The organism is Myxococcota bacterium (assembly GCA_041389495.1).
In the GTDB taxonomy this organism is placed as follows: Bacteria; Myxococcota_A; UBA9160; order UBA9160; family UBA4427; genus JAWKRT01.
On record JAWKRT010000002.1, the window covers coordinates 1,077,325 to 1,134,995 of the forward strand.

The 57,671-nt window shown below is 74.1% G+C and carries 46 protein-coding genes (2 of these 46 only partly in view); 23 read left to right on the forward strand and 23 right to left on the reverse strand.

What is annotated here, in order from left to right:
- Both R3E88_15460 and R3E88_15465 read left to right on the forward strand, forming a co-directional pair.
- A protein-coding gene (locus R3E88_15460; GenBank protein MEZ4217882.1) for a PQQ-dependent sugar dehydrogenase crosses the window boundary here: on the forward strand, nucleotides 1-2,481 show its 3' portion. The gene continues 672 nt to the left of window position 1, outside the view; the window shows 2,481 of its 3,153 coding nt (coding positions 673-3,153); its start codon lies off the left edge, out of view; its stop codon occupies nucleotides 2,479-2,481.
- Nucleotides 2,482-2,558: 77 nt separating this feature from the next.
- Nucleotides 2,559-3,821 carry a sulfotransferase gene (locus R3E88_15465; protein MEZ4217883.1) on the forward strand — a complete coding sequence of 421 codons (1,263 nt, stop codon included), beginning with the start codon at nucleotides 2,559-2,561 and terminating at the stop codon, nucleotides 3,819-3,821.
- Between the two features lie 40 nt (nucleotides 3,822-3,861).
- Here R3E88_15465 and R3E88_15470 read toward each other — a convergent pair whose 3' ends face one another.
- Both R3E88_15470 and R3E88_15475 read right to left on the reverse strand, forming a co-directional pair.
- Complete coding sequence (locus tag R3E88_15470; protein ID MEZ4217884.1) at nucleotides 3,862-6,837, reverse strand: autotransporter domain-containing protein; 2,976 nt, start codon at nucleotides 6,835-6,837, stop codon at nucleotides 3,862-3,864.
- Entirely contained in the window at nucleotides 6,834-7,643 is an 810-nt protein-coding gene (locus R3E88_15475; protein ID MEZ4217885.1) for an enoyl-CoA hydratase-related protein, read from the reverse strand. Before R3E88_15475 ends, R3E88_15470 begins: the two co-directional genes overlap by 4 nt.
- A gap of 114 nt (nucleotides 7,644-7,757) precedes the next feature.
- Here R3E88_15475 and R3E88_15480 point away from each other — a divergent pair, with 114 nt between their 5' ends.
- The 3 genes from R3E88_15480 to R3E88_15490 all read left to right on the forward strand — a co-directional run bounded on the left by R3E88_15480 (nucleotide 7,758) and on the right by R3E88_15490 (nucleotide 10,297).
- A complete protein-coding gene (locus R3E88_15480) occupies nucleotides 7,758-9,077 on the forward strand; it encodes a serine hydrolase domain-containing protein (GenBank protein MEZ4217886.1) in 1,320 nt (439 codons plus the stop codon).
- A 62-nt stretch (nucleotides 9,078-9,139) separates the two neighbouring features.
- Entirely contained in the window at nucleotides 9,140-9,613 is a 474-nt protein-coding gene (locus R3E88_15485) for a nitroreductase/quinone reductase family protein (GenBank protein ID MEZ4217887.1), read from the forward strand.
- 36 nt (nucleotides 9,614-9,649) lie between these two features.
- Entirely contained in the window at nucleotides 9,650-10,297 is a 648-nt protein-coding gene (locus tag R3E88_15490) for an enoyl-CoA hydratase/isomerase family protein (GenBank protein ID MEZ4217888.1), read from the forward strand.
- Nucleotides 10,298-10,367: 70 nt separating this feature from the next.
- On the opposite strand, the gene R3E88_15495 is transcribed toward R3E88_15490, so the two are convergent.
- The 4 genes from R3E88_15495 to R3E88_15510 form a co-directional block, all read right to left on the reverse strand.
- Nucleotides 10,368-11,294: an enoyl-CoA hydratase-related protein gene (locus tag R3E88_15495; GenBank protein ID MEZ4217889.1), complete on the reverse strand. Its 927-nt coding sequence runs from the start codon at nucleotides 11,292-11,294 to the stop codon at nucleotides 10,368-10,370.
- A gap of 113 nt (nucleotides 11,295-11,407) precedes the next feature.
- Nucleotides 11,408-11,914, reverse strand: coding sequence for a hypothetical protein (locus R3E88_15500; protein ID MEZ4217890.1), 507 nt, complete (start codon nucleotides 11,912-11,914; stop codon nucleotides 11,408-11,410).
- Between the two features lie 109 nt (nucleotides 11,915-12,023).
- Nucleotides 12,024-12,392: a DUF3127 domain-containing protein gene (locus tag R3E88_15505; GenBank protein MEZ4217891.1), complete on the reverse strand. Its 369-nt coding sequence runs from the start codon at nucleotides 12,390-12,392 to the stop codon at nucleotides 12,024-12,026.
- A gap of 76 nt (nucleotides 12,393-12,468) precedes the next feature.
- Complete coding sequence (locus R3E88_15510; GenBank protein MEZ4217892.1) at nucleotides 12,469-13,734, reverse strand: DUF1214 domain-containing protein; 1,266 nt, start codon at nucleotides 13,732-13,734, stop codon at nucleotides 12,469-12,471.
- 276 nt (nucleotides 13,735-14,010) lie between these two features.
- Here R3E88_15510 and R3E88_15515 point away from each other — a divergent pair, with 276 nt between their 5' ends.
- Entirely contained in the window at nucleotides 14,011-16,251 is a 2,241-nt protein-coding gene (locus tag R3E88_15515; GenBank protein MEZ4217893.1) for a molybdopterin-dependent oxidoreductase, read from the forward strand.
- 17 nt (nucleotides 16,252-16,268) lie between these two features.
- Here the strand turns inward: R3E88_15515 and R3E88_15520 are convergent, their stop codons facing one another.
- Nucleotides 16,269-17,558 (reverse strand): cytochrome P450, encoded by a 1,290-nt coding sequence (locus R3E88_15520; GenBank protein ID MEZ4217894.1) that lies wholly within the window; start codon nucleotides 17,556-17,558, stop codon nucleotides 16,269-16,271.
- 78 nt (nucleotides 17,559-17,636) lie between these two features.
- On the opposite strand from R3E88_15520, the gene R3E88_15525 reads away from it, so the two are divergent.
- Both R3E88_15525 and R3E88_15530 read left to right on the forward strand, forming a co-directional pair.
- A complete protein-coding gene (locus tag R3E88_15525) occupies nucleotides 17,637-18,233 on the forward strand; it encodes a nuclear transport factor 2 family protein (GenBank protein MEZ4217895.1) in 597 nt (198 codons plus the stop codon).
- Nucleotides 18,234-18,239: 6 nt separating this feature from the next.
- Nucleotides 18,240-19,346 carry a diacylglycerol kinase gene (locus R3E88_15530; protein MEZ4217896.1) on the forward strand — a complete coding sequence of 369 codons (1,107 nt, stop codon included), beginning with the start codon at nucleotides 18,240-18,242 and terminating at the stop codon, nucleotides 19,344-19,346.
- Here R3E88_15530 and R3E88_15535 read toward each other — a convergent pair.
- The 3 genes from R3E88_15535 to R3E88_15545 form a co-directional block, all read right to left on the reverse strand.
- Entirely contained in the window at nucleotides 19,343-21,454 is a 2,112-nt protein-coding gene (locus R3E88_15535; GenBank protein ID MEZ4217897.1) for an acyl-CoA dehydrogenase family protein, read from the reverse strand. The genes R3E88_15530 and R3E88_15535 overlap by 4 nt on opposite strands.
- Nucleotides 21,455-21,617: 163 nt before the next feature.
- The gene (locus tag R3E88_15540; protein MEZ4217898.1) at nucleotides 21,618-22,136 is read right to left on the reverse strand and encodes a hypothetical protein; all 519 of its coding nucleotides are present in this window, start codon (nucleotides 22,134-22,136) and stop codon (nucleotides 21,618-21,620) included.
- Between the two features lie 287 nt (nucleotides 22,137-22,423).
- Nucleotides 22,424-23,020, reverse strand: coding sequence for a nuclear transport factor 2 family protein (locus tag R3E88_15545; protein MEZ4217899.1), 597 nt, complete (start codon nucleotides 23,018-23,020; stop codon nucleotides 22,424-22,426).
- 190 nt (nucleotides 23,021-23,210) lie between these two features.
- Between R3E88_15545 and R3E88_15550 the strand changes: the two genes are divergently transcribed.
- Nucleotides 23,211-24,647 (forward strand): M23 family metallopeptidase, encoded by a 1,437-nt coding sequence (locus tag R3E88_15550; GenBank protein ID MEZ4217900.1) that lies wholly within the window; start codon nucleotides 23,211-23,213, stop codon nucleotides 24,645-24,647.
- Complete coding sequence (locus R3E88_15555) at nucleotides 24,628-25,776, forward strand: hypothetical protein (GenBank protein MEZ4217901.1); 1,149 nt, start codon at nucleotides 24,628-24,630, stop codon at nucleotides 25,774-25,776. The genes R3E88_15550 and R3E88_15555 overlap by 20 nt, the downstream gene beginning before the upstream one ends.
- A gap of 52 nt (nucleotides 25,777-25,828) precedes the next feature.
- Here the strand turns inward: R3E88_15555 and R3E88_15560 are convergent, their stop codons facing one another.
- The 6 genes from R3E88_15560 to R3E88_15585 all read right to left on the reverse strand — a co-directional run bounded on the left by R3E88_15560 (nucleotide 25,829) and on the right by R3E88_15585 (nucleotide 31,874).
- Nucleotides 25,829-26,593, reverse strand: a complete 765-nt coding sequence (locus R3E88_15560) for an acetoacetate decarboxylase family protein (protein MEZ4217902.1) — start codon at nucleotides 26,591-26,593, stop codon at nucleotides 25,829-25,831.
- Nucleotides 26,594-26,662: 69 nt separating this feature from the next.
- Nucleotides 26,663-27,538 carry an SDR family NAD(P)-dependent oxidoreductase gene (locus tag R3E88_15565; protein MEZ4217903.1) on the reverse strand — a complete coding sequence of 292 codons (876 nt, stop codon included), beginning with the start codon at nucleotides 27,536-27,538 and terminating at the stop codon, nucleotides 26,663-26,665.
- Nucleotides 27,539-27,573: 35 nt separating this feature from the next.
- Nucleotides 27,574-28,524 (reverse strand): hypothetical protein, encoded by a 951-nt coding sequence (locus tag R3E88_15570; protein MEZ4217904.1) that lies wholly within the window; start codon nucleotides 28,522-28,524, stop codon nucleotides 27,574-27,576.
- Between the two features lie 127 nt (nucleotides 28,525-28,651).
- Entirely contained in the window at nucleotides 28,652-29,728 is a 1,077-nt protein-coding gene (wecB, locus tag R3E88_15575; GenBank protein ID MEZ4217905.1) for a UDP-N-acetylglucosamine 2-epimerase (non-hydrolyzing), read from the reverse strand.
- 5 nt (nucleotides 29,729-29,733) lie between these two features.
- Nucleotides 29,734-30,546 carry a glycosyltransferase family 2 protein gene (locus R3E88_15580; protein MEZ4217906.1) on the reverse strand — a complete coding sequence of 271 codons (813 nt, stop codon included), beginning with the start codon at nucleotides 30,544-30,546 and terminating at the stop codon, nucleotides 29,734-29,736.
- Nucleotides 30,543-31,874: an FAD-dependent oxidoreductase gene (locus tag R3E88_15585; protein ID MEZ4217907.1), complete on the reverse strand. Its 1,332-nt coding sequence runs from the start codon at nucleotides 31,872-31,874 to the stop codon at nucleotides 30,543-30,545. Before R3E88_15585 ends, R3E88_15580 begins: the two co-directional genes overlap by 4 nt.
- 261 nt (nucleotides 31,875-32,135) lie before the next feature.
- Here R3E88_15585 and R3E88_15590 point away from each other — a divergent pair, with 261 nt between their 5' ends.
- Together R3E88_15590 and R3E88_15595 are read left to right on the forward strand one after the other, a co-directional pair.
- Nucleotides 32,136-33,101, forward strand: coding sequence for a polysaccharide deacetylase family protein (locus R3E88_15590; GenBank protein MEZ4217908.1), 966 nt, complete (start codon nucleotides 32,136-32,138; stop codon nucleotides 33,099-33,101).
- 3 nt (nucleotides 33,102-33,104) lie between these two features.
- Nucleotides 33,105-34,445 carry a glycosyltransferase family 87 protein gene (locus tag R3E88_15595; GenBank protein ID MEZ4217909.1) on the forward strand — a complete coding sequence of 447 codons (1,341 nt, stop codon included), beginning with the start codon at nucleotides 33,105-33,107 and terminating at the stop codon, nucleotides 34,443-34,445.
- A 16-nt stretch (nucleotides 34,446-34,461) separates the two neighbouring features.
- Here R3E88_15595 and R3E88_15600 read toward each other — a convergent pair whose 3' ends face one another.
- Nucleotides 34,462-35,355 carry a hypothetical protein gene (locus tag R3E88_15600; GenBank protein ID MEZ4217910.1) on the reverse strand — a complete coding sequence of 298 codons (894 nt, stop codon included), beginning with the start codon at nucleotides 35,353-35,355 and terminating at the stop codon, nucleotides 34,462-34,464.
- 73 nt (nucleotides 35,356-35,428) lie between these two features.
- On the opposite strand from R3E88_15600, the gene R3E88_15605 reads away from it, so the two are divergent.
- The 4 genes from R3E88_15605 to R3E88_15620 all read left to right on the forward strand — a co-directional run bounded on the left by R3E88_15605 (nucleotide 35,429) and on the right by R3E88_15620 (nucleotide 40,360).
- Nucleotides 35,429-36,208 carry a hypothetical protein gene (locus R3E88_15605; protein MEZ4217911.1) on the forward strand — a complete coding sequence of 260 codons (780 nt, stop codon included), beginning with the start codon at nucleotides 35,429-35,431 and terminating at the stop codon, nucleotides 36,206-36,208.
- Nucleotides 36,205-37,014, forward strand: coding sequence for an SDR family oxidoreductase (locus tag R3E88_15610; protein ID MEZ4217912.1), 810 nt, complete (start codon nucleotides 36,205-36,207; stop codon nucleotides 37,012-37,014). The genes R3E88_15605 and R3E88_15610 overlap by 4 nt, the downstream gene beginning before the upstream one ends.
- Nucleotides 37,015-37,020: 6 nt before the next feature.
- Entirely contained in the window at nucleotides 37,021-39,228 is a 2,208-nt protein-coding gene (locus R3E88_15615; GenBank protein ID MEZ4217913.1) for a PQQ-binding-like beta-propeller repeat protein, read from the forward strand.
- A gap of 79 nt (nucleotides 39,229-39,307) precedes the next feature.
- A complete protein-coding gene (locus tag R3E88_15620) occupies nucleotides 39,308-40,360 on the forward strand; it encodes a phosphotransferase family protein (GenBank protein MEZ4217914.1) in 1,053 nt (350 codons plus the stop codon).
- 13 nt (nucleotides 40,361-40,373) lie between these two features.
- On the opposite strand, the gene R3E88_15625 is transcribed toward R3E88_15620, so the two are convergent.
- A complete protein-coding gene (locus tag R3E88_15625; protein MEZ4217915.1) occupies nucleotides 40,374-41,207 on the reverse strand; it encodes an HDOD domain-containing protein in 834 nt (277 codons plus the stop codon).
- 8 nt (nucleotides 41,208-41,215) lie between these two features.
- Nucleotides 41,216-43,078, reverse strand: coding sequence for an ATPase, T2SS/T4P/T4SS family (locus R3E88_15630; GenBank protein MEZ4217916.1), 1,863 nt, complete (start codon nucleotides 43,076-43,078; stop codon nucleotides 41,216-41,218).
- A 203-nt stretch (nucleotides 43,079-43,281) separates the two neighbouring features.
- Between R3E88_15630 and R3E88_15635 the strand changes: the two genes are divergently transcribed.
- The 4 genes from R3E88_15635 to R3E88_15650 all read left to right on the forward strand — a co-directional run bounded on the left by R3E88_15635 (nucleotide 43,282) and on the right by R3E88_15650 (nucleotide 49,275).
- On the forward strand, nucleotides 43,282-44,232 hold the full coding sequence (locus R3E88_15635; protein ID MEZ4217917.1) for a TIGR03619 family F420-dependent LLM class oxidoreductase: 951 nt from the start codon (nucleotides 43,282-43,284) through the stop codon (nucleotides 44,230-44,232).
- A gap of 64 nt (nucleotides 44,233-44,296) precedes the next feature.
- Complete coding sequence (locus R3E88_15640) at nucleotides 44,297-44,776, forward strand: nuclear transport factor 2 family protein (GenBank protein ID MEZ4217918.1); 480 nt, start codon at nucleotides 44,297-44,299, stop codon at nucleotides 44,774-44,776.
- Between the two features lie 73 nt (nucleotides 44,777-44,849).
- Complete coding sequence (locus R3E88_15645; protein ID MEZ4217919.1) at nucleotides 44,850-45,809, forward strand: TIGR03619 family F420-dependent LLM class oxidoreductase; 960 nt, start codon at nucleotides 44,850-44,852, stop codon at nucleotides 45,807-45,809.
- A 214-nt stretch (nucleotides 45,810-46,023) separates the two neighbouring features.
- Entirely contained in the window at nucleotides 46,024-49,275 is a 3,252-nt protein-coding gene (locus tag R3E88_15650; protein MEZ4217920.1) for a thrombospondin type 3 repeat-containing protein, read from the forward strand.
- Between the two features lie 63 nt (nucleotides 49,276-49,338).
- Here R3E88_15650 and R3E88_15655 read toward each other — a convergent pair whose 3' ends face one another.
- Entirely contained in the window at nucleotides 49,339-49,920 is a 582-nt protein-coding gene (locus tag R3E88_15655; GenBank protein MEZ4217921.1) for a hypothetical protein, read from the reverse strand.
- Nucleotides 49,921-49,968: 48 nt separating this feature from the next.
- A complete protein-coding gene (locus R3E88_15660; GenBank protein ID MEZ4217922.1) occupies nucleotides 49,969-50,925 on the reverse strand; it encodes a calcium/sodium antiporter in 957 nt (318 codons plus the stop codon).
- 260 nt (nucleotides 50,926-51,185) lie between these two features.
- Between R3E88_15660 and ald the strand changes: the two genes are divergently transcribed.
- Complete coding sequence (gene ald / locus R3E88_15665) at nucleotides 51,186-52,304, forward strand: alanine dehydrogenase (GenBank protein ID MEZ4217923.1); 1,119 nt, start codon at nucleotides 51,186-51,188, stop codon at nucleotides 52,302-52,304.
- A gap of 202 nt (nucleotides 52,305-52,506) precedes the next feature.
- Here ald and R3E88_15670 read toward each other — a convergent pair whose 3' ends face one another.
- Nucleotides 52,507-53,829, reverse strand: coding sequence for an amidohydrolase family protein (locus R3E88_15670; GenBank protein ID MEZ4217924.1), 1,323 nt, complete (start codon nucleotides 53,827-53,829; stop codon nucleotides 52,507-52,509).
- Nucleotides 53,830-54,198: 369 nt separating this feature from the next.
- Between R3E88_15670 and R3E88_15675 the strand changes: the two genes are divergently transcribed.
- Nucleotides 54,199-55,377, forward strand: coding sequence for a cytochrome P450 (locus R3E88_15675; protein MEZ4217925.1), 1,179 nt, complete (start codon nucleotides 54,199-54,201; stop codon nucleotides 55,375-55,377).
- 70 nt (nucleotides 55,378-55,447) lie between these two features.
- Nucleotides 55,448-56,476, forward strand: coding sequence for a hypothetical protein (locus tag R3E88_15680; protein MEZ4217926.1), 1,029 nt, complete (start codon nucleotides 55,448-55,450; stop codon nucleotides 56,474-56,476).
- 43 nt (nucleotides 56,477-56,519) lie between these two features.
- On the opposite strand, the gene R3E88_15685 is transcribed toward R3E88_15680, so the two are convergent.
- Nucleotides 56,520-57,671 carry the 3' portion of an FAD-dependent monooxygenase gene (locus tag R3E88_15685; protein ID MEZ4217927.1) on the reverse strand. Its footprint extends 573 nt past the window's final position, so the window shows 1,152 of its 1,725 coding nt (coding positions 574-1,725); the start codon falls outside the window, past its right edge — the gene reads right to left on this strand; its stop codon occupies nucleotides 56,520-56,522.

Here is a 57,671-nt window from a genome sequence, read left to right on the forward strand (position 1 = left end):
GGGCACGACGCGGCGTCGCTCGCGCTCGCGCCGGCGCGCGACGCGCTGCGCAACGGGATCGTCTGGGCGGCGGGCGACGGCGCGCCGCTCGACTTCGCGCGCGCGATGCCGCGCGCGGGCTCGCTCGCGAAGGAGGTGCTCGCCGGGAACGCGCGCGAGCCGATCGCGCTCGCGCTGCTGCCGGGCGGCGGCGCGATCGTCACGCAGCGCCGCGGCGATCTCGCGTCCTGGATGCCGGGCGAATCCGAGCTGCGCGCGGCCGGGCACGTCGATGTCGATGCGGCCTACGAGTACGGGCTGCTCGGCATCGCGCTCGATCGGTCGTTCCCGGAGACGGGCTGGCTGTACGTGCTCGCGACGAAGCCGCGCGACGGCGCGTCGCCGCGCCGCCACCGCGTCGCGCGCTTCGACTGGGACGCGCAGGCGCGCGCGATCGACCCCGCGAGCGAGCGCGTGCTGCTCGAGATCCCGCTCGACGAGGCGGGCGCCATCCACGCGGGCGGTGCGCTCGCGATGGACGGAGACGGCCTGCTGTGGATCGCGACCGGCGACGACACGCAGCCTTCGGGCTCGGACGGCTACGCGCCGCTCGACTTCTCGCCGGGCCGCGAGCGCTTCGACGCCGCGCGCACGGCGGGGAGCGCGGGCGACCTGCGCGGCAAGCTGCTGCGCATCCGCCCGGAGCGCGACGGCACGTACTCGATCCCCGACGGCAACCTGTTCGCAGCGGGCGCGCGCGCGAACGCCGGCGCGGCCGCGCGCGCGAACGGCGCGGACGCGGGCGGCGACGCGCCGGGCGGCCGGCCCGAGATCTTCGCGATGGGCCTGCGCAACCCGTTCACGCTCGCCCTCGACGCGGCCGGGCGCGCCGTGTTCGTCGGCGAGCCCGGCCCCGACGCGTCGCGCGACGACGCCGTGCGCGGGCCGCGCGGCTACGACGAGATCGAGCGCGTCGACGCGCCCGGGAACTTCGGCTGGCCCTTCTTCGGCGGCGACGGCAGCGCGTACGGTCCGGCGAAGCAGCCCGCCGAGGCGCCGCGCAACGCGTCGCCGCACGCCGCGGGGAGCCGCGCGCTGCCGCCCGCGCGCGCCGCGTGGCTCGCCTATCCCTACGCGTGGTCCGCGGACTACCCCGAGCTCGGGCGCGGCGGGCGCAGCGTCTTCGTCGGCGGCGTCGTCGACGACGCGGTGCGCGGCGGGCGGCGCCTGCTCGTCGGCGACTTCATGCGCGAGTCGCTGCACTGGGTCGCGATCGACGAAGGCGGCGCGGCGGCGCGCATCGAACCCGTCGCGCCCGGCGTCGCGTGGAGCTCGCCCGTCGGCGCGGCGATCGGCGCCGACGGCGCGATCTACGTGCTCGAGTACGGGACGGGGTGGTACAGCGAGAACACGGACGCGCAGCTCGCGCGGCTCGTCCCGCGCCCGGACGCGGGCGCGCCGGACGACGCCCGCGCGGCGCCCGATGCGCGCGCGTCGCGCGCCGGCGGCGGCGCCCTCGAGCGCTGGATCGCGCTCGCGGGGAGCGCGTCGTTCCACCGCGACGGCGCGCTCGCGTGGCGCTTCGCGGGCGAGGCGGGCGACGCCGCGCGCGCGCGCGTGCGCGTTCGCTATGTCGAGGAGCGCGGCGACGCGCGCGCCGCCGAGGCGCTCGAGGCGCACGGCTGCGCGAGCTGTCACGTCGCGCTCGCCGCGGGCGAGGCCGGCCCGGGCGCGCCGCCCGGCGTCGACGCCCTGCGCGCTCGCTATGCGGCCCCGACCGATGCCGTGCTCGAGGCGCTCGCCGACAAGGTCGAGCGCGGCGGTGCGGGGAGCTTCGGCGAGGTGCCGATGCCGCCGCAGACGGGCATCGACCGCGCGACGCTGCGGCGCATGCTGGCCCACTGGCTCGCGCCGCGCGCGGCGCCGGCGGTGCACGAGGCCGCGGCGAGCGGCTCGCTCGCGCTGCGCGAGCACGCCGCGCACGTCGTCGACACGCGCGTCGGCCCGCTCGTGCGCGGCGGCTACCGCGTGAGCGTCGAGGTCGACGGCACCGAGCGCGCGTCGCGCCTCGTGCGCGCGCTCCGCTTCCCCGCCGACGAGCACGATGCCGCCGCGGGCGTGCAGCTCGCGCCGGCGGGGGGCGGCGTCGACGCGGTGGTCGCGGTGGAGGAGGGCGCGTGGCTGCGCTTCGACGCCGTCGACCTGCGCGGCGTCGCGTCGATCGACGTGCTCGTCGCGGGCGTCGCGTCGGCCTCGGGCGCGCGGGTGGAGCTGCGCGTCGGCGCGCCCGACGGCGCGCCGCTCGGCGCGCCGCGCGACGTCGACCTGCGGCGCGCGCGGACGGCGCGCGTCGCGTTCCCGGTCGACGCGGCGGCGCTCCCGGGCTCGCCCTCGGCCGGGCGAGCACCCGGCGACCTCTACGTCGTCGTGCGGCGCGGGCGCGCGCGCGAGCTCGCCGGAATCCTCGGTATCGAGGTCGTGCCGCGCGCGCGCGCGCGTTGACGCGCGGCGACCCGCTGACCTAGCGTGCGCGCGCTCGCGCGCCGCCGCGCGCGACGAACGCCGGAGGCACGCATCCCGTGGCAGGCAGGCTCGCGACGATGGCCGAGCGCTATCCGCGCCCCGACTGGGTGCGGCGCGTCAACGCGATGGGCGACTCGCTCGGAGGGCCCGTCGAGGGCGCGCGCCGGCTCGTCCCGATCGACCCGGATGCGATGGTGGAGGAAGCGGTGCGCTCGCTCGGCCTCGCCGGCGACGCGCTCGCGGGCGACTTCGGCGACCCGGGCTGGCGCGCGCGCTTCGACGCGCTCGCGCGCGCCGTGCACGGGAGCCGCATGACGGTGGTCGGGCGCCTGATGACGCGCCAGGAGCTCTTCCGCGCACTGCGCACGCGGCTGCTGCAGAACCGCGCGTGGGCGCAGGATGCGGGCATCGCGAGCGAGCGCATCGAGGCGCCGCTCGTCGTCACGGGACCGGCGCGCTCGGGCACGACCATCCTGTTCGAGCTGCTCTGGCTCGACCCGGGCGTGCGCGCGCCTCTCGCGTGGGAGGCGCTGCATCCGCTGCCGATGCCCGAGGGCGACGCCGAGTCCGTGCGCGTGCGCGCGAGCGAGTGCGAGCAGGAGCTGTGGGCCGACGTGCAGCCCGAGTTCGCCGCCGTCCACGAGCTGCGGTCGGACCTTCCCGTCGAGTGCGTGACGCTCACCCAGCCGTGCTTCGCGGGCACGCACTGGCCGATGATCGGCCAGCTCGAGGGCTTCGCACTCGACCCGGTCGAGATGTACGCGTACGAGAAGCGCGCGCTCCAGCTGTTGCAGCGCGGGCGGCCGCCCGCGACGTGGCTGCTCAAGACGCCGGGCCACCTGATGACGATCGATCTCCTGCTCGGCACGTTCCCCGACGCGCGCGTGATCCAGACGCACCGCGACCCCGCGAAGACGATGCCGTCGACGGTCAGCACCACCGCGATGGTGATGTGGATGCGCTCGAACGACATCGATCTCGAGCTGCTCACGGGCGCGGTGCAGGCGGGCTTCTCGGCGGCGCTCAACGCCGTCGCGCAGCGGCGCGCGGAGGGGAGCCTCCCCGCCGCGCAGTTCGGCGACGTGCACTTCCAGGAGCTGCTGAAGGATCCGGTCGACGCGATCCGCCGCGCCTACGACCAGATCGGCCGGCCCTTCGCCGCCGAGCACGGCGAGCGCATCGTCGCCTATCTCGCGGAGAAGCCGAAGGGGAAGTTCGGCGTGCACCGCTACGCGCCCGAGGACTGGGGCTTCACGGCGAAGGGGCTGCGCGACGACCTCGCGCCCTACCTCTCGCACTTCGGCGTCGCGCTCGAGTAGCCGCGCGCCCGCTGCGCGACGGCGCGCGTCGCGCGCCCGCTCACCAGTACGTGCCGACGCGGATGCCGACCGCGTGCGTCGTGCGATCGGCGTCGAGGCCCACGTCGTAGGCCGCGCGCGCCTCGTAGCCGTTCGCCGTGCGCACCGTCCACGCGACGCCCGCGTTCGCGCCGTTGCGCTGCAGCTCGGCGCCGCGCACGAGCAGGCGCGCCGACGTCGTCTGGCCGACGAGGCGCGCGTCGATCGCGCGGTCGCGGTCGGCCACCTCCTGCTGCCACTCGCCGTAGACCTCGGGCAGGAGCCACACGTCGCGCTCGATCTCGAACGCGGCGCGCAGCCGCGTGCCGGCGCCGACGACGACGGAGTCGAGCCGCTCGCGCGCGACGTCGAGTGACGCCGCGCCCGCGCCGCTCTCCCGGAACGCGTCGCGCTCGACGTGCGCCCAGGCGACGGACGCGTAGGGCTCGACGAGCCACGCGTCGGTCGCGACGAGCTTCGCCGCGGCCTCGAGGCGCACGCCCGCGTCGAGCCCGTCGAACGCGGCGCTCGCGCGCCGCACGTCGGCGCCGACGGCGACGGTGCGATCGCTCTCCATCTTCGAGTACGCGACGCGTCCCGAGAGGCCGAGGCGCAGGCGCTCGCCGGCGACGCCCCCGTAGAGCGCGCCCGTGTACGTGTCCGCCGAGGTCGTGCCGGTGCGGTCGTCGAAGTCGACGTCCGCATTCGCGTAGCCGAACGCGGCGCCGAGGCGCGCGCTCGCGAGCGCGGCGCTCGCGCTCGCCGCGAACGGGCGCCACTCGGCGCCGAGCGCGCCGCCCGCGACCCGCGTGTCGAGCGCGCTCGCGCCGCGCCGGCCGTCGACGTCCGAGAACGAGGCGTACGGCTCGATCCACAGGTCGAAGGGCGCGTGTGCGACGGGCGCGTCGAGCAGCAGGCCCTCGCCGCGCGGGCGATCGGCGCCGAACGCGTCGCTCGCGTCGCGCAGCCGCCCGTGCAGCGTGCGCTCGAAGCGGCGCGCGTTCTCGAGCCGCACCGTCGCGAGCTGCGTCAGCGTCTCGCCCGCGAGCGACTCGAGCGCGCGCCGGAAGTTGCGCGTCGTGAGCGTCGAGAAGCCCTGGAAGAGCGAGAGCAGGTCGCCCGTCGCGGTCGGGAGCTCGGCGTCGATTGCCGCGGCGACGCTCGCCTGCGTCGGCGTCGCGGCGACGCTCGCATAGCTCGCGGCGTTGCTGTTCACGACGAGCTGCACGGAGCCTGGGAGCGTCGTCATCGAGACGTCGAGCAGCGGGAAGTCGTCGGTGAACGCGAGCGCGCCCGTGATCGAGCCGGCGGTGAGCACGGTCGCCGTCTGGCTCGTGTACGTGCCGGGCGCGACGACGAGCTCGAGCGTGCCGCCGGTGAGGCTCGCGGCGTTCGCGACGGCGAGGCGGTCGTTCGCGCCCGCGCCCGGCGCGACCTCGATCTCGAGCACCGAGCCGCTCGCGAATGCGACGGCGTCGACCGCGAGCGTGTCGATCGCCGCGCCCGAGGCGGCTCCCGGCGCGATGCGGCCGGCGTTCGCGACGGCGCCCGCGATCGCGCCGCCGCCGCCGAGCGTCGCCGGCGCGGCCACGCCCACGCCGCTCGTCGCGAGGCTCCCGCCGACGTCGAGCCTTCCGGCGAGCACGTTCGTCGCGCCCGTGTACGTGTGCGCGGCCGCGAGCGCGAGCGCGCCCGCGCCGCGCTTCTCGACGTCGCCCGCGCCCGAGACGGCGATCGACGCGATCGCGTCGGTCGGCTGGTCGAAGACGAGCCGCGCGCCCGACTGCACGAGCGTGTCGAGCGGGAGGCTCGCCGCGCGCACGACGAGGGCGCCGGCGTTCACGCGGGCCGTACCGCCCGCGAGCGCGCTCGCGTTGCCCGCGAGCGTGAGCGTCCCCGCGCCGTCCTTCTCGAAGTCGCCCGCGCCCGAGAGGGCGCGCGCGAACGTCGCGGTGGCGGGCTCGTCGATCACGAGCCTTCCGCCGGCGTCGATCTGCACGTCGCCCGCGATCGCGGCCGCCGCGCCGCGCAGCGTCGTCACGTTCCCGACCTGCGCGCGCGCGAACGAGTTCGCCGCGCCGTTCGGTGCGAGCCGCAGGTCGCCGCCGCCCGTCACGAGCAGAAGCCCGCTGCCGCCGATCGAGCCCGTGTAGGTCGGCGTGCCGATCGGGTTCATCTCGAGCGTGGCGCCCGAAGCGACGCTGATGGCGCCGCGGAACGCGCCGGGCAGGCCGGCGAGCGTGCCCGCGTTCACGGTCGTGCCGCCGCTGTACGTGTTGGCGCCGGCGAACACGAGCCGGTTGGTCGAGTTCTTCACGACGGCGCCCGTGCCGCTGATGATGCCGCCGTACGTGCCGTCGGCGGCGTCGGTGAAGAGGAGCTTCGTGTCGGTCGCGAGGTCGACGTTGCCGGGGAGGCTTCCGATCGCCACCTCGAGCTCGCCCGCCGTGACCTTCGTGCCGCCGGTGAACGCGTTGGCGCCGGTGAGCGTGAGGCGCGCGGTGCCGCGCTTGTCGAGCTTGCCCGCCGCGCCGGAGGCGGCGTCGCGGATCACCTGGTCGAACGTCTGCGCGCTGCGGACGTCGAGCACGAGCGTCGCGCCGCTCTCGAGCGCGATGTCGCCGTCCGCGACCTTCACGTCGATCAGCGTGAGCGTCTGGTTCGGGTCGACGCTCGCGACGAGCATGCCGTCGCCCATCAAGGTGAGCCCCGACGACGCGGTCGTGCCGTCGAGCGAGAGCGTCTGCGCGATGTCGGGGAGCGGCGTCAGGAGCTGGATGGCGCTCGTCGTGCCGAAGCCCTGGAAGACGATGCGGTCGCTGCCCGCGGCGGCGTTCGCGTCCGCGACGCCCTGGCGCAGGCTGCCCGCGCCGGCGTCGTCCATCGTCGTGACGGTGAAGTCGGCGGCGCCGGCGCCGGCGGCCGCGAGCGCGACGGCGGCCGCGAGCGCGCCTGCGATCGCGCGCGGGCGCGCCGCGCCGCGACGCGCGCTCCTCACTCGCTGCCCGGCCAGCGCGGCTTGCGCTTCTCGAAGAACGCGCGCGCGGCCTCCTCCGTCTCGCCCGAGCTCCCGGCCATGATCTGGTTGCGGTTCTCGAGCTGGATCGCCGCCTCGAGGTTCGGCACGTCGAGGTTGGCCCACATGACCTGCTTCGTCGCGAACAGGCCGAAGGGCGAGAAGTCGCAGAGCTCGTCGGCGAGCGCGAGCGCGTCGTCGACGACGCGGCCGTCGTCCGACAGACGCGTGACGACGCCCCAGCGCTCGGCCTCCTCGGCCGTGAACGGGCGCGCCGTCATGATCAGGTCGTGCGCGCGCGCGGCGCCCACGAGGCGCGGGAGCGTGTAGCTCACGCCGATGTCGCAGCCCGAGACGCCGACGCGGATGAACTGCACGCAGAGCTTCGCCGAGCGCGCGGCGATGCGGAGGTCGCAGCCGAGTGCGAGGCCGAGCCCGCCGCCGTAGGCCGCGCCGTTGATCGCCGCGATGACGGGCTGCTGGATGCGGCGCAGGTGCGGCACGAGGCTCGCCATGCGGTTCTGCGCGAGGAGGCCGGCGCGCGGGCCCGACACGCCCTCGACGATCGCGCCGGGGTTCGACTGGTCGACGAGGTCGAGGCCCGCGCAGAACGCGCGGCCCGCGCCCGTCAGCACGACGACGCGACAGCGGTTGTCGCGGTCGATCGCGTCGAGTGCGGCGTGCAGCTCCTCGACGAGCTCCCACGAGAGCGCGTTCAGGCGTTCGGGGCGCGCGAGGCGCAGCAGCGCGACCTGCGGCTTCGGGTACTCGAGCTCGAGCGTGTTCACACGGGGCCTCGTGGCGCGCGCGGCGGGCGGCGCGGCGGAGCGCGTGCGGGCTTCCGCTTCGCGCGGCGGACGGGCATCATGGCACAGCCCGCATCCGGGCAGGAGGGACCCCGCGTGCGCCGATCGCCGTCTCCGTTCGTCCGCGCCGTTCGCGCTCCCGGCGCCGCCCTCGCGGCGGCGGTCGCACTCGCGGCGGCCTGCGCGCTCGCGTCGCCCGCGCGCGCGGGCGAGCTGCCGACCGCGCGCCCGAAGTCGGTCGGGCTCTCGGCCGAGCGCCTCGCGCGCCTCGGCACGGCCATGCAGCGCTACATCGACGAAGGGAAGGTGGCGGGCATCGTCACCGCCGTCGCGCGCGACGGGAAGGTCGTGCACCTGCAGACGCAGGGCGCGATGGACTTCGAATCCGGCCGCCCGATGCAGGCCGACGCGATCTTCCGCATCTACTCGATGTCGAAGCCGATCGCCGCGACGGCGCTGATGATGCTGCACGAGCAGGGCGCGTTCGCGCTCTCCGACCCCGTCGCGAAGTTCCTGCCCGAGCTCGGCGCGATGAAGGTGATGACGGGCTTCGACAAGAAGGGGCAGCCCGTCCTCGTCGACGCGAAGAGCCCGATGACGATGCGGCAGATGCTGTCGCACACCGCGGGGCTCGGGTACGGGATCATTCCCGAGGGCCTCGACCGCGGCGAGGACCTCTACCGCGCGGCCGACCTGCGCGCGCGCGGCACGACGCTCGCGGAGTTCGTTCCCAAGCTCGCGAAGCTGCCGCTCCTCTACCCGCCCGGCACCGACTGGCGCTACAGCCTCGCGAACGACGTGCAGGGCCGGCTCGTCGAGGTGCTCTCGGGCGTGCCGTTCGACCGCTTCCTCGCCGAGCGCATCTTCGGCCCGCTCGACATGCGCGACACGGGCTTCTTCGTGCCGGCCGAGAAGCTCGATCGCTTCACGTCGAACTACGTGTTCGGCGAGGGCGGGCGGCAGCTCGTCGACGGGCCGGAGCACACGACCTACGGCGAGGGCGTGACGTTCTTCTCGGGAGGCGGCGGCCTCGTGTCGACGACGCGCGACTACCTGCGCTTCTGCGAGATGCTGCTGCGCGGCGGCGAGCTCGACGGCGCGCGCATCCTCGGGCCGAAGACGATCGAGCTGATGACGATGAACCACATGCCCGACGGCGTCGTGCAGCGCATCGCCGGCGCCTACGAGCTTCCCGGGCGCGGCTACGGGCTCGGCTTCGGCATGATCGTCGACCGCGCGAAGGCCGGGACGACGGCGTCGAACGGCACCTACTGGTGGGGCGGCGCGGCGAACACGGGCTTCTGGATCGACCCGAAGGAGCGCCTCACCGGCGTCGTGATGACGCAGCGCTTCCCGGGCGAGCTGCCGCTCGGCGAGCTGATGCAGACGCTGGTCTTCCAGGCGATCGAGTACTAGGCGCGCGCCGCGCCGCGCGCCCGATGGCGGGCGCGCGCCGCGCGCCGCGAACAGAGGGCCCGATGAGCGACCAGAAGAGCGAAGAGTTCGAGACTCCCGACCGCGCCGCGATCCCCGGCATCACGCGCGCGCACGTGGCCGAGATGGAGGCGTCGAACGACGACGCCGTCTGGGTGCGCGCCGGCATGGCGCACATGCTCGTGCGCACGCTCGGCCGCAAGTCGGGCCGCGAGCACAAGGTGGCGCTGCCCTACTGGCTCGACGCGCAGGGGCGGCCCGTCGTCGTCGGGTCCTACGCCGGCGCGCCGCAGCACCCCGCCTGGTACCTCAACCTCGCCGACCGCAGCGCGAACCCCGAGGTCTTCTGCCGCTTCCAGCACGAGGATTTCTGGGCGCGCGCCGACGTCCTCGACGGCGACGAGTACCGCGCCGTGTGGGACGCGCTCACGACGGACCGCGCCTACTATCGCGACTACCAGAAGCTCACCGAGCGGCGCCTGCCGCTCGTGCGCTTCGCGAAGCTGCGAAGCGCCTAGCGTCGGCCGAACGCGCTCGGCCTCGAGGTACGACGGATGATCGAGCACACCCGCGACGGCGACGTCCACGTCCTGCGCATGACGAACGGCGAGAACCGCATGGGCCCCGAGTTCGTGCGGCGCTTCGGCGCCGTCCTCGACGACGTCGAGGCCAAGAGCGAGGGCGCCTGCGCGCTCGTCGTCACCGGCGAAGGCAAGTTCTTCAGCAACGGCATCGACCTCGCCGCCGCCGCGACGCTCGACGCCGACGGGCTGCGCGCCTTCACGCACGACTTCGAGGCCCTCGGCGTCCGCCTCGCCCTCCTGCCCGTGCCCACCATCGCCGCGCTCAACGGCCACGCCTTCGCCGGCGGCGCCGTCTTCGCGCTCGCCTGCGACGAGCGCGTCATGCGCACCGACCGCGGCTGGCTCTGCCTCAACGAGGTCGACGTCCAGGTGCCGCTCCCCCGCCGCCTCATGAACGTCGTCCGCGCGAAGCTCACGCCCGCCGTCGCCCGCGACGCCCTGCTCGCCGCCCGCCGCTTCACCGGCCCCGAGGCCCTCGCCAACGCCGTCGTCGACGCCTGCGTTCCCGAACCCGACGTCCTCCCCCGCGCCCTCGAACGCGCACGCGCCCTCGCCACCAAGCCCCGCGCGACCTTCGCCGCGATCAAGCGGGAGTGGCTGCGGGGGGTGGGGGACTAGCGAGCGGCTCGGCGCGGGTGCCGTTCGAACGGGCCGGCGTCGGGACGACGGACCAGAGGAGCGCCGTCGCCTACTTCCCCGGCCGGCTCGGCTGCTCGGCGCCCGTTCGGTAGTCGCCGAACTTCTCGTCGCGCTTCTGGAGGGCGGAGGTCAGCTTGCCCTTGCCGGGGCCGACGTCCTTGATGAAGTCCTTGAAGCCCTGCTGGTGCGTCGCGAGGGTGCAGAGCTCGGTGCCCTGGCGGATGCCCTCGCGCAGGCCCATCACGGACATCTGGCGGTGCACGGCGCGCTTGTTGAGCTGCACGATGTCGGGCGGGATCTGCGCGATGCGCTGCGCGATCTCGAGCACGCGCTCTTCGAGCTCCTCGATCGGGTAGGCGCGCGTCGCCCAGCCGCGCTGCGCGGCCTCGATGCCGCTGATCGAATCGCCCGTCAGCATCATCTCCATGCCGCGGCGCATGCCGACGAGCCACGCGTGGAACTGCATGTCGGGGACGCCGAAGCGCACGGCCGGGTATCCCATCTGCGCGTCCTCGGCCATGTAGACGAGGTCGCAGCCGGTTGCGAGTTCGGAGCCGCCGGCCAGGCAGTAGCCGTGCACCTGTGCGATCACGGGCTTCGACATGTCCCAGATGCCCATCCAGCCGTCGGTCACGTGGCGCGGCCACTGGCCTTCGCCGGGCGCGGTGAAGAACGGGTACTCGAGGCCTTCGTTGCCGCCGCCGAGGTCGTAGCCGGCTGAGAAGCTGGGCCCGGCGCCGCGCACGATCATGACGCGCACGTCGGGGTCGAGGTCGCCCTGCTGCAGCGCGTGCAGGAGCTGCCCGCGCAGCGCGTGGTTGAGCGCGTTGCGCTTCTCGGGCCGGTTGAGCGTGACGCGCCGGACGTGGGGCGCCGGCTCGTCGACGAGGATCACGGTGTAGTCGTCGGCGGAGAGCGGGCGGCTCACGCGCAGGGTGCGGTCGTCGTAGGGGTTCGAGTCGGCGCCGCTGCTCATGTCGTCCTCCGATGGCGGGTACGGGCGGAAGGGGCGCATTGGAATGCGCCGCGGCGCGTCGTGTCAAGCGCGGCGCGCGAGCCCGGCGCGCGAGCCCGGCGCGCGGCCGCGCTCTAGCGGGGCGCGCGCGTCAGGTAGCCGTACACGTCGACGGTGACGACGGGCGAGCCGCCCTGCGCGCTGAACACGGAGTTCGTGAAGCCGCATCCCGGGCCGACGACCGCGCCGGAGGTGAGGCTCGCTCGTCCGCCGCCGTAGCCGGCAGTGCCCAGCTGCACGAGGACGTCGACGATGGTGAAGACGGCGGGGCTCCCGCTGGCGGGACAGCTGCGCTGCGGCCGCACGGCGACGAAGCCGGAGGCCGGCCCCGCGAACACGCCCGCCACCACGTCGGTGACGACGAGCGCCATCCGGGGAGGCACCACGAACGGCGTCGACCCGAGGAGCCCCGACGCCTCGACGCGCCGGAACTGGTTCGAGAAGAGCTGGAGGTGGACGAGATCGTCGGTCTTCACGCCGACGTGCGTCGGAGCGGCGAGCCCGGCCGACGCGGCCGCCGTCGACAGCAGGAGCACGAGCGCGACACCCGTTCGGCGAACACGCTTCCGCGCGGACTTCATCGAGACGTCCTCCGCTCCACCGGGGAGCGGTGCGGAGCCTAACCTCGCGCCGCGCGCCGGTGTCAAGCGCGCTCGCGCGGTGCGGGCGCCCGCCGCCCGCGCGCCGCGCTCAGAACGGGATGTCGTCGTCGGAGGGCGGCGGGACGTCGTCGGACGGGCCGGGGCCGAAGCCGCTGCCGAAGTCGGCGCCGGCGCCGGTGCGCTCGATGGTCCAGACGTCGAGGCTGTTGAAGTACTTGATGTCGCCCTTCGGGCTCTTCCACTCGCGGCCGCGCAGGCTGAACTCGACGCGCACCTCGTCGCCGACCGCGAAGCCGTCGAGGTTCTCGCAGCGGTTGCCCGTGAGCTGGAACTGCACGTACTGCGGGTACTGCGGGTTGTCGGCGAGCTCGAGCACGAACTCGCGCTTGCGGAAGCGCTCGGTCACCTGCTGTGCCTCGAAGAGCACGTGGATCTTGCCGGTCGTCTCGAGTCCCATCGTCTCCCTCTCGGTGTCCCCGCGGATCCGCGCTGGGCCCGCTCTCGTGTCTTCGCGTCGGTCGTCGCCGCGCGCTTCAGGCGCGCAGCGCGGCGAGCTTCACCACCTCGGTGCGGATCGGCTCGGGCTTCGTCTCGGGCAGCTGGAAGCGCCAGTCGACCTGCCCCTCGCCGCGGCCGCCCGTGTCGATCCAGTTCGGGTGCGCGGGGCCGGGATCGTCGTGCGCGACGACGATCTCGAAGCTCCCGTCCTCCTCCTTCACCGTCTGGCGCATGTTGAGCGACATGCGCCGCTGCGTGAAGTCGTAGGACTGTAGCCAGCGATTGACGAGGACGGCGCTCGCGAACGCGCACTTCGGGAAGCGCCCGCGCATCACGAGCGCCTCGTCCGGCGCGAGCCGGTAGCGCGCCGAGCTGTAGGAGTTGTCGACGGCGCCCCAGCCGCCGCCGTCGTCGGCGCCGCCCCAGAAGCTCGGCTCGCCGAAGCGGTTCCAGCCGCGGCCGAACCAGCTCGGGAGCTTCTCCTCGGGCCCGAAGAGCACGACGGTGTTGTCGCGCACGAACGACGCCATCGCGCGCAGCCTGCGCTCGATGCTCGCCTCGGTCGGCTCGGGACGCGGGCCGGGATCGACGACGGGCTCGATCGCGATCGGGATCTCCCAGCCCTTCGCCGCCGGCGCGTACTCCTGCTCGAGGAAGTAGTGGCGCGTGATGACGGCCTGCACGTCGGGGCGCGTCGGGATCCAGTTCGATTCGGGAACGCCGTCGGGGCGCGCGGGCGCGAGCACGAGCTCGTAGCTGCCGTCGGCGGCGCTCGCGTACTGGCGGTCGTTGCGGTGCGACACGACGTACGAGCCCCAGCCGCCTTCCTCCTTGCCGCCGTGCGTCGTCACCGAGCGGTAGACCTCGCCGCGGTGGCGGCCGCGGATGCGGTAGGCGCGGTCGCCGCGGATCGGCGCGTAGAAGTAGTAGGCGTCGGGGTTGCCGCCCATGAACTTGCGCCACGGCGTCTCGAGCCGGACGAGCAGCGGGCGCTCGGGGTCGTTCTCGAGGAAGAGGCGGTGCGCGGCGGCGACGAGGTGCACGAGGTAGCGGTGGCCCTCGGCCACCTGCCACGGCGCCGTGAAGCCGCGCTCGGCGGTGACGAAGCGCGCGTCGAGGTCGCGCACGACGTCGAGCAGTGCGAGCAGCGCCGTGCGTGTCGGCGTCGCGGCGAGCTCGGGCGGCGACGTCGCCGCGGCCGCGCGCGCGCCGGCGAGCGGCGCGAGCGCCGTCGCGAGCCCGAGCGCGCCCGCACCCTCGAGGAAGGCGCGCCGTGCGGCGCTCGCGGGCTCGTCTCGCATCGCGGTGCTCCCCTCGCCGACGGCGCCGCGCGCGCTCGTCGCGCGCTCGCCTCGCGCCTTTCGGTCGTCGCGCGCGCGTCGCGCGCGCACGCCTCGCGGCGGAGCGCGCGCTCCTGCGGATCGCGCGTGCCCGCGGTCAAGCGTTCGGCGTAGAATGCGCGCTCGCGCCGCGAGCGGCCGCCGTCGCCGGCGTCGCGCGGCTCGCGCCGCGCCGTCCTCCGGCCCTCGACCGTTCCCGACGCCACCGACCCCGAACACCCGAAGCGGAGCCGCCCCATGTCCACCGAAGTCGTCTACCGCTCCTGCCCGACCTGCGAGGCGAGCTGCGGCCTGCGCTGCGAGATCGATCGCGAGGCGAAGCGCGTGCTCCGCATCGAGGGCGACCCCGACGACCCGCGCAGCCGCGGCTACCTGTGCCCCAAGGCGTACGCGATGAAGGAGATCTTCGAGGATCCCGAGCGCCTGCGGCGCCCGCTGCGCAAGCGCGACGACGGCACGTGGGAGGAGATGGAGTGGGACGCCGCGCTCGACCTCGCGGCGTCGCGGCTGCGCGCGATCCGCGACGCGCACGGGCCGAACGCGAACGGCTACTACATCGGGAACCCGACGGGCCACAACGTCGGCGGGCAGGTCTACATCCCGGCGCTGATCGGCGGCCTCGCGAACACGCAGCGGAGCTTCTCCGCGGCGACGATGGACCAGTTCCCGCAGAACGTCGCGCTCCACCTGATGACGGGCGACGGCTGGATGTTCCCGATCCCCGACCTCGATCGCACCGACTACTTCGTGTGCATGGGCGGCAACCCGCTCGTGTCGCAGGGCAGCCTCATGTCGGCGCCGAACGCGAAGAAGCGGCTCGAGGCCATCCGCGCGCGCGGCGGCAAGGTGGTCGTCGTCGACCCGCGCCGCACGGAGACGGCGGAGATCGCGAGCGAGCACGTCTTCATCAAGCCGGGCGCCGACGCCTACTTCCTGCTCGCGGTGTGCAACGTGCTCTTCGCCGACGGGCTCGTCGACCCAGGACGCCTCGCCGCGTTCACCGACGGCGTCGAGGAGGTCGAGGCCCTCGTGCGCGAGTTCCCGCCCGAGTCCGTCGCGACCGCGACGGGCGTCGACCCGCACGTCACGCGCCGACTCGCGCACGAGTTCGCGGCGTCGAAGGGCGCCTGGTACGGGCGCATCGGCCTGTGCACGCAGGAGTTCGGGACGCTCGCGAGCTGGCTCGTCGTGGTCGTCAACGCGCTCACCGGGCGCCTCGACGCCGAGGGCGGGATGATGTTCCCGCGCCCGGCGACGGGCCGCGGCGAGGCCGGCCGGCCGGTCGAGCCCTTCGCGCACGCGCGCTACCGCACCGTCGCGCGCGGCGTGCCGGAGGTCGCGGGCCAGGTGCCGTGCGGGGTCATGGCCGAGGAGATCGAGCGCGCGAGCGCCGGCGAGCAGCGCATGCGCGGGCTCGTCACGGTGTGCGGCAACCCCGTGCTCTCCGCGCCGAACGGCGAGCGTCTCGCGAAGGCGCTCGACGAGCTCGAGTTCATGGTGTCGGTCGACATCTACCTGAACGAGACGACGCGGCACGCGGACCTGATCCTGCCGAGCACCGTGCAGCTCGAGCACGACAACTACGACTTCCTGTTCGAGTCGACCGCGGTGCGGAACTTCGCGCGCTACTCGCCGCGCTTCTTCGAGCCCGACGACGACCAGCGCCCGCACTGGTGGATCCTGCGCGAGCTCGGCGCGCGGCTCGCGGGCGTCGAGGGGCGCGTCGTCGACGACATGATGGTCGGCGGGCTCCTCGCGATGGCGGTCGGACCCGGCACGAAGCACCCGGGCGTCGCGCCCGAGGAGGCGCGCGTGAAGCTCGGCGACGAGGAGGGCCCGATGCGGCTCGTCGACGCGATGGTGCGCGTCGGCCCGTACGGCGACGGCTTCGACGACGCGCGCGAGGGGCTCGGCCTCGCGAAGCTGCGCGCGGCGGAGCACGGCGTCGACCTCGGCCCGCTCGCGCCGCGCCTTCCGGAGGCGCTCGCGACGCCCGACGCGCGCCTGCACCTCGCGCCCGACTACCTGCTCGCGGACGTGCCGCGGCTGCGCGCGGGCCTCGCGGAGCGCAGCCGCGACGGCGGCCTCGTGCTCGTCGGCCGCCGGCAGGTGCGCAACATGAACTCGTGGCTCCACAACCTGCCCGCGCTCGCGAAGGGCCGCGACCGCTGCACGCTGCTCGTGAGCCCGAAGGACGCGACGCGCCTCGGGCTCGCGACGCGCGGCCGCGCGCGCGTGCGCTCGCGCGTCGGCGAGGTGGAGGTGGCCGTCGAGGTCACGGACGAGATGATGCCGGGCGTCGTGAGCCTGCCGCACGGCTTCGGGCACGGGCTCGTCGGGACGCGCATGCGCGTCGCCGCCGAGAAGCAGCCCGGCGCGTGCTCGAACTACCTGACGGACGAGGTGCCGCTCGACGTCCCTTCCGGCACGCACGTCGCGAACGGGATCCCGGTCGAGGTCGTCGCCGTCCCCGCCTGAGGCGCGCGCGATCGACGCTAGGCGTCGCGCCCCGGTCGTCCGGGCGTGAACGCGCACGGCATGCGCTTGATCCCGTGGATGAAGTTCGACAGCAGCCGGTCGGGCTCGCCCGTGATCTCGAGGTCCGGCAGGCGGCGGAAGATCTCGCGGAACATCACGCGGATCTCGCGCCGCGCGAGGTTCGCGCCGAGGCAGTGGTGCGGCCCGGGCCCGCCGAAGCCCACGTGCTCGTTCGGGTCGCGCGTCACGTCGAAGCGGAACGGGTCGGTGAAGACGTCCTCGTCGCGGTTGGCCGAGGCGTAGAAGAGCAGCGCCTTGTCGCCCTCGCGGAGCAGCGTGTCGCCGAGGCGGTGGTCGCGCGTCAGCGTCCGCCGCATGAAGATGACGGGCGACGACCAGCGCACGATCTCGTCGACCGCCGTCTCCGCGACGCCCTCGAAGTCCGCCGCCCACTTCGCGCGCTCGGCGGGGTGGTCGCAGAGCGCCTTCATGCCGTGGCTGATGGCGTTGCGCGTCGTCTCGTTGCCCGCGACGACGAGCAGGATGAAGAACGAGAGCACCTCCTCGCTCGTGAGCACGTCCGTGTCGCCCTCGAACGCGTGGAGGAGCTGGCTCGTGAGGTCGTCGCGCGGGTTCTTCTTGCGGTCCTCGGCCATCTCGCGCATGAGCGCGGCGAGCTCGCCGCCCGCCGTCATCGCCGCGGCGAGCGGGTTCTCGCCCTCCGGCACGAACTCCGGGTCGGTCAGGCCGAGGATCAGGTTCGTCTTGTCGAACACGAAGCGCTGCTGGCTGTCCGGGATGCCCATCATCTCGCAGATGATCTCGAGCGGGAGCGGCGCGGCGATGTCGGCGACGAAGTCGCACTCGCCGCGCTCGACGACGCGGTCGACGATCGCGCGCGCGCGGCGGTCGATGCCGGCCTCGACCGCGCCGAGCGCGCGCGGCGTGAAGCCGCGCGAGACGATGCGGCGCTGTCGGCCGTGGCGCGGATCGTCCATGTTGATCATGCCGCCGAAGAACTCGAGCATCGGCTCGGGCATGTCGGCGATCGACGTCGCGCCGCGCCCCGAGCTGAACACCGCGGGGAGCCGGCTCGCCTCGAGCACGTGCGCGTGCTTCGTGAGCGCCCAGTAGCCCGGGCCCTTCGGCAGCGGCAGCGTCTCCGGCATCACCTCCTCGAAGAAGCGCACGGGCGCCTCCCGTCGCAGCGTCGCGAACGCACCCTCGCGCTCGGGCATCGGCCGCCGCCAGAAGTCGAGCTGCGAGAGGTCGATCTCGTCGAGCGGAAGGACGGACTGCGGCTGCATGGGCTCCTCTCTCCTCGGCGCCCCCGACCGCGTCGAGGGCCTCGCGAGCGTGCGCGGGCGCGTGCGCGGGGGCGGAGCATGCCCGAGCCGGTCGCGCCGCGCCCGCGCGCGGGGCTTGAGCCGGGCGTGCCGCTCGTGAAAGGATCGCCGCTCCACGAGGAGACGAACCGCATGGCCTTTCCCGAGTCCGAGATCCGCGCGGCGCTCGGCCGCTACCTCGCGCTGCGCGAGCGCATCGACCGCGGCGAGCTGCCGTGGTCGGCGCTCGCCGACTGCTTCACCGACGACGTCGTGTTCATCGACCCGGCCTGGGGGCGCATCGAGGGCAAGCCCGCGCTGCGCACCTTCCTCGACGAGAGCATGGCGGGGCTCGACGACTGGACCTTCCCCGAGCTGTGGAACTTCGTCGACGGCAACCGGCTGGTGACGTGCTTCGCGCAGCGCATGGGCACGCGCGCCGACGGCACGTCGATCGAGTGCATCGGGATCTCGACGCTCTACTACGCCGGCGACGGGCTCTTCTGCTACGAGCACGACCTCATGAACATGGGCGAGGTCGACCAGCTCATGCGCGAGATGAAGTGGCGCCCGCCGGAGGGGTTCCACTTCCCGCCGAAGCAGCCCGTCCGCGACACGTCGCTGCCGAAGGGCCGCGAGCACCTGGCGAAGGGGTAGGGCGCCGTGGCCGGAGTGCGCGACGCCGCGCGGCGCCCGCTGCGCGTGATCCAGTGGTCCACCGGCAATGCGGGGCGCTGCGCGGTGCGCGGCATCGTGCGGCACCCCGACCTCGAGCTCGTCGGCCTCCACGCGCACGCGGCCGACAAGCAGGGGCGCGACGCCGCCGAGCTCGCCGGGCTCGACGCGCCGACCGGCGTGCGCGCGACGAACGACGTCGATGCGCTGCTCGCGCTCGACGCCGACTGCGTCTGCTACATGGCGCAGGGCGAGACGCGCGTGCGCGAGACCGTCGAGGAGCTGGCGCGCATCCTGCGCTCCGGCAAGAACGTCGTGAACACGTCGCTCGTCTCGCTCTGCTATCCGGCGTTCAGCCCGAAGATCCGCGACGAGCTCGCGCGGGCGTGCGCGGACGGCGGAACGACCTTCCTCACCTCGGGCTTCGACCCGGGCTTCTCCGGCGACTGGATCCCGCTCGCGCTCGCGTCGACGTGCGAGCGCGTCGACTCGATCCGCGTCACCGAGTGCATGGACTACTCGACGTACGAGGACCCGGGCTTCACGGGCGTCTTCTTCGGCTACGGCCGGCCGCTCGACTACGCCGCGCCGCTGCTGCAGCCCGGCATGCTGCGCGGCGGCTGGGGCTGCATGGTGCTCCTGCTCGCGGATGCGCTCGGCGTGACGCTCGACGAGATCCGCGAGGTGCACGAGCGGTTGCCCGCGCCGGAGTCGTTCGACACGAAGATGGGCCGCATCGAGAAGGGCACCTGCGCGGGAGTGCGCTTCGAGGTGCAGGGCATCGTCGACGGGCGGCCCGCGCTCGTCGCCGCGCACGTGAACCGGCTGCGCCAGGACATCGGCCCGCACTGGGACCGCCTCTCGGGCGACAAGCACTCGGGCTACCGCATCGAGGTGAAGGGCTCGCCGTCGCTCACGTGCGAGATCGAGCCCGTCGGCGACGACGGCGACCACAACACGGCGGGCATCCTCGGCACGGCGATGCGCGTCGTGAACGCGATCCCGGCCGTGTGCGCGCACGCACCGGGCGTGATCTCGACGCTCGATCTGCCCGTGTTCACCGCGCGCGGGATCGGCGGACGCGCGCGTCGCTAGGCGAGCGCGCGCCAGGCGCGAATGCCGCGCGGCGCGCGTCCGCTCCGGGCGATCGCGGCGCCGAGCTCCGCCTCGAGCGCGAAGCGGCTCCCGAGGACGGCGTCGAGAACGTGGATGCGCCGCGCGAGGCGCGGGTGGGCGTGCTCGCGCGTGAAGCCGATGGCGCCGAAGCACTGGAGCGCGCGCTGCGCGACGGCGAGCCCCGCGCGGCCGGCGAACGCCTTGGCGATCGCGGCGAGCTGCGCGTCGTCGCCGGCCGTCCACTGCTCGATCGCCGAGCGGCACAGCTCGTCCGTGCCCGACACGTCGACGTAGGACTCCGAGAGCAGGTGCTGGACGGCCTGGAACGAGGCGAGCGGCTGGCCGAACTGCTGCCGCTCGTTCGCGTGTGCGATCGCGAGCGAGAGGAGCTCCTTCGCGGCGCCGAGCATCGCGTGTGCGGCGCCGATGCGCGCGAGCGCGAGCGCGCGCGCATCGCCGCCGGCGTCGACCTCGACGCCGCGCGCGCGCGCGCCCGCGCCGGAGACGCGCGCGACGAGCGCCGCGTCGACCGCGGCCGGCGCGTGCGGTGCACACTCGCGCGCGTCGAAGCCGCGCGCGCTTCCGGCGCCCGGCACGACGAGGTGCCGCGTGCGCGCGTCCCAGCCGAGCGCGGCCACCGCGTCGGGCGCGCCGTCGGAGGCCACGGCGAACGCGAGGTCGGCGGCGTCCGCGCCGAGCGCGTCGGCGTACGCGCTCGCGCGCACGCCCGCGAGCGCCGGGCTCGCGACGCCCGCCGCGCCCTCGCGCTCGAACCACGCGGCGAACGCCGCGGCGCCGAGGGCGTCCTGCGGTCGCGCCGCGAACGCCCACCAGTCGAGCCCGTCGAGCGCGGCGCGCGCGTCACCCGCCTTGTCGAGCGCGTCGGACACGCTCGCGCGCACCGCGGCGAGCTCGTCGTCGTTCGCGCGCGGGTCGACGAAGCCGCCGCGCGAGACGAGCAGCTTCGCGATGACGTTGAGCTGGATCGGGCGCGCGCCGCCGTACACGCTCGCCGCGCGCGAGTACTCGTACTGCTCCTGCCAGCGCGCGGCCTCGTCGATCTCGCCGAGGTCGAGCCCGGGTGACAGCACCTCGCGCGCGACGTCGTAGAAGCGCTGCTCGGCGTCGATCACGGCGACCTTCGAGACGGAGGCCTCGGGGCCCGGCTGCTCGCCGCGCGCGAGCGTCTCCATCACGGCGCGCGAACGGCACCGGAGTGCGACGAGCCGCGCGAGCGCGTCGCCGAGGTCGGCCTCGCGTCCGCGCGCGCCGGGGCGCGCGGCGAGCGCCTCGAGCCGCGGCAGGATCTCGCAGCTGCGGATCCACGCATAGCTTCCGCGCTCGCCCGCGAGGATGTGCATGGCGACCGCCCAGCCCTCGCCCTCGGCGCCGATCCGCTGCTCGGCGCCGACGCGCACGCCGTCGAAGAACACCTCCGCGAGCTCGGGGCTTCCGTTCGGGTGCTCGATCGGGCGCACGTCGATGCCGGGCTCGTCGAGCGGGATCGCGAAGGCAGAGAGCCCGCGGTGGCGGTCCTCGGGCGCGCCCGTGCGCGCGAGCAGCAGCACGTGGCTCGCCCACTTCGCCCAGCTCGTCCAGATCTTGTGGCCGTCGACGACGTAGTCGCCGCGCGCGTCGCGCGCGGCGCGCGTGCGCAGCGCGGCGAGGTCGGAGCCGGCGGTCGGCTCGGAGAAGCCCTGGCACCAGAGCAGGTCGCCGCGCAGCGTCGGTGCGGCCAGACGCTCGCGCAGCGCGGGGCTCGCGAAGCGCTCGAAGGCGGGAATCAGGACCTCGAGGTGCTCGAAGACGAAGCGCGGCGGGTAGCCGGCCTCCTCGAGCAGGTCGATCACGACGGCGCGGTGGAGGATGTCGCCGCCGAGGCCGCCGCAGGCGGGCGACCAGCCGCAGCGCGCCCAGCCCGCGTCGAAGAGCTCGCGCTGCAGGGCGCGCGCCTGCGCGACGCGCGCGTCGACGTCCTCGAGGACGCGGCGATGGCGGGCGTGGGCGGAGGCGCGTTCGTCGAGCCAGGCGCGGAACGCGCTCGCGAAGGCGTCGAGGGGGAGGGCGGCGGTCGCGGCGTCGGCCATCGCCGCGAGCCTACACCGACGCCGGTCGCGTCCGGGGCGCGAAGCGCGGCGGTCGGGGAGCGCGCTCCGCGCGCGCGGAGAGGCGCGGGCCCCGAACGACGAAGCGCCGGGAGACGCTGCCGTCTCCCGGCGCTCGTGCGAGCCGCGCGGTGCGCGATCGGTGCTAGTCGACGTCCTCGACCTGCGCCTCGATGCGCTCGATCTCCTTGAGCTCGTCGTCCGTGATGGGCAGGTAGAGGGTCGTGATCGAGAGCGGATCGTTCTTCCCCATGCCGGGGCGGATCACGACGGGAACCTCGGTCTTCTCGGCGATCAGCTTCTGGAGCTGACCGGGCAGCCAGTTCGGGTCCTCGAGGTCGTTCAGCATGCGGCCCTCGAAGTTCGACCGCACCTGCGTGACGCTCAGGCGCCCGCCCGTCTCCTTCACCGAGAAGATCTTCTCCTTCTTGAACTTGCCCGAGCACTGCTTGGGGAGCTTCGACTGCTGGTTGCCGCCGCCGCTGTCCGGCCGCGGGAAGAACTTGCGCTCGTTGCCCTTCACGAAGTCGACCTCGACCTCGTGCTTCGCCGCGTCGTACGACTTGAAGACGGCGAAGAGGGCGCAGCTGCTGCTCGCAGCGAAGGCGCTCGACGGTCCGAAGACGAGGGCTGCGATCGCGAGAAGCGTGAGTCGATGGAACATCCCTGGGTTCTCCTCGTTCCTGGTCGTGAGTCGATCCGCGCGACGTCGGCGACTCGGGTTCCGCGGATGGCCCCGTTCCCGGTCCTCGACCCGGGGCTCGATCTTCGGGGTGGGTGCCCGCCGGAGCGGTGCGGAGCCCACCCTGGATCCGCGCGGCCGGAGCGACGGGTTTAGCGCGGAGGGCATTCGAACGAAAGCCGACCTCCGCCCACATTCCCGCGGCGCGAAGGCCCGTCCGACGGCGCCCGTCGCTCCGCTGACGCGCGGTCAGATGCGCTCGCGCGCCGTCAGAGCGGCGTCCCGTTCGCGCCGAGGTAGTGCGTGGACAGATGGGGCAGGTCGTCCACCGGTCGGTTGATCTCGTAGATCCGCCGGTAGCTCGTGTCCTTGATGGTCCAGCGGCCTCCCACCTTGAGATAGCGGTCCCAGTAGAGCGCCGTGCCGGTGGTGAAGAACTTGTGGTTGAGCATCCACATGTTGTCGGACAGGTACCAGATGCCCGTCGCCTCGGTGTCGCTCAGGATCTGGATCTCGGGCTGGTGCCCGTTGTGGTGGCCGATCGCCTCGCGGTGGAACGACTGCTTCACGGAGGCGACGTACGCGTCGCGTCCCTGCAGCTTCCACTCGTAGGTTCCGCCGGTGAAGTGGACCGCGACGTCCTCGTGGAAGAGCGTCGCGAGCTCCTCGAAGTTCGCGGTGTCGATGCACCGGAAGTAGGCGTGCTTGAGCTGCTTGATCGCCTCGATGTCCATCAGTCGCTGGACGTCGCGGCGCAGCTCCTCGATGCCGCCGCTCGACGCCTCGAGCGGGAGTCCGGGCGCGATGCCCATGGCGCGCTTCGTGAGCGCGCCCTCCACGGTGTTCGGGAGCGGGTTCCTCGTCATGGCGGTCGTCGTCGCCTCCTCTGCGGGGCCGGTCCGGCCGCGCGCTTCTACCACACGGGCGGGGCGACCCGGTAGGTCGCGCCGCCCGGGCGCGGCCGCGGGCCGCGACCACGGGCCGCGACCACGGGCCGCGGTGTACCCTCGGCGGGCGCGCGCGACTCCGGGACGCGGCGCGCGGAGCGAGGGCGGGATGGCGTTCGGCACGGCGGCTGCGCGGCCCGGAGAGCCGCCTCGGATCGCGTTCGCCCACGCGCTCGTCGCCGCACTCCTCGGGGCGATCGCCGCCGCGCCGCCGTCGTCCGCCGCGACCCTCGCCTTTCCCGTCGGCGCGACGCTCGAGCAGGATCTCTTCATCGGGAGCTTCGTCGACCTCGACCCCGACGCGAACGAGCTGCTCACCTTCGCGTGCAACGACTGGACGCGCGACGGCCACCGCGGCCTCGACTTCGAGCTGCGCACCTTCGACGAGCAGGCGATCGGCGTTCCGGTCTTCGCGGCGGCGGACGGCGTCGTGACGTTCGTCGAGCAGTCCGATCCGAACGATGCGAACACGAGCGGCTCGGCGAGCCCCGGCAACCGCGTCTACGTCGACCACGGCGACGGCGTCGAGACCCAGTACTGGCACCTGCGCCACGCGAGCGTGCCGGTGACGGTCGGCCAGGCGGTGGCGGCGGGCGAACCGCTCGGCCTCGTCGGGTCGTCGGGCCAGAGCTTCGGCCCGCACCTGCACTTCGAGGTGCTCGAGAACGGACAGGTCGTCGAGCCCTACGCGGGCGCGTGCAACCCCGGCCCGTCGCGCTTCACCGTGCAGCCGGCGCTCGAGCTCGCCGTGTACCTGAACGACTTCGGCGTGACGGACGACGACCTCACGAACCCTGCGGCGCCGTTCTTCCCGTTCGGCCCGCCGCGCGACGCGCAGCTCCCGGTCGGCGTGCCATTCTACTTTTGGATGCGCGGAGGGAACCTGGCGGCCGGCGCCACGGCGCACGTCGTCGTGCGCCAGCCCGACGCTTCCGTCTGGGTCGACGACACCTTCGCGCTCGGATCGGGCGCGTTCGAGCGCCGCTTCCAGCGCTGGATCGGCGGCTACTTCCTCGGCTTCGCGACGGGGACCTGGACGATCGAGCTGTCGCTCGACGGCGCTCCCGTCGTCGCTGCGCCGTTCGAGGTCGTCGACACCGTCGACCCGCTCTTCAACCGGCCGCCCGAGCCGATCTCCGCGGCGCTCTCGCCCTCGCCGCTCACGACGACGGCGCCGCTCCGCTGCGCGGTCGTCGGCGACGCGCTGCTCGACGACCTCGACTGGGACGTCGTGCGCTACCGCTATGTGTGGCGCGTCGACGGCGCCGTCGAGCGCGACGTCGTGTCGGCGGGGCGCAGCGACGTGCTCGCGCGGGGCGTCGCGGGGGCCGGCCAGATCGTGCGCTGCGACGTCACGCCGAACGACGGCAAGGTCGACGGCGCGACGGCGAGCGCCGAGGCGAGGGTCGCCGCCGCCGTGCCGGCCGTCGGGAGCGGGCTCGGCGCGCTCGCGGGCGCCGCGCTCGCGGGTCTCGGCGCGATGCGCGCGCGGCGCGCCGTGCACCCGAAGCGGGGAGGGGGAGCGGGTGGCCGTCCGGGAGCGTGAGCGCGAGCGGCCGATTCCGACGCGCATCGAGCCGAGCGCCGCGCTCTCGCCGCTCTCGCCGGCGCGCGTGGCGCGGGCCTTCCGCGCGCTGCTCGACGACGGCGCGCGGCTGCGCGTTTCGGGCGCGGCGCGCCGTCGCCCGCTCGACCTGCTCGCGCGCGGCTACGTGCCGCGCTTCGCGTTCGAGCTCTTCGACACGCGCGTCTTCGTCACCGACGCCCTGCAGAACCCCGACATCCGCTTCTTCGTCGCCTACGTCGTGCAGCCGCGGCGCCGCGGCCGCGGGCTCGACGCGTTCGCGCGCATCTTCTACAAGGATCTGTCGCTCGTCTGGCGCTCGTCCTCGCACTTCTCGCGCGAGGACGGCGCGCTCTGGGTGGGAAAGGGCGACGTCCTCTCCTACGTCGAGGACGGCCGAGAGATGGTCACGTCGATCGAGTCGACGACCGACCTGCCGTTCGAGATGCAGGCCGCGCTCGAGGACGCGCTGCGCCGGACGAAGCGCGTGCGCAACGACGAGCGCGCGCTCGACCTCGTGTTGCACCGCGCTCCGTCGTGGCGCATCGAGCCCTACGCCGACTTCACCGAGCCGCGCGCGCGCGCGGCCGCCGACCCGCGCAACCTCGTGAACGGCGGGCGGGCGATCGCGCGCTTCCGCAGGCCGGGCGACCCCGGCTCGCTCGTGTTCGCGAAGGGCTACGAGCCCGACTTCCGCGGCGGCGCGCTCGAGACGCTGCTCACGAAGAGCTCGCTCTACGGCGGCCCGCTCGGGCGCCATCGCATCCTCTCGCGCAACCGGCGCATCCAGTACACGTTCATCGCCGCACCGCGGCACGTGTGGCTCCTGCCGCCGCAGGCGCTCACGACCGAGCTCTCGAGCTACGGCGTGCGCACGATCGACGTCGTCGCGGACGACGATTTGTTCGTGCCCGGCTACGAGTACCACTTCGTCGACGACACGCAGGACCCGCCCGCGCTCTACAGCCAGATCCCGGACGGCTATGCGGGCGCGCAGAGCCCGCACGACGACGCGAAGGCGGACGCCTCGCCGTGGCTCGACGCGCTGCCGGTCGTGCAGGAGTTCCGTCGCGTGGTGCTGGGGCGCTCGCGTCGCACCGCGCGCTGCTAGCGCACACCTCGAGCGCGCCTTCGGTCGTCGGCCCGCACCGCCGGGACGGGGGCTAGGCGCGTCGCGGGCCGCCGTTGCGGCCCGGCCAGCGCGAGCCGCCGATCGTGTCGACGAAGGGCCAGAAGCCGTCGGGGTCGAGCGCGCCCTCGAGCGTGATCTCGCGCGCCTCGAAGAGCGGCCAGTCGAGCCGCGCGGACTCGATGCCGCGGTTCGGGAGCAGCGACGCGATCGGGTCCCACGGGCTCTCGCGCAGCGTCAGCGTGCCCTCGACCGTCTCGCGGTGCCGCGTCGCGAACGCGCTGCGAACGCGCACGACGTGCGGCGGGAAGTCGTAGCTCTTCTCGGCCCCGCCGACGGCGCGCGAGACCTTGATCCACCACTCGTTCTCCTCGTACTTCGGGAGCTCGGCCTCGACGCCGGTCGTGCGCCCCTCGAACTCGAGGAACGTGTATCCCTGGTGCGAGCAGCGCGCGACGACGCGCTCGCCGACGCGGTAGTAGGTCGTCTCGCACGGGTACTTCGGCTGGCCGTTCGTATCGCGGCTGATGAAGATGGCCGACTCCTGGTCGATGCCGTAGCCGAGCGTGTAGAGGCCGGGCGTGCCGCGGTAGTCGGCGTCGACGGTGACGACGACGCCGTACTCCGGCTCGTCCGGCACCGGGAAGTTGTAGATGTGGACGTGCACGAGCGGCTGCGCGCCGGGCTCGATGCCCGGCGGGAGCAGGTCGGCGATGCGCTCCGCGTCCGTGCGGTAGACGACCTTCAGGATCGGCCAGTGGAAGATGTCGCCGGGGTTCGTCGTGGGAGCGGTGCTCATCGCGGGTCTCCTGGCGCGTCGCTGCGCGCGTCCGGTCCGGAACGGGGCTCGGCCGAGGCCGGCCGTACGCTAGCCGAGCTCGAGCGTCGTCGGGCACGCGCCCGAAGCGAGCTTGCGGGCGCGGTCCGCGAGCTGGGCCTCCATCTGCTCGCGCCCGATCATGATCACGAAGTCGCCCGCGCGGATGCCGTCGAGCGCGAAGCGCGCGAGCTCGTCGAGGTCCTGCACGGGGAGCTCGACGCCGACCTTCTTCATGCTCTCCATGAACGCGTCGAACGTGATCTCCGAGCCCTCCGGCGCGGGCTTCTCGCGGGCGAGCTCGGCGGGGCGGTTGCGGCGCGTCGTCCAGATGCCGGTCGGCAGCAGCCCGCCCGACGGATAGAAGATGGAGGCGCGCAGCTTCGTGCCGAGCCCGGAGAGCTGCGCCTGCAGGCACTCCGTCAGGATCGACACGGCGGCCTTGCTCGTCGCGTAGACCACCTGCCCCGCGAGCGGGTGGATGCCGCCGTCGCCGGACGACGTGTTGACGACGACGCCCTCCTCGCCGCCCTCGAGCATGCGCGGCACGAAGGCCTGCACGCCGTAGGCGACGCCGAGCACGTTCACGCCGTGGACCCACTTCCAGTCGTTGGGCGTCGTCTCCCAGACGTTGAGGTTCGGCGCCCCGACGCCCGCATTGTTGAAGAGCAGGTGGCAGGCGCCGTGGCGCGCGTAGACCGCGTCGGCGAGCGCGCTCACCGAGGCCGGGTCGGAGACGTCGCACACGACGCTCGCGAGGTCGCCGCCCCGTGCGGCGAGCTCGGCGGCCGTGGCGTCGAGCGCACCGCGCTCGACGTCGGCGACGACGACCTTCGCTCCCTCGGCGAGCAGCGCCTTCGCGAGCGCCTTGCCGATGCCGCTGGCGCCGCCCGTGACGACGGCGACGCGGCCGCGGAACTCCTGCATCCGATCCTCCCTCGCGCGCGCCCGCGCGCGCCTCGCTACTCGAGCGGCCCCGCGATCACGCCGTTCCACTCGAGCGCGCGCGGCGCCTCGAACGTCGCGCCGTCGCGGTCGTGTGCGATCAGCGTCGCCTCGCCGAAGTACGCGCGCAGCCCGAAGACGACGCGGTGCTCGACGAGCGAATCGGTGTCGTCGCTCTGGTGGTAGTAGCCGCCCGCATAGCGCACGAAGCCCGCGACGCGCGAGCCCGGCACGAGCGCCTCGGCCTCGCCCAGCCAGTCGATCACCCACACGTGGTCGTCGTCGTCGTCCATGCGCCCGCCGACGTAGCCCGCGCCCGCCGCGAGCCGCACCGTGTCGCGCGGGAACCAGCGCAGCTCGCCGCGCGCGAGCCGCCCGCTCTCGAGCGCGTCGGGATCGGCGCCGCGCGAGTGGGTGCGGTCGAGGTAGCCGGCCTGCGCGACGACCGTCGCGCGCGGGAAGAAGGCCGCGCCCTCGAGCCCGATCGACCACACGTTCGAGTGCGGATCGCGCGCGTCGAGGTCGTGGATGGCGAGCCGTCCGAGGCTCCCGAAGACGCCGATCGCACCGAGCCGGAAGTCGCGCACGTTCGCGTGCACGGCCGCGCCGAAGCTCCCCTCGTACGTGTCGTCGGCGCGGCGCGTGCGCGTGCCGGCGTCGCCGCCGAGGTCGGCCTGCACGTGCACGTCGCCGAACGCGACGTCGATCGACGCGTCGGCGCCGACGGCCCAGAGGTCGCGGGCCTCGCCGCCCTGGAGCACGTCGCCGTTCGGGTCGGAGAAGCGCAGATAGGTCGCGCGCACCTCGCCGACGCCGCTCACCGGCGCGGGGAGCCCGCGGCCCTCCGCACCTGCGCGCGCGGGCGCTGCGTTCGCGAGCACGGCGAGTGCGCAGAGCGCCGCGGCGATGCCGTGCGGTCGTCGATCGGAGACGGGCTTCGAGCCGGCGCGATCCGCGTTCGGATCCATGGGGCCTCCTCGCGCGCCGCCCGGTCGTCGCGACCGCGCCGCGCGGTGCGCGGCGTCGCGGGGGACGGCTCGCCGCGCCAGCCTACTCGAAGGGCGGGCCCGCGCGGAAGGGCGCGCGCGAGGGATCTCAGCGCGCGAGCAGGCGCTCGAGCTGCTCGACGATGCGGCGGCCGGCGTGCCCGTCCCCGAACGGGTTCGGCCACGTGCGCGGGCGGTCGTAGAGCTCGCGTGCGCGCTCGACGATGGCGCGCTCGCGCGCGCCGGCGAGCGTGCTCGCGCCGACGGCGATCGACTCCGGGCGCTCCGTGTTGTCGCGCAGCGTGACGCACGGGACGCCCAGGCAGCACGCCTCCTCCTGCAGGCCGCCCGAGTCGGTGAGCATGAGCGCCGCGTTCGCGTGGAGCGCGAGGAACTCGCGGTAGCCGAGCGGCGGCACGACGCGCACGTGCTTCGCGTCGATCGCGATGCCGAGCTCGTCGATCTTCTTGACGGTGCGCGGGTGGAGCGCGGCCACGACGGGGAGCTCGAGCTCGATGGCCGTCGACGCGATGCCGGCGAGGATGCCGCGCAGGCGCTCCTCGTTCTCGACGTTCTCGCGCCGGTGCACGGTCGCGAGCGCGAAGCGGCGCCGCCGCAGGCCGTGCTTCGCGAGCAGCTCCGAGTCCGGCACGTCGCCCTGCAGCCGCTCGAGCTCGTCGACCACCGTGTTGCCGCTCATCACGATGCTCGTGCCGTCGACGCCCTCGGTGAGCAGCGTGTCGCGCGCGATGCGGGTCGGCGCGAAGAGGAAGTCGGCGACGTGGTCGATCTGCCGTCGGTTGATCTCCTCGGGCATCGTGCGGTCGTAGCTGCGCAGGCCCGCTTCCACGTGGGCGAGCGGCGTCGCCGTCTTGACGGCCGCGAGCGCGCCGCCGAGCGCCGAGTTCGTGTCGCCCTGCACGACGACGACGTCCGGACGCTCGCGCTCGATGATCGCCACCGTCTTCGCGAGGATGCCGCGGATCTGGTCGCCGTCGGGGCGCGACCCGATGTGCAGGTTCACGTCGGCGGGCGCGAGCTCGAGGTCGCGGAAGATGGCCTCGTCGAGCTCGTAGCTGTAGTGCTGGCCGGTGTGCACGAGCACGTGCGGGACGCCCGCCTCGCGGCACGCGCGCACGACGGGCGACATCTTGATGATCTCGGGGCGCGTCCCGAGCACGGTCATCACCTTCACGGTCGGGCTCCTCGCGTCGCGGCGGCGAGGCGCGCGCGCACCGCGCTCGGCCGGTCCACCGTGAACGCCTCGAGCCGGCGCCGCGCGATCAGCGCGAGCGTCTTCCGGATCGTCGCGAGCACCTTCATCTTGCTGCTGCCGACGCGCGTCTCGTACTCGAGCTCGATCGGGACCTCGCAGGCGCGCACGCCCGTCGCGCGGAGCCGCAGCAGGATGTCCATCACCGCTTCGAAGCCGCGCGCGCTCGTCAGCTCGTCGCCGAACGCCGAGAGCGCGCGGCGGAGCGCGGCCGGACGATAGGCGCGGAAGCAGCACGTGTAGTCGCGCACGCCGCGGATCGGGAAGACCGCGCGCAGCAGGAAGCGCGCGCCGTCCGAGATCAGCAGGCGCGAGCGCGGCACGCCGCGCACGCTCGCGCCGGGCTGGTAGCGCGACGCGATCACGAGCTCGTAGCCCTCGTCGAGGCGCGCGAGCAGCGTCGGGATGAGCCGGGGCGGGTGCGTGTTGTCGGCGTCGAGCGTGACGATGGCGTCGCCGTCCGCGGCCATCGCGAGGCAGGCGTCGAACCCCGTCACGAGCGCGGCGCCGAGCCCGCGGTTGCGGGCGTGGCTCACGATCTCGAGGTCGAGTGCGCCGCCCGTCTCCTCCACCGCGCGCCGCGCCTCGGCCACGGTGGCGTCGCTGCTGCCGTCGTCGACGAGCACGACGCGCAGCGGCTCCGGCCCGCCGCCGAGCGCGCGGTGCACGGCGAGCAGCGTGGGGCGGATCACCGCCTCCTCGTTGAACGCGCACAGGAGCACGACGTTCATGCCGCCTCCCGCGCGCGCGCGGCGAGCGCGCCGTGCTGGGCGACGATCTCGGGCACGAGCTCGTCCACGACCTCGCAGCACGAGTTCCACGAGTTCACGCGCGGGTACAGCTGCGCGGTGGACACCATGTACACGCGCTTGTGCACCGCGGTGAGCGGCGGCTTGCGGCGCGAGTAGCCGAGCGTCCAGATGGGCTCGACGAAGGGAGCGCGGAACAGGAACGCGTCGACGACGCGGGCGCCGACGTGCGGAAAGAGCGCGTCGAGGTCGCGTCGGTAGGCGTCGAGCATCTCGGCGTCGCCGCGCGCGTAGAGCTCGCTCGCGCGGTGCGTGTAGTTGACGAAGTAGCAGACGTAGAGGCCGGCCGAGCGGTCGAGCGGCATGAGGTTCGACATCTCGATCACGCCCTGCGACGTGGCGCCGCTCGCGACGAAGGGCATCCAGTAGTGGGTCGACAGCGGCTTGTCGAGGAGCAGGACGCCGCTCACGACGCCCTGGTAGTCGAGCTCGAGGTCGCGCGTCGCGGGCGCGATCGGGACGCCCTGCGTCATGCGCTGGAAGGCCGGGAGCGGCGCCGTCGAGACCACGAAGTCGAAGCGCTCGCGCGCGCCGTCGGCGAGCACGACCGTCGCGTCGTCCGCGCCGGCCTCGATCGCGCGCACGTCGACGCCGAGCCGGATGCGCGCACCGCGCGCCCGCAATCCGCGCTCGATCGCCTCGACGAGCGAGCGGTAGCCGCCGCGGAGCACGCCCTTGCGCTCCTTCTCGGTGTTCTTCTCGCGGTGGAGCCGGCTCGACATCCAGAGCGCGGGGATGCGGTCGTAGGAATCCCCGATCTTCGCCGCGAGCAGCGGCTTCCAGATCAGCTCGAAGGCGCGCTCGCCGACGATGCCGCGGATCCACTCGGCGGCCGTCACGTCGTCGAGCCGCGGGTTCGTCCCGCGCAGCCGCGCCCAGACGGCCATGAACCCGAGCCGCAGTCGCTCGTCGAGGCGCAGGGGCGAGAAGCCGAGGAGATCGAGCGGCGTGTTCAGTGGATGGATGCGGCGGTCGACCATGAAGCCCATGCTCGTGCCGCGCCAGAGCAGGTCGCCCTCGAGGCCGACGTCGCGCACGAGCCGCAGCAGCGAGTCGTCGTTCGGGAGCAGGCAGTGGTAGAACTTCTCGAGCTCGCAGGTCTCGCCGTTCGGAGCCGTGTACGCGAAGCTCGTCGCGAGGCCGCCTAGCGTGTCGGTCGATTCGAACAGCGTGACGTCGCAGCCGAGCTCCGCGATGCGGAACGCGCTCGCGAGCCCCGAGATGCCTCCGCCGACGATCGCTGCCCGCACGTGTCGCTCCCCGTGGTGTCCGCACCCGCGTCGATTCGCGCCGTTTCGGGAGACCGGAGGAGCATGTGCAGCGGCAGCACGGCGCGGACGGGTGCGGCGTCCGTCGCCGCCTCCGATGAGCAAGCGGCGTGCCACCCACGGCAATGCCGCTTCCACCAAGGTGGAGCACGGGAACGCGTTTGGCGACGGAAGGATGGCCGCGCAACGGCGCGCCGCCTGCCGGTGGCGCGTTCCCGCGAGGCCGACGCGAAGGGGAAGCGGATGACCACGATCGAGGCGACGGGTCCCCATGCGGCGCCGTCCGAGCGCGCCATCCGGGGCTCCGCAGCGGGGCGCCTCGCCGCCACCGTGAGCGTCGACGTCGACCCCGTCGACCTGCACCTGCTCGGCTACGGGGTAGGCGACGCGCCCGCCTGCGCCCTCGTGTACGAGCGCGCCGTTCCCCGGCTCGTCGAGGCCTTCGCGCGGGCGGGCGTGCGCGCGACGTTCTTCTTCGTCGCGCGCGACCTCCCGGCCCAGCGCGCGGCCGTGGCGGCGGTCGCGGCGGCGGGTCACGAGGTGGCGAGCCACTCCGTCTCGCACGCGATGGCCTTCGCGAGCCTGCCGGACGAGGCGCTCCGCGACGAGCTCGCGACGTCGCGCGCGCGGCTCGAGGACGCGTGCGGGAGCGAGGTCGTGGGCTTCCGGGCGCCCAACTGGGACTTCGACGCGCGCACCGCGCGCGAGCTCGTCCGCGCGGGCTACGCCTACGACGCATCGGCCTACCCGACGCCGATGCTGCTCGCGGCGCGGCTCGTGCTGCTCGCGAAGGGGCAGGGCGCTTCGGCGGCCGGGCTGCGCTTCCTGCCCTTCTCGTGGTCGCGCCGCGTCTTCGACCTCGAGCGCGGCGCGCTGCGCGAGTTTCCCGTCTCGGTGACGACGTGGACGCGCTTTCCGGTCTACCACACGGCCGCCTACCTGCTCGGCGAGCGCCGCCTCGTGCGCATGGTCGAGGCGGTCGCGCGGCGCGGGCTCGCGCTCTCCTATCCGCTGCACGCCGTCGACGCGCTGGGCCTGGCCGAGGACGGCGTCGACGCCCGGCTCGCACGGCATCCCGGGATGGATCGCCCGCTCGCCGCGAAGGTCGCGACGCTCGACGCCGTGCTCGGCGCGATCGCCGCGCGGTTCGCGTGCATCCCGTTCCGCGAACGGCTGGGCGAGCGCGCGCCGGTCGCGCGCGCGAGCTAGCGGGTGGACGCGCTGCTCGCGGCCGCGCGCGCCATCGAGCTGCCGTGGGTCGCCGCGCTCGGGGCGTTCGCCGCGCTCGCGGTGTGGCACCGCTGGCCGCGTCTCCCCGCGCGCCTGCGTGTCGCGTGGACCGCGGGCTGTGTCGCGGCCGTCGCCGCCTTCGCGGTGCGCGCCGTCTCGATCGCACGTCACCGTCTCGCCGTGCACGCCGAGTGGGACTTCCTCGGCTTCTGGATGCACGGCCGTGCCGCGTGGCTCGGGCGCGACTTCTACGACAACGAGGCGATGCGCGCGCTCGACCTGCCCTGGCCTCCCTCCGACGGGTTCGCGGCCGAGCTGCTCGTCGCGGGCTCGGTCTATCCGCCGTTCACGAGCTTCCTGTTCGCGCCGTTCGGCGCGTTCTCGTTCGAGACGGCCTACTGGCTGTGGCTCGCGTGCAACGCCGCAGCGGTCGCGGCCGCCGTCGCGCTCGCGGGGCGGCGGCTGCTCGTCGCGCACCCGCACGGGGCCCTGCTCGCCGCCGCGCTCGTCGCGCTGCTGCCCGCGACGCGCCTCACGGTCGAGGTGCAGCAGAGCTCGGGGCTCGTCCTGCTCGCGCTCGTCGCGATGGCGGTGGCGCCGCGCGCGGCCGGCGCGGGCGTCGCGCTCGCGCTCGCGGTCGTCGTGAAGCCCCTCGCCGCGCTCGTCGCGATCGCACCGCTCGCGCGGCGCCAGTGGCGCGTGCTCGGCGCGGCGGCGGCGGCGGGCGCCGCGCTCGTCGTCGCCTCGGCCGTCGTCTGGGGGCCGCAACGCTATGTCGCCTTCGCCGCGACGCCGCCGAGCCTCTCGCTGCCGGTGATCGCGACCGTGCAGCCCGTCTCGCAGGCGCTCGCCTCCGAGATCGGGCGGCGCCTCCACTCGCTCGAGCGCGGCCGGCGGCCCGAGCGCGAGCCCCTGTTCCTCGCCGCCGCGGCGGCACTCGCGCTCGCGACGCTCGCGGGGCTCGGGTCGGCGCGCGGGCTCGCGTCGCTCCCGCGCGATGCCGTCGCCGACGGCCTCGCGCTCGGCGCGGCCGCGGCGTTCGCGCTCGTCGTGTATCCCGGCACGAAGCACCACTACGGCGTCGTGCTCGCGCTGCCCGCGTTCGCGCTGTGGCGCGCGCGCGAGCGGCTCCCGCTGCGCGCCGCGCCCGACGCGATCGCGGCCTTCGTCGGGCTCTCGTGGGGCGCGCTCGCGTGGCGGGAAGGGACGAGCGCGTGGGCCGTGTTCCTCGCGTGGTGGGCGGTGATGCTCGCGGCCGCGTGGGCAGTGCGCGCGCAGCCGCCGAGCGAGCCGGGCGAGGCCGGCGCGTCGGGCGACTCGTAGAGCGGGCGCGCCGCGCCTACGCTCGCGCCCGATGTCGCGCCTCCGCACCGCTGCCGTCGCGTTCGCGCTCGCCGTCGCGCTCGCGCGCGCCGCGACGCACGCGTGGGTCGGCGAGGACGCGTTCATCACCTTCCGCGTCATCGACAACCTCGCGAACGGTCTCGGGCTGCGGTGGAATCCGAGCGAGCGCGTGCAGGTGTACACGCACCCGGCGTGGCTCGCGCTCAACGCGGGCGCCTATCTGCTGACGCGCGAGGTCGCGAACACGACGACGGCCGTCGCGCTCGCCTGCACGGCGCTCGCGGTCGCGCTGCTCGCGCGCGGGCGGTGGGGCGAGGCGGCGACGCGTGCCGACGCGATCTTTCCGGCGGCCGTCGTCGCGCTCGCGTGGGCGTCGTCGCCGACGCTCGCGCGCTACGCGACTTCGGGCTTCGAGACGTCGCTCACGATGGCGATCGTGTCGGCGTTCGCGCTCGCGATCGCGCGCGCGCCGGGCGCGCGCGCCCTCGGCCTCGCGACGCTCGCGGCGGCGATCGGCGCCGTGAACCGGCTCGACCTCGCCGTCCTCTTCGCGCCGCCGCTGCTCGTCGCCGCGCGCGGCGCCGCCGCGCGCGACGGCGTCGCGCGGTGCGCGCGCGCGGTCGCCGCGGGCGCGCTCCCGCTCGCGGCCTGGCTCGCGTTCGCGGCGCTCTACTACGGGAGCGTCGTGCCCAACACCGCGCTCGCGAAGCTCGCGCCCGGCGTGCCGCGCGGCTTCTACGCCCGCGAAGGGCTCCGCTACGTGGCCGACCTCGCGCAGCGCGACCCGGCGGCCGCCATCGCGGTGCTCGCCGCCGCGGCGTGCGCCGCGATCGGCGTCGCCGCGCCGCGCGGCGCGCGCGCCGCGAGGGCGGGCGACCCGCCGGCACACGGCGCGCGCGCACCGGCGCGCGCACCCGCGTCGAGCTCCGCATCCGCGCGCGCACGGGCGGGGCTCGCACTCGGTGCGCTCGCTCGCCTACGCGGGCTACGCCGTCGCGGTGGGCGGCGACTTCCTCTCCGGCCGCTTCCTCGTGCCGAGCGTGTGGGCGAGCGTCGCGGTCGTCGCGGCGTCGCTCCCGGCGCTGCGCGCCGCTCGGGCCGCCGCCGCGCGCGGCGACGCGCGACCGCTCGTCGCCGGTGCGGGCGCCGCGCTCCTCGTCGCGCTCTTCGCGCTCGCGGGCGTCGTCGTCGCGCGCCGCACCCCCGCCGCCGGCCCGATCCACGCGCTCTCGCTCGCGCGGCTCGAGCTCGGGCTCGACGGGCGCTGGACGGCGTCGCCGATGGCCCGCGTCTTCGCGGCGCGCGGCGAGGCGCTGCGCGCGGAGGCCGAGCGCAGCGCGACGCCCGTCGTCGCCGTGCAGGGCGAGATCGGCTTCGCGGGCTTCGCGGCCGGGCCGCGCGTCGAGATCGTCGACCCGCACGCGCTCGGCGACGCGTTCCTCGCGCGCCGCGCGCCCGACCCGGCGCGCCCGTGGCGCATCGGCCACCTGCCGCGCGCGCTGCCCGACGGCTACCTCGAGGCGCGCCGCACGGGCGACGCGCGCGCGCTCGCGCCGGAGCTCCGCCCGCTCTTCGCGCGCGTCGAGCTGCTCGCGCGCGCGCCGCTGTGGAGCGCGAAGCGCCTGCGCGCGATCGCGTCCGGGTCGCTCGCCGCCCTCGCGAGCGACGCGCCGGACGGTCCGGAAGGCGTATCCTCGCGCGCCGCGCGGGCCGCGGGCCCCCGCTCGGGAGGAAGCTCGTGACGCGTCTCGCAGGCAAGGTCGGCATCGTCACCGGCGCGGCGTCGGGCATCGGCCGCGCGACGGCGCACGCGCTCGCGCGCGAGGGGGCGTCGGTCGTGGTCGCCGACCTCGACGCGGCGGGCGCGGAGGTCGTGGCGGGCGAGATCGCGGACGCGGGCGGGCGGGCGGTCGCGTGCCGCGTCGACGTCGCCGACGAGGACGCCGTGCGCGCGATGATCGACACCGCAGTCGACGCGTTCGGCGGCCTCGACGTCCTGCACAACAACGCCGCGGCGATCGGCAGTGCGAAGCCCGGTGCCGACCACGACGTCGCGTCGATCGACGTCGACGTCTGGGACCGGACGATGGCCGTCAACCTGCGCGGCGTCTGGCTCGGCTGCAAGCACGCCATTCCGCGCATGCTCGAGCGCGGCGGCGGCTCGATCGTGAACACGTCGTCGGGCTCGTCGCTGCAGGGCGACCTCGCGAACGCGGCGTACGCGGTGTCGAAGGGCGGCGTCAACACGCTCACGCTCTACGTCGCGACGCAGTACGGCAAGCGCGGCATCCGCTGCAACGCGATCGCGCCGGGCCTCGTGCTCTCGCACCCGGTCGAGCACTTCGGGGGCCAGCGCTACGTCGACATGCTCGAGGAGCACCACCTGACGCCGCGCGTCGGCCGGCCGGACGACATCGCGAACGCCGTGGTCTTCCTCGCCTCGGACGAGTCGGGCTTCGTCACCGGCCAGATCCTGCGCGTCGACGGCGGCATCGTGAGCCACGCGGCGCCCGTCGCCGACCTGCGGCGCATGGCGCGCCGGGCCTAGCGTCGCGTGGGCGGAGCGTCGCCGCGCGCACCCCGCTTCGAGCCGACGTTCGCGCACTACGCGGCCGCGGCCGTCGTCGTGCTGGCACTCGGCGCGGCGGCGAGCGCGTGGCTCGCGCGCCGCGAGGAGGCCGCGCGCGCGGATGCGCTGCCTCCGTACCGCGTCGTTCCGGGACTCTTCGGCGACGGGACGGGCGAGCCCGATCCGCGCATCGCGTCGCTGCGCGCGTTCGGCGTCGAGCCCGCGTCGCTCACGCGCTGGACGCGCAGCCACGGCGGCGACGGCTCGCTCAAGTTCTCGGCGCTCGACCGGATCGATCGCGCGAACGTCGGGCGGCTCGAGGTCGCGTGGGTCTTCGACGGCGAGGCGGCGCGCCTGCGCGGCGACGGCGTCTGGCGCCGCAACGTGCAGGCGAACCCGGTCGTCGCGGGTCGCACGCTCTACGCGGCGACCGCGCAGGACACGCTCGTCGCGCTCGACGCCGCGACGGGCGCGCTGCGCTGGGAGTTCGTGCCGCGCGCCGTACCGGCGCGGCGCGGCCTCGTGTACTGGGAAGGGCGCGAGGGCGTCGCGCCGCGCCTCTACTTCGTCGCGGGCGCCGAGCTGCTCGCGCTCGACGCGGCGACGGGCGCGCCCGTCGCGTCGTTCGGCGATGCGGGAAGCGTCGCGATCGGCGAGGCGACGGCGGCGCCGGCCGTCGTCGGCGACCGGCTCGTCGCGACCACGAACTCGCCCGCGACGGTGCGGGCCTTCGACGTCGCGACGGGGCGTCCGCTCTGGCGCACGCCGCTCGTGGCCGACGGGCGCCCGATCGGCGCGGCGCCGTGGGGCGGCTTCTCGGTCGACGCGCGGCGGGGCCGCGCGTACGTCACGACGGGGAACCCGCGCCCGCCGCTCTACGGCGCGGACCGCCCCGGCAACAACGAGCACGCGAACAGCGTCGTGTGCGTCGACCTCGAGACCGGCGCGATCGACTGGGCGTGGCAGGAGGTGCGCCACGACCTGTGGAACTTCGACATCGCCTCGCCGCCCGTGCTCACGACGATCGAGATCGGCGGGCGCCGCGTCGACGTCGTCGCGGCACCGACCAAGATCGGCACCACCGTGCTGCTCGAGCGCGACACCGGCCTCCCGATCTTCGACCAGCGCCGGCGCCTCGCGCAGCCCTCCGTGCTCGCGGGCGAGTCGACCGCGGCCTATCAACCCGACCCCGTGCTCCCCGAGCCGTTCGCGTCGATGGAGTTCGGACCGGAGCGCGTCACGGACGTGGGCGCGGCGAACCGCGAGTCGGTCGAGTGGCAGATCGCGAACGCGACGTGGGGATGGTTCGCGACCGCGACCGTCGGGCGGCCGCTCGTCGTGTTCGGCCAGCACGGCGGCGCGGAGTGGCCGGGAGCGGCGGCCGACCCCGACACGGGCTGGCTCTACGTCCCGATCAACCACATCCCGTGGAAGATCCGCCTGTACATGCTCGCGCGCGACGAGGCGCTGCCCGCGACGCCGCCCTTCGCGCTCTACGCCGAGCGCTGCGCGCGCTGCCACGGCGCGGCGCGCGAGGGAAACTACGAGGAGCGCGGCGAGCAGGAGGTCGCCTACGCGCCCTCGCTCGTCTCGCTGACGCAGCTCCCCGGGCTCGAGCGCGCCTATCGACTCGACTGGTTCCGCGCGCGCCACCGCGACGTCCCCGGCCTCGTCGTCGACCAGCGCGAGCTCGACGCGCTCTCGTCGGCGTTCGACGCGTTCGACGCCGAGCTGCTCGCGCGCAAGGCCACGCGCATCACGGCGACGACGGCGCAGCTCGTCGACCACGAGGGCTATCCGGGCGGCGCGCCGCCGTGGGGCGAGATCGTCGCGCTGCACCTGCCGACGGGCCGCATCGGCTGGCGCGTCCCGTTCGGCGAGTTCCCCGAGCTCACGGCGCGCGGCGTCCCGGTGACCGGCCAGCCGAACTACGGCGGTGTGATCGCGACGCGCGGCGGCCTGCTGTTCGCGACCGGAACCGTCGACGGCGAGCTGCGCGCGCTCGACGCGGCGAACGGGCGCGAGCTGTGGTCCTACAGGCTGGCCGCGTCGGGAAGCGCGCCGCCGCTCACGTACGAGCTCGACGGGCGGCAGTACGTCGCCGTCGTCGCGTCGGGCGGCCGCTTCCACAACTTCGGGGAGCGGTCGTCGAAGATCTACGCGTTCGCGCTCCCCGCGCTCGCGGACGAGTGAGCGGTCGGGGCGCGGGTACGCTCGTCGCCGCGCGGCAGCGGCGACGGCCGGAAGCGGAAGTGAAGGGAGACGGGATCGGATGGGCGAGCAGGACGTGGGCGACCTCGAGGTCGTGCGACGGGGCGTCGAGGCGTGGCTGCGCGAGCGGCTGCCGGACGGAAGGGGGCTGCGCATCGCGGACCTCGCCTTCCCGAAGGCGAGCGGCGAGAGCAGCGTGACGCTGCTCCTCGACGGCGAGCACGCCGACGGGCGCGTCGAGCGCTTCGTGCTGCGCATGGCGCCGCGCGCGAGCCAGGTGTTCGAGACGCACGACCTGCGCCTGCAGGTGGAGATGATGGACATCGCGCGCGCGGAGGGCGTCCCCGTGCCCGACGTCGTCGGCTACGAGCCCGACGCGCGCCGGCTCGGCAGCGACTTCTACGTCATGCGCTTCACGGAGGGCGAGATCCCGCCGGACAACCCGCCCATGGTGTTCGCCGGGTGGGTGAAGGAGCTCGGCGCGGCGGAGCGCGAGCGCATGTGGCGGAGCGGGCTCGAGACGCTCGCGGCGATCCACCGCATCGACCCGGCGAAGCACGACGTCGCGCGTCTCCCGCGCGCGGGAGCGGGCGAGTCGGTCGTCGCGCACGAGCTCCGCAAGTTCGACTCGATGTTCCGCCCCGATCTGCGCGCGTCGGGCGACCCGCGCATCCTCGAGGCGTGGCGGTTCGCGCTCGCCCACGCGCCCGGGCCGGGCCCGGTGCGCGTGTGCTGGGGCGACTCGCGCGTCGGCAACATCGTCTGGCGCGAGCTCGCTCCCGTCGCCGTCCTCGACTGGGAGATGGCGAGCCTCTCGTGCCCGCTGCTCGACCTCGCGTGGTGGATCTGGATCGACCGCTGCAACAGCGTGGGGCTCGGGGCCGGGAAGCTCGCCGGCGTGCCCGAGCCCGGCGAGGCCTACGCGCAGTGGCACGCGCTCACCGGCCTGCCGATCGACGACGTCGCCTACTACGAGCTGCTCGCCGTGGTGCGCTACGCGATCGTGCTCGAGCTCAAGTTCGTGGCGATGCGCGCGGGCGACGCGGCGGCGGCCGCGCTTCCGAACTTCGCGGCCGCCTTCCTGCCCGGGCTCGTGGAGGCGTGCGCTCGCTAGTCGCGCGGCACGACTAGCGAGCGAGCTCGTCCGCGTCCTCGAGCTGCACCTCGAGCTCGGCGAGCACGAGCTCGGGAATGCGGAGCGCCTGGGCCTCCGCCGAATTCGCGAGCACGAGGTCGGGGCAGGGGTCGAGCCCCATCCCGAGCGCGTTGCAGGCCTGGTCGACGACGCGCACGACGAGCAGCAGGAGGTCGGACTCGTCGAAGTCGTCGTCGTGGTGGTGGCGGACGATGCGGACGTAGTCGTCCGGCAGGCCCCACGCGCGCAGGAGCGTCTCGCCGTGCTCGGTGTGGAGCGCGCGGATCGCCTCGCGGATGAAGTCCTCGGTCGGCTGGAAGCGCGCGTCGGCGCGCTTCAGGTCGTCGATGACGATCAGCACGAGCAGCTTGCCGACGTCGTGGAGCAGGCCGGCGAGCGCCGCCTGCGCTTCGATCTCCGGGATCTCGATGCGCTTCGCGAGCCAGGAGGAGCCGAGCGCGCAGCCGAGCGCGTGGCGCCACAGCTCCTGGCTCATCTTCTGCAGCTTCGCGTCGTGCACGCGATAGGCCTTCTTCTGCGCGACGACGGCGGCGAGCTCCGAGCAGCGCTTCGCCCCGAGGCGCATCACGGCGTCGCGGATGGTCAGGACCTTCTCGAGCCCGCCGTAGAACGACGAGTTCGCGACGCGCAGGAGCGCGCCCGAGAGTCCGGGGTCGCGCGCGACGACGCGCTCGAGCTCGCCGATGTCGAACGCGCCGGAGGAGATCATGCGCTGGATCTCGACGGCGTTCGCGTCGAAGACGGGAATCCGCGCGCGGCCGGACTCGATCGCTTCGCGCACGATGTCGGTGAGGGAGCGGGACACGGAGCCTCCTATGCGCCGACCAGGCGCCGCAGCTCCGAGAGCGGCCGCGGCCGGTCGAGCCGCGGGAGCATGCGGACGATCTCGGCGATCGTCGTGCGCCCCGCGGCGGCCTTCGCGATGCCGTCCTCGAGCAGGCTCACGAGCCCGCTCGACTCGCGGCTGATGGTGCGGATCTGGTGCGACGTCTGGCGCATCAGGATCGCGTCGCGCACGGCGGCGTCGAGCACGAGCAGCTCGAAGACCGCGATGCGCCCCTTGTAGCCCGTGTGCCGGCACGCCTCGCAGCCGGCGCCGACGCGGAAGTCGCCGCCCGCGAGCGCGTCCTTCGCGTAGCCGAGGCGTCGCACGTCGGCCGGCGTCGGCACGTAGGGCTGCGAGCAGCCGTCGCAGATCTTCCGCAGCAGGCGCTGCGCGAGCACGCTCACGACCGTCGACGACACGAGGAACGCCTCGATGTCCATGTTGAGCAGGCGCAGCAGGCCCCCGATCGTGTCCTCGGTGTGGAAGGTCGTGAGCACCTTGTGGCCGGTGAGCGCGGCCTGGATCGCGACCTCCGCCGAGAACGTGTCGCGGATCTCGCCGATCACGATCACGTCCGGATCCTGGCGCACGATGTGGCGGAGGGTCTCCTCGTACGAGAGGTCGATCGCCGGGTTGATCGAGCACTGCGCGATGCCGTCGATCACGTACTCGACCGGGTCCTCGGCGGTGATGATGCTCGTCTCCTCGTTGCGGATCTCGTCGATGCAGCTGTAGAGCGTCGTCGTCTTGCCGGAGCCGGTCGGGCCGGTCACGAGGAGCACGCCGCTCGGGAGCTCGAGCGCCCCTTCCCGGAAGCGCTCGAGCATGCGCGGGCCCATCCCGAGATCCTGCAGCGTGACGAGCCGGCGATCGTGATTGAGCAGGCGCAGCACGATCTTCTCGCCGTGCACCGTGACGTACATCGAGACGCGCATGTCGAGGTGGTGACGGCCCGTGTCGAACATGAAGCGGCCGCCCTGGTGGCGGCGGCGCTCCGTGATGTCGGCGTTGCAGAGCACCTTGATGCGGCTCGCGAGCGGGCTCGCCATCGAGAGCGGGAAGTCGCGGTACGGCACGAGCACGCCGTCCTCGCGGAAGCGCACGTGGATGCGATCGCTGCGCGGCTCGACGTGCACGTCGCTCGCGCCGCGCTCCACCGCCGACTGCAGCAGCTCGTCGACGACGCGGACGACGGCGGACTCCTCGACGCGCAGCGGCCCGTGCTCCTCGCGCACGCCGCCGAGGTTCGCGAGCGCTTCGCGAATGGCGCTGCGGCGCGCGATCGCGGGGACCACGTTGCCCTTGCCGTAGATCTCCTCGGCCGCGCGCAGCATGCGCTTCGAGGTCGGGTCGTAGAAGGCGACGACGACGCCGCCGTCGACGCGGCGCATCGGGACGATGTCGTGTTCCTGGCACCACTTGATGGGGAAGCGCGGGAGGTCCTCGCGCCGGATGCGCGCGGGGTCGGGCTCCTCGCGCGGCACGCCGAGGTGGAGCGACAGCACGTCGACGAGCGTCGACTCGTCGATGAAGCCGTGGTCGACGAGCACCTCGCCGAGGCGCTGCTTCTCGTCCGTGGCGCCCTGCTGGAGCTCGAGGGCCTGGGCGAGCTCGTCCTGCGTGAGGTGGCCGAGCTCGACGAGCAGCTCGCCGAGCCGGATCTCCGTGCGCCGCTTGCGCAGCACGTCGCGCACCGTCTCGAGCTCGATGGCGAAGAGCTCGCGCAGCACGTCGGCCATCGGCCGCTTCGTCGCGAGCTTCGCGTGGACGCGCTCCGCGTAGCGGAGCTGCGCGCGATCGATCACGCCTTCGTCGAGCAGCAGGCGCGCGATCGCACTCGGTTCGGGCATCGTCGGCCTCTCCATCGACGAAGGGTCGTCCGGAGCGGCGGCACGACGCGCGCAGCGGCCCGGGCAAGCGGCCTCGGCCGCTCGCGCTTCATCGGCTCCGAGCGCACTCGCGCTGGAGACGGGGAAGCCCCTGCGCGCAGTGGGGTCTCCTCCCGAGGCGCGCGGTCGGAAGCGCTGGCGTGCGCGGGGGCCGAGGGCGTATCGTGCGCGGCCGCTCGCTCGTCGAGCGGCGCGTCGAGAGGGAGGTGCGGATGCGGTTCTGGCTGTCGCTCGTGAACGTTCCCGAGGTGGAGCAGTACGTCGAGATCGCGCGCTTCGCCGAGGAGGTCGGCTTCCACGGCATCACGATCGCCGACCACCTCGTGATGCCCATGAAGCACGACAGCCGGTATCTCTACACGCCCGACGGCCGCACGTGGTGGCCCGACGACCTCCCGTGGGCCGACCCGTGGGTCACGCTCGCGGCGATCGCGACGGCGACGACGCGGCTCGAGCTGGCGACCAACATCTACCTGCTCGGCCTGCGCGACCCGTTCACCGCCGCGAAGGCGATCTCGACGGCGGCCGTGCTCTCGGGCGACCGCATCCGCTGCGGCATCGGCTCGGGCTGGATCCGCGAGGAGTACGACATCGTCGGCGTCGACTTCGACGACCGCGGCGCGCGCATCGACGAGATGATCGCGGTGATGCGAAAGCTGTGGACGGGCGAGACGGTCTCGCACCAGGGCGAGCGCTTCGCGTTCCAGGACGCGCTGATGGCGCCCGCCCCGCCGCGTCGCCACGTCCCGATCCTCGTCGGCGGCTCGAGCCGGCCGGCGCTGCGCCGCGCCGCGCGCAACGACGGCTGGTTCGGCGTCCCGCAGCCGAAGGACGCGCTGCTCGCGACGATCCGCGAGCTGCACGCCCTGCGCGAGGAGCAGGGCTGCGCGGATCGGCCCTTCGAGATCGTCTTCAGCCTGATGGGCTTCCTCAAGCCCGACCTCGCGCGCGAGCTCGAGTCGCTCGGCGCGGGCGACACGGGGACGCTCCCGTGGATGCAGACGCCGTGGGGCAACATGCCGTGGCTCCACGACGGCGAGGATCCGTCGAAGCTCGACGTGAAGAAGAAGGCGATGGAACGCTATGCCGAGGACGTGATCCGCCGCGTCGGCTAGGCGCGCCGGAGTCGCGCGGACGAAGCCGGCGACGACACGCCGCGAACGAAGCGGAAGGGAACCGATGGACGCCGCGACCGAGAAGCGCCTCCTCGACCAGCTCGAGGTCGAGGAGATCAAGACGCTCAAGTACCGCTACATGCGCTTCATGATGCTGGGCGAGGTCGAAGCCATGCGCGAGCTGCTCACGCCCGACGTGAAGGCGGAGTACTCCGACGGCAAGTACAGCTACGACGGCGTCGAGTCCGTGCTCGAGTTCCTGCGCGGCACGCACGCGGAGGGCTCGGGGCTGCGCTCGATCTGGCAGCTCGGCCACCCCGAGATCGAGATCCACGCCGACGGCCGCGCCACCGGCGTCTGGTTCTTCACGCACAAGACGATCCACAAGCCGTCGGGCACGAACATCGAGATGGCCTCGTTCTATCGCGACGAGTACGTGAAGCAGGACGGACGCTGGCGCATCCGGTACACGGGCTACCGCCGCGTGCTCGAGCAGCACTGGAGCAACAAGGATCTCCCGAGCGCGAAGATCGACGTCGGCTGAGCCGCGTCCGCGACGCGCGCGCACCCGCCCACGACCGCCGCGCCGCGCGGCGCGGACCCCGACAGGAGCCCCCATGACGAGCCCGCTTCCCGCGACTCCCGCGCTCTCGATGCACCTCGGCAACTTCGCGGCGACCGACCCCGGCGTCGGCGGCTTCCAGCCGCTGCTCGATCGCGCGCGCCTGCTCGACGAGTGCGGCATCGATCGCCTGATCGTCTCGGACCACGTCGTGTACGGCGAGGATCTCGAGGCCTACGGAAATCCGGCCGTCGGCGGCATCGCGGGCGGGCGCCAGCCGACGGACTCCGACGGGCTCTGGCTCGAGCCGCTCACGACGCTCGCGGTCGTGGCGGGCGTGACGAAGCGCGCGCGTCTGCAGACGGGCATCCTGATCGCCGCGCTCCGCCGGCCCGTCGTGCTCGCGAAGGTGGCGTCGACGCTCGACGTGCTCTCGTGCGGACGGCTCGACCTCGGCGTCGGCGTCGGGTGGCAGCGCGAGGAGTACGAGGCCGCGGGGCTCGGCTTCGAGGGGCGCGGCCGGCTGCTCGATCACACGCTCGAGGTCTGCCAGCTGCTGTGGCGCGAGCCGCGCGCCGCCTACGCGGCACCCGAGCTCGCGTTCGAGAAGATCCACATGATGCCGAAGCCCGTGCAGCCGGGCGGCGTGCCCATCTGGGTGAGCGGCCGGCTCAACAAGATGGTGCTGCGGCGCATCGCGCGCTTCGGGAGCGGCTGGATTCCGTGGGGCGACGACGCGATCGAGCCGGCGAAGGGGCTCGCGCTCGTGCGCGAGGCGCTGGCCGAGGCGGGACGCGATGCGACCGGCTTCCAGACGACGCTGACGCTGCGCATCCACAAGGACGCGAGCAAGCGCGTCGACGTCGCGCGCACGCTCGAGCCCGTGGCCGCGCTCGCCGCCCAGGGCATCACCGACTTCCAGCTGACGCAGCTCCCGGTGCCGGGCGACGAGGGCGCTGCGCGCGACCTGCTCGGCGAGGTCGTCGAGCGCTTCCGCAAGGCGGTGGGGCGCTAGGCGCGGCGAGCACCCGCTCCGCCTCTCCGCGCGTGACACATCCGCGCCTCGCGTGGTACTCCCAACCTGGCAAGGGCCGCCCGGCGGGCGGCTCCGACGAAGGGCCGCCCCTGCCGGGTGGCCCGGCGCGGGCCTCGCGCCGCCGGCCGCCGCGGGCTCGTCCCGGTCGCGCGCCGACGACGCCTCCCGCGCGCGACCGCCGGGAGGAATGCTCGTGCGCGCCCCGCTGCTCCGACCGCCGCCGTCGCGGCACGTTCCGCCTTCTCCGTCGCCGCGCCCGTTCGCCGCGCTCTTCGTCCCGCTCGTCCTGTCCCTCGTCGCCGCGTCCGCCGCGCTCGCGCAGACGTCCTTCGTCGCGTTCGAGAGCGGGCACGTGCGGCCCGTCGCGCTGTCGCCGGACGGGAGCCTCGTCTTCGCGGTGAACACGCCCGACAACCGGCTCGAGGTGTTCGCGAACACCGGGGGCAGCCTGACGCGCATCGACTCGGTGCCGGTCGGCATGGAGCCGGTCGCGGTCGCCGCGCGCACGAACACCGAAGTCTGGGTGGTGAACCACCTCTCGGACAGCGTGAGCATCGTCGACCTGTCGACGACGCCCGCGCGCGTCGTGCGCACGCTGCTCGTCGGCGACGAGCCGCGCGACATCGTCTTCGCGGGCGCCGCGTTCGACCGCGCGTTCATCACGACCGCCCATCGCGGCCAGCACCGCACCGACGCGTCGATCGCGGGCGTCGCCGGTGCGGGCGATCCGCAGCTGACGACGCCGGGCGTCGGGCGCGCGGACGTCTGGGTCTTCGACGCGACGAGCCTCGGCGCGACCGTCGGCGGAACTCCGGTCGAGATCCTCTCGTTCTTCGCGGACACGCCGCGCGCGCTCGCGGCGACGCCCGACGGCAGCACCGTCTACGTCGCCGCCTTCCAGTCCGGAAACGAGACGACGGTGATCAACGAGACGATGGTGCCCGACGGCTTCGCGGGCGCGGGGCCGAGCGGCGCCGCGCCGGGCGGCGTGCCCGGCCCCGACGACAACGCGGCCGGCGCGGCCGCGCCCGAGACGGGCGTCATCGTGCGCTACGACGGCTCGGCCTGGCGCGACACGCTCGGCCGCGACTGGAGCGGCCTCGTCGCCTTCGACCTCCCCGACCACGACGTCTTCTCGATCGACGCCGACACGCTCGCGCCGGCCTCGGTGCAGGAGTTCGATCACGTCGGCACGACGCTCTTCAACATGGCCGTGAACCCGGTCACCGGGAAGGTCTACGTCACGAACACGGAGTCGCGGAACGAGGTGCTGTTCGAGGGGCCGGGCGTGCACGGCGGCTCCACCGTGCAGGGCCACCTCTCCGAGTCGCGCATCAGCGTGCTCGACCCGCTCGGGCCGAGCGTCGACCCGCAGCACCTGAACCAGCACATCGACTACGGCCAGCGGCACACGGACGCGGGCGCGAACCACGCCGCGATCGACGCGCAGATCGCGCACAGCCTCGCGACGCCGACGCAGATCCTCGTGTCGAGCGACGGCAGCACGGTGTACGTCGCGGCCCTCGGCTCGAACCGCATCGGCGTCTTCGCGGCCGCCGCGATCGAGGACCCGTCGTTCGAGGCGAACTTCGACCCGACGATCGCGAGCGCGGGCTACATCGCGACGGGCGGCGGGCCGAGCGGCATGGCGCTCGACGAGACGAACGACCGGCTGTTCGTGCTCGCGCGCTTCGACAACGCGCTCCAGGTGATCGACACGGGCACGGGCGCCATCGTCGAGACGCACGCGCTCCCGAATCCCGAGCCGGCGTCGATCACGGACGGCCGCCGGTTCCTGTACGACGCGACGCTCACGTCGGGCAACGGCGAGGCGTCGTGCGCGAGCTGCCACACGTTCGGCGACATGGACCAGCTCGGGTGGAACCTCGGCGACCCGGACGCCGCGGTCTCGACCAACAACCAGCCGGGCGCGGTTCCGCTGCTGCCGACGGGTGCGACCTTCCATCCCATGAAGGGCCCGATGACGACGCAGACCCTGCGCGGCCTCGCGACGCACGGCGGCATGCACTGGCGGGGCGACCGCGTCGACGGCTTCTTCGGGACCGACCCGTGCAACCAGAACCCGAACCTGACGGCGCCCTGCGACGAGGATCTCTCGTTCCGCAACTTCATCGTCGCGTTCGAGGGGCTCGTCGGGAAGCACGGCACCATCACCGCCGGCGAGATGCAGCAGTTCTCGGACTTCATGCTGCAGGTCGTGCTGCCGCCGAACCCGGTGCGCGCGCTCGACAACTCGCTCACCGCGACGCAGCAGACGGGCGCCAACCTGTTCGGCTCGTTCGAGCAGGCGCCGGGCAACACCCCGCCGAACTCCGACACGATCGCGACCTGCCAGGGCTGCCACAACCTGAACCCGGCGCTCGGCTTCTTCGGCTCGGGCGGCGAGCAGAGCTTCGAGGCGGAGCCGCAGTTCTTCAAGGTCGCGCACATGCGCAACCTCTATGCGAAGGTCGGCATGTTCGGTCTCTCGACCGGCAGCACCTTCATGGGCGACCAGATCCGCGGCTTCGGCTTCCTGCACGACGGCAGCGTCGACACCGTCGACCACTTCCTCGAGGCGCCCGTCTTCAGCCTGAACAACACGCAGGAGTCCCAGCTCGAGGCCTATGCGCTCGCCTTCCCGTCCGACCTCGCGCCCGTCGTCGGGCAGCAGGTGACGCTCACGGCGACCAACGCCGGCGTCGCCGGGCCGCGCATCGACCTGCTCGAGGCGCGCGCGGGCACGTCCTTCTCGTCGCTCGTGCTGGGCGGTGCGGTGACCGAGTGCGACGTCGTGGCGAAGGGCGCCGTCGGCGGTGTGCCGCGCGGCTTCGCGCGCGAGGCGAGCGGCGACTACCGCGACGACACGGGGGCACTCCTCACGTCCGCCGCGCTGCGCGCGCTGGTCGCCGCGAACGGCCCCATCACCTACACGTGCGCGCCGCCCGGGTCGGGCACGCGCATGGGCATCGACCGCGACGAGGACGGCGCGTTCGACGGCGTCGACAACTGCGTCGACGTCGCGAACCCGACGCAGAGCGACGCGGATACGAACGGGATCGGCGACGCCTGCGACGCGGCGACCAACGACACCGACGGCGACGGCGTCTTCGACGCGGTGGACAACTGCTCGTCGACGCCGAACCCGCTCCAGGAGGACTTCGACGGCGACCTGCTCGGCGACGCCTGCGATGCGGACGACGACGGCGACGGCCTGTCCGACGTCGACGAGGCCACCTGGGGCACGAGCCCGCTCGACCCCGACAGCGACGACGACGGCATCGACGACGGAACCGAGGTGGCGAACGGCTGGGACCCGCTCGACCCGAACGACCCGCCGCAGCACGCGGCGCCCGCGCTTCCGGCCTGGGCGGTCGGCGCGGGTGCGATCGGCGTGCTGGGGCTCGCGCGGCGCGCGCGCCGCCGAGGAGCGCGGCGCGCCTAGCGTGCGCGCGCTTCGCGGGCCCGCACGCCCCGCGACGCGCGCCCGGCGCTCCGGGCCGCGCGCCTAGCGCACCTCGATCGCATAGCGTCGCAGCGGCATGTGCGAGTGCTCGTGCGTCTCGACCTCGATCACGTAGCGCCCGGGCACGAGCTCGGGCGCGAAGAGCTCGATCGTCGCCTCGCCGTCCGCGCCGGCGTCCGCACCCGGCGCGACGCGCACCTCGCGCCACTGCGGCTCGATGCCGTCGCCGAGCAGCCGCGCGCGCGCGGGCGGAGCGCCCGGCGGCGGCGTCGGGAGCGCGACGCGGACGGCGAAGGTCGTGCGCTCCGCCACGCGCGCGGCGTCGAGGGCGAGCGTCTCGCCGCTGCGGACGAGCGGTGCGGGGCCCGGCGGCGCGGGCTCGCGAGCGTCGTCGGGCGCGCTCTCTCTCTCGCCTCGCGCGGCCGCATCGGCTTCCCGCGCGGCGGTGGTCGGCGAATCCCCGCCGCTCGGCGCTCCTTCGGGCGGCGGCGCGGCGACCGGCCGCGTCGCGACCCAGAGCGCGATCGCCGCCATCGCCGCGGCCGTTCCGAGCGCGAGGCCCCAGCCCCGCCCGCCGCGCGCGGCGTCGCTCGTCCGCTCGCCGTCGTTCCGCTCGTCGCTCATCGCGCCTCCCGTGTCGCGTCGCGCGGGCCCTCCGCGCGGCCGCGCGCGCTAGAGGAGTCGGTAGCCGAGATAGCCGGCGTAGGCCGCCAGGAGCGCGACCGCCTCGCCGCGGATGATGCGGTGCCCCTGGCTGAGCGACACGCCGAGCAGCACCAGCGAGAAGAGCACGACCGCGACGAGGTCGGTGACGCCGCCGGGCGGCAGCGGCACGGTCGCGACGGTCGACGTCAGGCCGAGCACGAACAGCAGGTTGAAGATGTTCGAGCCGACGACGTTCGCGACCGCGAGGTCGGTGTGGCCGCGCCAGGTGGCCATCACGCTCGCGGTCAGCTCGGGCAGGCTCGTGCCGACCGCCACGAGCGTGAAGCCGATCACGTCGTCGGAGATGCCGAGCGCGCTCGCGACGCCCGTCGCGCCCTCGACGGTCGTCGCGCCGCCGGCCGCGAGCCCGACGAGCCCGCCGACCGTCTGCGCGATCGCGCGCGGCATGCGCACGGCGGCGGCGCGCTCCGGGTCCGCGTGCGCGTCGCCGCGCGCGGCGAGGTCGCCGAGCGTGTAGTAGGCGAACACGCAGAAGAGCAGGAGGAGGACGAGACCGTCGGCGCGATCGAAGGCGTCGGGGCGGCCGCCCGCGAGCAGCGCGTCGGCGCCGACGCACAGCGCGACGAGCGATGCGAGCAGCATCATCGGCACCTCGCGCCGGATGATCACGTCGTGGATCGCGAGCGGGCTCACGAGCGCGGCGGCGCCGACGATCAGCCCGATGTTCGCGAGGTTCGAGCCGACGATGCTGCCGAACGCGAGCGACGTCGAGCCGTGCAGCGCGGCCGTCAGGTTCACCGCGAGCTCGGGCGCCGACGTGCCGAACGCGACCACGGTGAGGCCGACGGCGACCGGCGGAACGCCGAGCCGCGTCGCGAGCGCCGACGCCCCGCGCACGACGGCGTCGCCGCCGCCGACGAGCAGGGCGAGACCGAGCGCGGTCACGAGCAGGTCGACGAGCACGGAGCGGCTCCGATCGGTCCGTGGGGCGCGGCGCGCGACGGGCCGGTTTGGGTCGGACGGGCTTCGGGAGTAGCCTCGCGACGGCTTCGATGGCCTTCGGGCCGGGTATCGAATCGAGGATCGGCCCGCTCCGCAAGCTTTCGGCTCCACCCGCGCGCGCGTTCGCCGCTAACGAGGGCCGCCGCCGGGGGCATCGCGGGCGCATCGCCGCGCGCGCGACGCCGCGAGAGGACGCATCGGGGAGGCGTGAGGGCATGTCCGTGCGCGTCGGGGTTCCGCGAGAGGTCAAGGTGCGCGAGTACCGCGTCGGACTCGTTCCGGCGGGTGTGCGCGAGGTCGTCGCGGCCGGGGGCTCCGTCGTCGTCGAGGCGGGTGCGGGCGCGGGCGTCGGCATCGACGACGCCGAGTTCGAAGCGGCGGGCGCGCGCATCGCTCCCGATGCCGACGCCGTGTTCGCCGAGTCCGACCTGATCGTCAAGGTGAAGGAGCCGCAGCTCGAGGAGTGCCGCCGGCTGCGCCCGCACCACACGCTCTTCGCGTTCCTCCACCTCGCCGCCGACCCGGCGCAGGCGCGCGCGCTGTGCGCGTCGGGCGCCACCGCGATCGCCTTCGAGACCGTGACCGCGCCCGACGGCTCGCTGCCGCTCCTCACGCCGATGAGCGAGGTCGCCGGCCGGATGTCCGTGCAGGTCGGCGCGCACTGTCTCGAGAAGGAGAACGGCGGGCGCGGCGTGCTGCTCGGGGGCGTTCCGGGTGTCGAGCCCGCGCGCGTCGTCGTGCTCGGCGGCGGGGTCGCGGGCACGAACGCGGCCGAGATGGCCATCGGGCTCGGCGCGCACGTGACGGTCGTCGACCTCTCGCTGGCCCGCCTGCGCGCGCTGGCCGCGCGCTTCGGCGCCCGCATCTCGACGGCGCGCTCGTCGCGCGAGACGGTCGACGCGCTCGTGCGCGGCGCGGACCTCGCGATCGGCTCCGTGCTCGTGCCCGGTGCAGCGGCGCCGAAGCTCGTGTCGCGCGAGACGGTCGCCGCGATGCCGGCCGGCGCGGTCGTCGTCGACATCGCCATCGACCAGGGCGGCTGCTTCGCGACGAGCCGGCCGACCACGCACGACGCGCCCACGTTCGTCGAGCACGGCGTCGTGCACTACTGCGTGACGAACATGCCGGGCGCCGTGCCGCGGACCTCCACGTTCGCGCTCGCGAACGCGACGCTGCCGTACGTGCTGAAGCTCGTGGAGTCGGGCACGGAGGGCGCGGTCGCGGCCGACGGCGGCCTCGCCGCGGGCGTCAACGTGCGCGCCGGGGCCGTCGTGCACCCGGTCGTGGCGAAGGCGCTCGCGGCGCAGAGCGCCGCGAGCGGGGTGACGCGCGCCGCCTAGCGTCCGGGCGCGGGACGCCGGCGGCGCGGCTCGGTCAGACGCCGATCCAGACGAGGGCGAACACCTCTGCGAGCATGCCCACCACCGCCAGTGCGAGGAACCGCTCGAGCAGGTCCTCCGCGCGATCGTGCTTCGACATGGCCTTCCTTCCTTCTTTCGCCTGCGCGCGGAGCGGGGCGCCCGACTCCGCGCGGAGGTCCGCCTAGCGCGCCGACGCGGCGCCGAGCGCGTCGCGCTCGAAGACGCCGTCCTTCAGGACCGCGAGGATGCGCGCGCGGTCGCCGAGGACCGCGATGTCCGCGAGCGGGTCGCCGTCGACGACGACGAGGTCGGCGAGCCGCCCCGCCGCGACCACGCCGAGCTCGTCGCCCATCCCCATGGCGCGCGCGCCGTTCACCGTCGCCCACCGGATCACGTCGAGCGGGTCGACGCCGAGCTCCTTCACGTAGAGCACGAGCTCGGCCGCGTAGTCGCCATGCGGCAGCAGCGGCGTCCCGAAGTCGTCACCGACGACCATCGGAACGCCCGCTGCTGCCGCGGCCGGGATGGCTTCGCGCGTGTACTCGTAGTCGCGGCGGACGGCCGCGATGCGCGCGCGGACCTGCGCGGGCGTCTCGCGGAAGCCCTCGCTGATCGGGAGCACCTGCGCGTCGTGGTCCCAGCTCTCCGCGAGCTCGAGGAAGCGCTTCGACCACAGCATGCTCGGTACGACCACCGAGCCCGCGTCGAGGATCGCGTCGATGCACTCCTGGTCGAGCATGTCGGCGTGGTCGATGATGTCGACGCCGGCGAGCGCGCACTCGAGGATCGACGTGCGCGACGGCGCGTGCGCGCGCGTCTTGCGGCCGCGTTTGTGCACCTCGTCGACCGCCGCCCGCAGCTCCTCGCGCGACGGGTACATGTAGTCGACCGCCGGCGACGAGCCGTGGCCCGGCCCGGCGGCGATCTTGAGCACGTCGACGCCGCGTCCGACCTCTTCGCGCGCGGCGAACCGCCAGCCGTCCGCGCCGTTCGCGGCGCGCGTCAGGCCCGTGCAGCCGAGCTCCATGAAGAAGTTGCGGTTGTTCGGGTAGTCCGAGGCCTCGCCCGTCACGACGATCTCGCGCGAGCCCGCGAGGTAGCGGGGCCCGGGGATCAGCCCCATCAGGATCGCCTCCTTGAGGCTCACGTCGATCGCGAACGCGTTGCTCGACCCGATCGCGCTCGTGAAGCCGCAGTCGAGCGACGTCTTCGCGTTCACGGCCGCGAGCATCGAGAGGTAGGGCGGGGCGGCCTCGAGCCCGAGCGCCGGCGCCGTGACACCGTCGCCGAACGCGCCGAAGTGCGAGTGGAAGTGGCACTGCACCATGCCGGGCATCAGCGTCCGGCCGGCGAGCGCGACGACGCGGTCGTCGGGCCGGGTCGCGACCCGGCCGTCGTCGCCGACCTCGGCGATGCGGTTGCCGTCGACGACCACCGTCTGCGCGGGGCGCGCGGGGTGCAGGCCGTCGATCAGGTTGGCGCCGGTGAAGACCGTACGTGCCACGACTCGAGCTCCTCTTCGAGGCGAGCCCGCTCCGAGGCCCGCGCTCCTTCGCGACGACCGACCGTGCAACGCACTGTTGCACCCGGCCCTCCCATGTTCCCGAGGAGCAATCGACGTGCCAGCGGCTGCGCGTCGCAACGGGCCGCCTAACGCGCTCCCGCGTGCGCGGACTGCGCGATGCGCGTGTCTCGGCGTCTCGCTGTGGGGCAGTGCGCTGCGACGACGCGACGCACCGCGCGCGCGCGTGCGCCGCGGCGCACGGGTGAGGTCGCGCTCGCGCCGGCCGGGGATGGCACGCCGTCTGCACACGCATGCGTGCGTCGCAGGAACGCGCTTCGGCGCCGTCCGGGTCAGGAGAGCGAGACAGGCATGGTCGACTACCACCCGTACTCGGACGCCATCAAGGACGACCCCTACCCGGTGTATCGCCGGATGCGCGACGAGCGGCCCGCCCTCTACCTCGAGGAGTACGACTGCTGGTTCCTGTCGCGGTTCGAGGACATCTGGTCCGTCAACTCGCGCTACCGCGCGCTCGACTCGTCGCGCGGCACGACGCCCGGCCAGCTGCTGATCGGCACCGAGGCGGTGAACCCGGCGCTCACGTCGATGGACCCGCCCGCGCACTCGAAGTACCGCGGCCTGATCAGCCCGGCGTTCAAGCCGAACGCGGTGAAGGCGCTCGAGCCGGTGGTGCGCGAGCGCGCGCGCTCGCTCGCGCGCGGACTGCGCGAGACGGGCGGGATCGACGTCGTGCGCGACTTCGCCGCGCAGGTCGCGATCCGCGTCGTGTGCGAGCTCGGCGGGACGCGCTTCGAGGACAAGGACCGCATGCTCGCGTGGTCGAACGCGATCATGGAGCGCGAGGACGGCCACCGCGGCATCACCGACGCCGGCCACCAGGCCGCGCGCGAGATGTTCTCGTACTACTTCGAGTACGTGAAGGAGATGCGCGCACAGCCCCATCGGTGGAAGGGGCTGCTCGGCGTGCTGCTCGGCACCGACCTCGACGGCGGCATGTCGGACGCGACGATCGCCTCGTACCTGTGCCTCGCGCTGATCGGGGGCACCGACACGTTCCCCAAGGCGTTCGCGAGCCTCGTCTGCCGGCTGCGCGAGAGCCCGGATCAACGCCGCGTGCTCGCTGCCGACGCCGCCGCCATTCCCGACGCGTTCGAGGAGGCGCTGCGGCACACCACGCCGACGCAGATGCTCGGCCGCACCCTCGCGCAGGAGATCGAGCTCCACGGCGAGACGCTCCGGCCCGGGCAGAAGGTGATGTTCCTGTTCGCGTCGGCCGGCCGCGACGAGCGCGAGTTCCCGGAGCCCGACCGCTTCGACATCGCACGCAGGCGCGAGCGCACGATCGCGTTCGGGCACGGCCCGCACGTCTGCCTGGGCATGCACACGGCGCGGCTCGAGGCGCGCATCGCGCTCGAGGAGCTGCTCGCCGTCGCGCCGGAGTACGAGCTCGATCTCGCGCGCGCCGAGCGGCTGCGCACCGAGTTCGTCCAGGGGTTCACGAGCCTTCCGCTGGTCGCACGAGGCTGAGGCCGGGCGGGGGCGTCACACGTCCGGGCCATCGATGGATGGGGTCGCGGACGGGGAACGGGGAGCGAGGATGTCGAGGATCTCGAAGCGTCGCGTCACGATCGTGCTTGCGCTGTGGGGGGTGGTCGTCGCGGGGGGCGCGTCGGCCGCCGACGGCTGCGACGACTGGACGTTCCTTCCGGACTTCAACTGCGCCGAGCGGAGCCCGCGGCCGAGCAACGCGTTCGGCCCGATGGGCATGCCCTACCTGTTCGAGGATCCGCACATCACGTCGGGCCTGAACTTCGTGTACGTCCGGCACGAGCTGCCGGAGAACGGCGCGTTCCTCGGCGGAACGGTGAACGTCGCCGCACTCCAGATCCGGCTCGCGCTCACCGACCGGATCGCGTTCATCGCCACCAAGGACGGCGTCACGATCTTCCGGCCGGACAATCCGATCGTGCAGGACGACACGGGCTTCATGGACATGACGGTCGGTCTCAAGGCGTCGCTCGTCGACATGCCCGAGCACGACTTCATCCTGTCCGGCGCGCTCCGCTACGAGATCCCGCTCGGCAACGACGAGATCTTCCAGGGCTACGGCGACGGTGTGATCATCCCGTCGGCGACCTTCCGCTGGGGCCTCGGTGCGCTCGGGCTCGAGAACGCCAACGTCGTCGCCGGCCTCGGCGGCCAGGTTCCCATCGACGGCAAGGCGAACAGCCAGTCGATGTTCTGGAACTTCCACATCGACTACGGCTTCGAGGTGACGAACTCCGCCGTGAAGTACGTGGTGCCGTTCCTCGAGGTCAACGGGCTCCACTACACGAAGGGCGGCGACGGCACGAACCCGATCCATCTGTCGAAGGCGGCGGGCGGCGGGACGCTGACGCTCGCGACGGCGCAGGCCGCGCTCGCCACCGGGCCGTTCGAGGGCGCCGACGTGGCGAACCTCGGATCGCCCAACATCGCCGGTCACGACCTCGTGACCTTCGGCGGTGGCATCCGGCTGCCCACGAAGTGGGGCGTGTCCTTCGGCGTGATGTACGAAGCCGCCGTCTCGGAGCGCGACGACATCTACGATCGCCGGCTCACCGCGATGGCGACCTGGGAGCTCTAGCCGGGCTCCACGAAACGCAGAACGGGTTCGAAGCGAGCAGCAGCTACCCCTGGCTCGACGAAAGCGGCGCAGGCGATCGGAGCATCGCCTGCGCCGCACGCGCTCCGTCGATCGCCGCGCTCATGATGCCGCCCGCGTGGCCCGCGCCCTCACCGGCCGGGAACAGGTTCGCGAAGCCCTCGGCGCGGAAGGTGCGCGCGTCGCGCGGCAGGCGGACGGGCCCCGAGCTGCGCGACTCGACGCCCACGAACATTCCCGCGTCGCTCGCGAAGCCCGGGATCTCGCGGTCGAAGCGGCCGAGCGCGCGCCGCAGCGCGTCGGCGATCCAGCCGGGCAGCAGCGCGTCGATGCGCGCCGGCACCGCGCCGAGCTTGTAGCTCGTCGCGCGCAGCGCGCGGCTCGCGCGGCCGGCGAGGAAGTCGTCGACGCGCTGTGCGGGCGCGGCGAACCCGCCGCCGCCCGCCTCGTAGAAGCGCGCCTCGAGCTCCTCCTGGAACGCGACGCCCGCGAACGCGTCGTCGCCCGCGAGCCGCCGCGGGTCCACCGTCACCACGATGCCCGCGTTCGCGAAGGGCGACGAGTGGCGCGAGTTGCTCATGCCGTTCGTGCACAGGAGGCCCGGCTCGGAGACGGCGGCGACGATCTGTCCGCCCGGGCACATGCAGAAGCTGTGGACGCCCGGCGCGGCGCCGTCGGCGCGCCGGACGAGCGCATAGTAGGCGGGGCCGAGCGCGTCCGACACCGCCGTGCGCGGCCCGTAGCGCCCTCGGTCGACGAGCTCCTGGGGGTGCTCGACGCGCACGCCGAGCTGGAAGGGCTTCGCGACCGCGACGACGCCGTCGCGCACGAGCGCGCGCAGCGTGTCGCGCGCGCTGTGCCCGACGGCGAGCACGACGGCGTCGGCCTCGACGTCGCCGTGCGTCGTGCGCACGGCCGTCACGCGTCGATCCGCGTCGCCGGCCGCCGTGCGCAGCCCCTCGACGCGCACGCCGAAGCGGAACGCGACGCCGAGCGCCTCGAGCCGCGCGCGCAGCCGCGGCAGCACGCGGTGCAGCACGTCCGTGCCGATGTGCGCGCGCGCGTCGAACGCGATCGCCTCGGGCGCGCCGCACTCGACGAGCGCGCGCACGATCGGCTCCTCGAGCGCGTGCTGCGTGCGCGTATAGAGCTTCCCGTCGGAGTAGGTCCCCGCACC

Coding starts and splice junctions, on each gene's coding strand:
- R3E88_15565 (MEZ4217903.1), bottom strand. CDS start 27,538: ATGCAGGAGTTCCGCGGCCGCGTCGCCGTCGTCACGGGCGGCGCCAGC.
- R3E88_15560 (MEZ4217902.1), bottom strand. CDS start 26,593: ATGAGCACCGCTCCCACGACGAACCCCGGCGACATCTTCCACTGGCCG.
- R3E88_15535 (MEZ4217897.1), bottom strand. CDS start 21,454: ATGGCCGACGCCGCGACCGCCGCCCTCCCCCTCGACGCCTTCGCGAGC.
- wecB (MEZ4217905.1), bottom strand. CDS start 29,728: ATGACCGTGCTCGGGACGCGCCCCGAGATCATCAAGATGTCGCCCGTC.
- R3E88_15590 (MEZ4217908.1), top strand. CDS start 32,136: ATGACCACGATCGAGGCGACGGGTCCCCATGCGGCGCCGTCCGAGCGC.
- R3E88_15645 (MEZ4217919.1), top strand. CDS start 44,850: ATGACGAGCCCGCTTCCCGCGACTCCCGCGCTCTCGATGCACCTCGGC.
- R3E88_15510 (MEZ4217892.1), bottom strand. CDS start 13,734: ATGCGAGACGAGCCCGCGAGCGCCGCACGGCGCGCCTTCCTCGAGGGT.
- R3E88_15620 (MEZ4217914.1), top strand. CDS start 39,308: ATGGGCGAGCAGGACGTGGGCGACCTCGAGGTCGTGCGACGGGGCGTC.
- R3E88_15630 (MEZ4217916.1), bottom strand. CDS start 43,078: ATGCCCGAACCGAGTGCGATCGCGCGCCTGCTGCTCGACGAAGGCGTG.
- R3E88_15515 (MEZ4217893.1), top strand. CDS start 14,011: ATGTCCACCGAAGTCGTCTACCGCTCCTGCCCGACCTGCGAGGCGAGC.
- R3E88_15490 (MEZ4217888.1), top strand. CDS start 9,650: ATGATCGAGCACACCCGCGACGGCGACGTCCACGTCCTGCGCATGACG.
- R3E88_15550 (MEZ4217900.1), top strand. CDS start 23,211: ATGGCGTTCGGCACGGCGGCTGCGCGGCCCGGAGAGCCGCCTCGGATC.
- R3E88_15505 (MEZ4217891.1), bottom strand. CDS start 12,392: ATGGGACTCGAGACGACCGGCAAGATCCACGTGCTCTTCGAGGCACAG.
- R3E88_15545 (MEZ4217899.1), bottom strand. CDS start 23,020: ATGACGAGGAACCCGCTCCCGAACACCGTGGAGGGCGCGCTCACGAAG.
- R3E88_15525 (MEZ4217895.1), top strand. CDS start 17,637: ATGCCCGAGCCGGTCGCGCCGCGCCCGCGCGCGGGGCTTGAGCCGGGC.
- R3E88_15640 (MEZ4217918.1), top strand. CDS start 44,297: ATGGACGCCGCGACCGAGAAGCGCCTCCTCGACCAGCTCGAGGTCGAG.
- R3E88_15680 (MEZ4217926.1), top strand. CDS start 55,448: ATGTCGAGGATCTCGAAGCGTCGCGTCACGATCGTGCTTGCGCTGTGG.
- R3E88_15540 (MEZ4217898.1), bottom strand. CDS start 22,136: ATGTTCCATCGACTCACGCTTCTCGCGATCGCAGCCCTCGTCTTCGGA.
- R3E88_15675 (MEZ4217925.1), top strand. CDS start 54,199: ATGGTCGACTACCACCCGTACTCGGACGCCATCAAGGACGACCCCTAC.
- R3E88_15580 (MEZ4217906.1), bottom strand. CDS start 30,546: ATGAACGTCGTGCTCCTGTGCGCGTTCAACGAGGAGGCGGTGATCCGC.
- R3E88_15500 (MEZ4217890.1), bottom strand. CDS start 11,914: ATGAAGTCCGCGCGGAAGCGTGTTCGCCGAACGGGTGTCGCGCTCGTG.
- R3E88_15495 (MEZ4217889.1), bottom strand. CDS start 11,294: ATGAGCAGCGGCGCCGACTCGAACCCCTACGACGACCGCACCCTGCGC.
- R3E88_15520 (MEZ4217894.1), bottom strand. CDS start 17,558: ATGCAGCCGCAGTCCGTCCTTCCGCTCGACGAGATCGACCTCTCGCAG.
- R3E88_15655 (MEZ4217921.1), bottom strand. CDS start 49,920: ATGAGCGACGAGCGGAACGACGGCGAGCGGACGAGCGACGCCGCGCGC.
- R3E88_15570 (MEZ4217904.1), bottom strand. CDS start 28,524: ATGGATCCGAACGCGGATCGCGCCGGCTCGAAGCCCGTCTCCGATCGA.
- R3E88_15485 (MEZ4217887.1), top strand. CDS start 9,140: ATGAGCGACCAGAAGAGCGAAGAGTTCGAGACTCCCGACCGCGCCGCG.